The 57,671-nt window shown below is 59.5% G+C and carries 39 protein-coding genes and 2 pseudogenes (1 of these 41 running past the window's edge); 13 read left to right on the forward strand and 28 right to left on the reverse strand.

What is annotated here, in order from left to right; all coding sequences use genetic code 11:
- The 13 genes from NK667_RS24760 to glnE form a co-directional block, all read right to left on the reverse strand.
- Positions 1–539, reverse strand: partial view of a PIG-L deacetylase family protein gene (locus tag NK667_RS24760; RefSeq protein ID WP_054616416.1) — the 5' end (the start) only. It extends 886 nt beyond the left edge of the window; the window shows 539 of its 1,425 coding nt (coding positions 1–539); the start codon lies at positions 537–539; its stop codon lies beyond the left edge, outside the window.
- 8 nt (positions 540–547) lie between these two features.
- Positions 548–1,444 carry an antimicrobial resistance protein Mig-14 gene (locus NK667_RS24765; protein WP_054616417.1) on the reverse strand — a complete coding sequence of 299 codons (897 nt, stop codon included), beginning with the start codon at positions 1,442–1,444 and terminating at the stop codon, positions 548–550.
- A complete protein-coding gene (locus tag NK667_RS24770; RefSeq protein WP_054616418.1) occupies positions 1,444–2,574 on the reverse strand; it encodes a glycosyltransferase in 1,131 nt (376 codons plus the stop codon). The genes NK667_RS24765 and NK667_RS24770 overlap by 1 nt, the downstream gene beginning before the upstream one ends.
- Entirely contained in the window at positions 2,558–4,315 is a 1,758-nt protein-coding gene (locus tag NK667_RS24775) for a carbamoyltransferase family protein (protein ID WP_054053263.1), read from the reverse strand. The genes NK667_RS24770 and NK667_RS24775 overlap by 17 nt, the downstream gene beginning before the upstream one ends.
- Positions 4,316–4,606: 291 nt before the next feature.
- Positions 4,607–4,939: a YceK/YidQ family lipoprotein gene (locus NK667_RS24780; RefSeq protein WP_083471383.1), complete on the reverse strand. Its 333-nt coding sequence runs from the start codon at positions 4,937–4,939 to the stop codon at positions 4,607–4,609.
- Positions 4,940–5,158: 219 nt separating this feature from the next.
- Positions 5,159–6,610, reverse strand: coding sequence for a lipopolysaccharide kinase InaA family protein (locus NK667_RS24785; RefSeq protein ID WP_054616420.1), 1,452 nt, complete (start codon positions 6,608–6,610; stop codon positions 5,159–5,161).
- On the reverse strand, positions 6,610–7,362 hold the full coding sequence (locus NK667_RS24790; protein WP_054616421.1) for a lipopolysaccharide kinase InaA family protein: 753 nt from the start codon (positions 7,360–7,362) through the stop codon (positions 6,610–6,612). The genes NK667_RS24785 and NK667_RS24790 overlap by 1 nt, the downstream gene beginning before the upstream one ends.
- Entirely contained in the window at positions 7,359–8,093 is a 735-nt protein-coding gene (locus tag NK667_RS24795) for a lipopolysaccharide kinase InaA family protein (protein WP_054616422.1), read from the reverse strand. Before NK667_RS24795 ends, NK667_RS24790 begins: the two co-directional genes overlap by 4 nt.
- Entirely contained in the window at positions 8,093–8,899 is an 807-nt protein-coding gene (rfaP, locus tag NK667_RS24800) for a lipopolysaccharide core heptose(I) kinase RfaP (RefSeq protein WP_054053252.1), read from the reverse strand. Before rfaP ends, NK667_RS24795 begins: the two co-directional genes overlap by 1 nt.
- On the reverse strand, positions 8,899–10,020 hold the full coding sequence (locus NK667_RS24805; RefSeq protein WP_054616423.1) for a glycosyltransferase family 4 protein: 1,122 nt from the start codon (positions 10,018–10,020) through the stop codon (positions 8,899–8,901). The genes rfaP and NK667_RS24805 overlap by 1 nt, the downstream gene beginning before the upstream one ends.
- Positions 10,020–11,081 carry a lipopolysaccharide heptosyltransferase I gene (gene waaC / locus NK667_RS24810; protein ID WP_054616424.1) on the reverse strand — a complete coding sequence of 354 codons (1,062 nt, stop codon included), beginning with the start codon at positions 11,079–11,081 and terminating at the stop codon, positions 10,020–10,022. The genes NK667_RS24805 and waaC overlap by 1 nt, the downstream gene beginning before the upstream one ends.
- Before the next feature lies 1 nt (position 11,082).
- Positions 11,083–12,117 carry a lipopolysaccharide heptosyltransferase II gene (waaF, locus tag NK667_RS24815; RefSeq protein ID WP_054616425.1) on the reverse strand — a complete coding sequence of 345 codons (1,035 nt, stop codon included), beginning with the start codon at positions 12,115–12,117 and terminating at the stop codon, positions 11,083–11,085.
- 347 nt (positions 12,118–12,464) lie between these two features.
- Positions 12,465–15,404 (reverse strand): bifunctional [glutamate--ammonia ligase]-adenylyl-L-tyrosine phosphorylase/[glutamate--ammonia-ligase] adenylyltransferase, encoded by a 2,940-nt coding sequence (gene glnE, locus NK667_RS24820; RefSeq protein ID WP_054616426.1) that lies wholly within the window; start codon positions 15,402–15,404, stop codon positions 12,465–12,467.
- Between the two features lie 383 nt (positions 15,405–15,787).
- On the opposite strand from glnE, the gene aceE reads away from it, so the two are divergent.
- The 5 genes from aceE to msrA all read left to right on the forward strand — a co-directional run bounded on the left by aceE (position 15,788) and on the right by msrA (position 25,925).
- Positions 15,788–18,433 (forward strand): pyruvate dehydrogenase (acetyl-transferring), homodimeric type, encoded by a 2,646-nt coding sequence (gene aceE, locus NK667_RS24825; RefSeq protein WP_054616427.1) that lies wholly within the window; start codon positions 15,788–15,790, stop codon positions 18,431–18,433.
- 11 nt (positions 18,434–18,444) lie between these two features.
- Positions 18,445–20,412: a dihydrolipoyllysine-residue acetyltransferase gene (aceF, locus tag NK667_RS24830; protein WP_054616428.1), complete on the forward strand. Its 1,968-nt coding sequence runs from the start codon at positions 18,445–18,447 to the stop codon at positions 20,410–20,412.
- Between the two features lie 276 nt (positions 20,413–20,688).
- Positions 20,689–22,083, forward strand: a complete 1,395-nt coding sequence (locus NK667_RS24835; RefSeq protein ID WP_054616429.1) for an alkaline phosphatase D family protein — start codon at positions 20,689–20,691, stop codon at positions 22,081–22,083.
- A gap of 302 nt (positions 22,084–22,385) precedes the next feature.
- Positions 22,386–25,079, forward strand: coding sequence for a sensor domain-containing phosphodiesterase (locus tag NK667_RS24840; protein WP_054053238.1), 2,694 nt, complete (start codon positions 22,386–22,388; stop codon positions 25,077–25,079).
- A 198-nt stretch (positions 25,080–25,277) separates the two neighbouring features.
- On the forward strand, positions 25,278–25,925 hold the full coding sequence (gene msrA / locus NK667_RS24845; protein WP_054053236.1) for a peptide-methionine (S)-S-oxide reductase MsrA: 648 nt from the start codon (positions 25,278–25,280) through the stop codon (positions 25,923–25,925).
- A gap of 124 nt (positions 25,926–26,049) precedes the next feature.
- Here the strand turns inward: msrA and NK667_RS24850 are convergent, their stop codons facing one another.
- From NK667_RS24850 to putP, 10 genes are all read right to left on the reverse strand, one after another.
- Entirely contained in the window at positions 26,050–26,886 is an 837-nt protein-coding gene (locus NK667_RS24850) for a 23S rRNA (adenine(2030)-N(6))-methyltransferase RlmJ (RefSeq protein ID WP_054616430.1), read from the reverse strand.
- Positions 26,887–27,232: 346 nt separating this feature from the next.
- Positions 27,233–27,556 (reverse strand): hypothetical protein, encoded by a 324-nt coding sequence (locus NK667_RS24855; RefSeq protein ID WP_054053232.1) that lies wholly within the window; start codon positions 27,554–27,556, stop codon positions 27,233–27,235.
- A 347-nt stretch (positions 27,557–27,903) separates the two neighbouring features.
- Positions 27,904–28,320, reverse strand: a complete 417-nt coding sequence (locus NK667_RS24860) for a hypothetical protein (RefSeq protein ID WP_054616431.1) — start codon at positions 28,318–28,320, stop codon at positions 27,904–27,906.
- A 26-nt stretch (positions 28,321–28,346) separates the two neighbouring features.
- Positions 28,347–28,763 (reverse strand): hypothetical protein, encoded by a 417-nt coding sequence (locus NK667_RS24865; RefSeq protein ID WP_054616432.1) that lies wholly within the window; start codon positions 28,761–28,763, stop codon positions 28,347–28,349.
- A complete protein-coding gene (locus NK667_RS24870) occupies positions 28,764–29,141 on the reverse strand; it encodes a hypothetical protein (RefSeq protein WP_236708641.1) in 378 nt (125 codons plus the stop codon). It lies immediately after the preceding gene.
- 58 nt (positions 29,142–29,199) lie between these two features.
- Positions 29,200–29,496: a contact-dependent growth inhibition system immunity protein gene (locus NK667_RS24875; RefSeq protein ID WP_054616433.1), complete on the reverse strand. Its 297-nt coding sequence runs from the start codon at positions 29,494–29,496 to the stop codon at positions 29,200–29,202.
- The gene (locus tag NK667_RS24880; RefSeq protein WP_054616434.1) at positions 29,496–34,145 is read right to left on the reverse strand and encodes an RHS repeat protein; all 4,650 of its coding nucleotides are present in this window, start codon (positions 34,143–34,145) and stop codon (positions 29,496–29,498) included. Before NK667_RS24880 ends, NK667_RS24875 begins: the two co-directional genes overlap by 1 nt.
- Positions 34,145–34,882 (reverse strand): DUF4123 domain-containing protein, encoded by a 738-nt coding sequence (locus NK667_RS24885; protein WP_054616435.1) that lies wholly within the window; start codon positions 34,880–34,882, stop codon positions 34,145–34,147. Before NK667_RS24885 ends, NK667_RS24880 begins: the two co-directional genes overlap by 1 nt.
- Complete coding sequence (locus tag NK667_RS24890) at positions 34,872–36,884, reverse strand: type VI secretion system Vgr family protein (RefSeq protein ID WP_054616436.1); 2,013 nt, start codon at positions 36,882–36,884, stop codon at positions 34,872–34,874. Before NK667_RS24890 ends, NK667_RS24885 begins: the two co-directional genes overlap by 11 nt.
- A gap of 362 nt (positions 36,885–37,246) precedes the next feature.
- On the reverse strand, positions 37,247–38,731 hold the full coding sequence (gene putP / locus NK667_RS24895) for a sodium/proline symporter PutP (RefSeq protein ID WP_054616437.1): 1,485 nt from the start codon (positions 38,729–38,731) through the stop codon (positions 37,247–37,249).
- Positions 38,732–39,195: 464 nt separating this feature from the next.
- Between putP and putA the strand changes: the two genes are divergently transcribed.
- Both putA and NK667_RS24905 read left to right on the forward strand, forming a co-directional pair.
- Positions 39,196–43,149, forward strand: coding sequence for a trifunctional transcriptional regulator/proline dehydrogenase/L-glutamate gamma-semialdehyde dehydrogenase (putA, locus tag NK667_RS24900; protein ID WP_054616438.1), 3,954 nt, complete (start codon positions 39,196–39,198; stop codon positions 43,147–43,149).
- Between the two features lie 245 nt (positions 43,150–43,394).
- On the forward strand, positions 43,395–45,197 hold the full coding sequence (locus NK667_RS24905; protein WP_054616439.1) for an acyl-CoA dehydrogenase: 1,803 nt from the start codon (positions 43,395–43,397) through the stop codon (positions 45,195–45,197).
- Between the two features lie 133 nt (positions 45,198–45,330).
- Here NK667_RS24905 and NK667_RS32940 read toward each other — a convergent pair whose 3' ends face one another.
- The 4 genes and pseudogenes from NK667_RS32940 to NK667_RS24920 all read right to left on the reverse strand — a co-directional run bounded on the left by NK667_RS32940 (position 45,331) and on the right by NK667_RS24920 (position 47,914).
- A complete protein-coding gene (locus tag NK667_RS32940) occupies positions 45,331–46,176 on the reverse strand; it encodes a methyl-accepting chemotaxis protein (RefSeq protein WP_446033160.1) in 846 nt (281 codons plus the stop codon).
- Between the two features lie 21 nt (positions 46,177–46,197).
- Positions 46,198–47,283: pseudogene (locus tag NK667_RS32945) on the reverse strand (HAMP domain-containing protein); the annotation flags it as partial.
- Between the two features lie 101 nt (positions 47,284–47,384).
- Positions 47,385–47,687 (reverse strand): cell division protein ZapA, encoded by a 303-nt coding sequence (locus NK667_RS24915; protein WP_054053209.1) that lies wholly within the window; start codon positions 47,685–47,687, stop codon positions 47,385–47,387.
- Positions 47,684–47,914, reverse strand: a complete 231-nt coding sequence (locus NK667_RS24920) for a hypothetical protein (protein WP_054053207.1) — start codon at positions 47,912–47,914, stop codon at positions 47,684–47,686. Before NK667_RS24920 ends, NK667_RS24915 begins: the two co-directional genes overlap by 4 nt.
- A gap of 290 nt (positions 47,915–48,204) precedes the next feature.
- Between NK667_RS24920 and NK667_RS32895 the strand changes: the two are divergent.
- From NK667_RS32895 to selO, 5 genes and pseudogenes are all read left to right on the forward strand, one after another.
- Positions 48,205–48,960, forward strand: a pseudogene (locus tag NK667_RS32895) (MCP four helix bundle domain-containing protein); the annotation flags it as partial.
- Positions 48,952–49,815 carry a methyl-accepting chemotaxis protein gene (locus tag NK667_RS32900; RefSeq protein WP_375538996.1) on the forward strand — a complete coding sequence of 288 codons (864 nt, stop codon included), beginning with the start codon at positions 48,952–48,954 and terminating at the stop codon, positions 49,813–49,815. The pseudogene NK667_RS32895 and the gene NK667_RS32900, both read left to right, overlap by 9 nt.
- 223 nt (positions 49,816–50,038) lie before the next feature.
- A complete protein-coding gene (locus NK667_RS24930) occupies positions 50,039–51,781 on the forward strand; it encodes a potassium/proton antiporter (protein ID WP_054053202.1) in 1,743 nt (580 codons plus the stop codon).
- Between the two features lie 37 nt (positions 51,782–51,818).
- Positions 51,819–55,187, forward strand: a complete 3,369-nt coding sequence (mscK, locus tag NK667_RS24935) for a mechanosensitive channel MscK (protein ID WP_054616441.1) — start codon at positions 51,819–51,821, stop codon at positions 55,185–55,187.
- Between the two features lie 48 nt (positions 55,188–55,235).
- Positions 55,236–56,699 (forward strand): protein adenylyltransferase SelO, encoded by a 1,464-nt coding sequence (selO, locus tag NK667_RS24940; RefSeq protein ID WP_054616442.1) that lies wholly within the window; start codon positions 55,236–55,238, stop codon positions 56,697–56,699.
- Between the two features lie 2 nt (positions 56,700–56,701).
- Here the strand turns inward: selO and NK667_RS24945 are convergent, their stop codons facing one another.
- Complete coding sequence (locus NK667_RS24945) at positions 56,702–56,938, reverse strand: hypothetical protein (protein WP_054616443.1); 237 nt, start codon at positions 56,936–56,938, stop codon at positions 56,702–56,704.
- A gap of 216 nt (positions 56,939–57,154) precedes the next feature.
- Between NK667_RS24945 and trxC the strand changes: the two genes are divergently transcribed.
- On the forward strand, positions 57,155–57,589 hold the full coding sequence (gene trxC, locus NK667_RS24950; protein ID WP_054616444.1) for a thioredoxin TrxC: 435 nt from the start codon (positions 57,155–57,157) through the stop codon (positions 57,587–57,589).
- Positions 57,590–57,671: the final 82 nt, after the last annotated feature.

Consider the following 57,671-nt stretch of genomic DNA (forward strand, 5'->3'; position numbering starts at 1 on the left):
CGGTGGTAATCCGGTTGTTCGAAAGCCCAAAGCACCGGCTCGCCGAACACCTTGCAGAAGCGCCCGCGCAAGCGCAGTTGCCCTTGGGATAGAACGTGCACCTGACCGCTGAGGTTCAGGTAACGCAAGCCATTGACGCCACGCTCGAAGGTTTGCCGATCCGGGTGATTGCCACCCTCCAGCTCCACCACCGGGTCGAAAAAGCGCCCCAGCCAGGTACTTTTTACCCGCAGCGCGAGTACCAGCGTCGCGTCATCGACCAGCATCACCCCTTCGTCCAGCCGCAGATGCTCGCCCACCAAGTGAACCTTGGGCTGCTGGGTGTAGGGCGGGAAGCTGTACTGGTAATCGTCGCCGGGCGAATAGAACAAATGGTCGGCGAACCACGCTTCGTGAGCAATCCAGCCCAGCACCGCTAGTACCAACGGCAGCCACCAGGCCACCAGCATGCCGACGACAATCAACAGCGCCAGCGCGATCAGCAGGCCGATGCGCTTGGTGCGACGGTGACGCTTGAGCAGTTGCTGTTTGCGGCTCATGGATTGGCTCATACGGTGAAGACCGGCACAGGATTGCACCAGCGGTCCTTGTATTCACGGTCGGCCCGACCGAAGGAGAACCGCAAGGGTTTATCCAGGGCTCGGGCGTGTTCCCAGGCGCTTTGAGTGTTGAGGAAACTCAGCACGCTGCCAGGGCTGAACTCGCGGGTTTCAGGATCGACGCCGCCATTGATGTATTCGACGCTGATCCACTGCGGCGCTTCGACGCGGTACACCAGTTGAATCGCGATCGGCGCATCATTGAGGAAGATCACCGAGCCGATCAGCAGCTCGCGCAGCAACTCGATCACTTCACCCATGCGCGCCGCACCGGTGGCCGGAAAGCCCCAGCGGCGCTGGAACAGGTCGCAGTAGATCGCCGCCAGCTCGCTGCTGGAAAACTCGCTGACCGGCCGCACCACCCCGCCCGCCTCTTCCAGCAAACGCAGTTCGCGGCGCTGGTTGTAGCGAAACTTCTTCGACAGTTCTTCGGGCGTGCGGGCCATGGCCAGTTGCTCGGTCTGCAACTTGATGCCGGCGAAACGACCTTCGTTCAGGGCAGACAGATAACGCCCACGATGCCGCAAAGGTGCCTGGGCATCGGCGGCGGCCGGCAAGATCAGCTCGGCATTGCCGAGGTCGAACAGGCCTTTTTTACCGCTGCGCTTGAGCACGTCCTTGGACAGTGCGAGGTCGCGGCCCCAGGTCGGGATCGCGGCTTTGACTTCGCCGTTTTGCTCCCAGGCCAGGTAACGCACCGGGATGTCCGCCAGCGCTGCCAGCCGTTCGACGACCATTGGATGAGTCGCGACGCTGCCGCCAAAACGCTGCCAGGCATCGGCATACGTCGAGGCGTCGACAGACGCCCAGCCACGTTCGCGCCAGCCTTGAAATCGGTTGAGCATCAGCCCCTCTGTGCCAGTTCGGTAACGTGTGGCAAATGCCAGAAAGTGTCGCGCACCGCGCGGTCGCTGAAGCGCTCACGCAAGCGGTCGAGCATCAGCTCGGCGCACTGGCGACGTTGCTGCTCGTCCATCGCGGCCAAATGCTGCAGCCCTTGCGCCAGGTGTTCGGCATCGCCCAGCGGGAACAGAATACCGACGCCTTCGACCACTTCCTTCGCCCCGCCGCAGGCAGTCGCCAGCAACGGCACGCCGGCAGCCATGGCTTCAAGTAGCACCATGCCGAAGGGTTCGTAATCGGAGCTCAGGGCAAACACATCGAAAGCACGGAAGTAGCGCCGGGCTTCCGGCACCTGGCCGAGGAACAGCACGCGGTCACCGATCCCGAGTTCACGGGCCAGATCCTTGAGGCTTTGCTCCAGACGACCGGAACCGAGAATCACCAGTTGGCTATTGCCCGGCAACCCCGGCAACGCTGCGGCAAAACCGTGCAGCAACGTGGTCTGATCCTTGTCCGGATGCAGCCGCCCGACGTTGCCGACCACCCAGGCATCCGCCGCCAGACCGAGGGTTTCCCGGGCTTCGCGAGCCGACACTTGAGTGACCTGCAAACCCTGCACATCGATACGGTTGTAGAGCGTCTGAATCCGCGCCGCCGGCCATTTTGGCAAGCACTTGCGCATGTCATCGCGCACCGCATCGGACACGCCGAGCAGGCTTAAACGCTTGCGGAAAATGTGCGCGAACAGTTTGCGCGTGCCGCGTTTGTAATCATCAAACGCGTGGTGCACGCCAATCACCGGCAACGACGTGCCGAGCAAGGCGATGTAAATCGGCTTGAAGCGATGGGCAATGCAGAAACTGAAGTTGCGCGAAGCGGCGATCTTGCGCAGATCGCCGATGGCGCCCAGCTTCAGGCCACGAATGGCCTTGGAGCTGTATTCCATGAACAGCACTTCGTCGGAAGCGCAGCCTGCGGCGACTTCGGCATCGGCGGCCCCGGTCAGAAAGACCGTGGTCACTCGATAACCAGTCCCCGCAAACAGGCTGGCGTACTGCCGGGCGCAGTCCAGGAACGGCCCGTCATAGCCGTGACAGAACTGCAGCACATGGCGCTCAGCCGAGCGTGTCATAAGCGTCCGCGCCTTCTTTGACCACCAGAATGTCTTCCATGATCAGGTATTGCAGGTCGGAGCCGAAGAACATGTTCAGGGCGTCGGTCGGCGAGCAAATCATCGGCTCGCCACGACGGTTGAGCGAAGTGTTCAGCGACACGCCGTTGCCGGTCAGTACTTCCAGCGCTTTCATCATGTCGTAGTAGCGCGGGTTGTATTCGCGCTTGAGCACCTGGGCCCGGGACGTGCCGTCTTCGTGGACGACTTCCGGCACACGGGTTTTCCACTCTTCAGCCACTTCAAAGGTGAAGGTCATGAAGGGTGCCGGGTGATCGACCTTGATCATCTGCGGGGCCACGGTGTCGAGCATCGACGGGCAGAAAGGCCTCCAGCGCTCGCGGAACTTGATCTGGTGGTTGATGCGGTCAGCTACGCCGGTCGCACTCGGGCAACCGATGATCGAACGACCGCCCAAGGCACGCGGACCGAACTCCATGCGCCCCTGGAACCAGGCCACCGGATTACCGTCGACCATGATCTTGGCGATGTTTTCCGGCATGTTCTCAAGCTTGCGCCAGGTCGGCTTGCTCGGGTGACGGGCGCATGCGGCGATCACGTCTTCGTTGCTGTAGGACGGGCCGAGGTAGACGTGCTCCATCTTCTCGACCGGTACGCCACGGGCGTGCGACACATAGGCTGCTGCGCCCACTGCGGTGCCGGCATCGCCGGACGCAGGCTGGACGAACAGTTCCTTGACGTCGTCGCGGGCAATGATTTTCTGGTTCAGCTTGACGTTCAACGCACAGCCGCCGGCGAAGGCCAGCTTGCCGGTTTCCTTGAGCACGTCGCCCAGGTAGTGGTCGATCATCTGCAGCGAGATCTTTTCGAACAGCGCTTGCATGCTGGCGGCGTAGTGGATGTACGGCTCGTCGGCGATGTCGCCTTCGCGCTTCGGACCCAGCCACTCGATCAGCTTCGGCGAGAAGTAGAAGCCTTTGCCCTTCTCTTTGTAGCGACGCAGGCCGATGACGTTGGCGTAGTCGGTGTTGATCACCAGCTCGCCGTTTTCAAACGAGGCCAGGCGCGAGAAATCGTATTTGGTCGCATCGCCGTACGGCGCCATGCCCATGACCTTGAACTCGCCGTCGAGCATCTCGAAACCGAGGAACTCGGTGATCGCGCCGTACAGGCCGCCGAGGGAGTCAGGATCGAAGAATTCCTTGATCTTGTGGATCTTGCCGTTCTCGCCGTAACCGAAGAAGGTCGTGGCGTACTCACCCTTGCCGTCGATCCCGAGGATCGCGGTTTTCTCTTTGAAACCGGAGCAGTGGTAAGCGCTGGAGGCGTGGGCCAAGTGGTGCTCGACCGGCTCGATCTTGATTTTCTTCGGATCAAAACCCAGTTGCTCAAGGCAGAACACGATCTTGTTGCGATAGCGCTTGTAGCGACGGTTGCCCATCAGGATCGCGTCGAGGGCGCGGTCCGGGGCGTACCAGTAACGCTTGGCATAGTGCCAGCGCGCTTTACCGAACAGGCTGATCGGGGCGAACGGGATCGCAACTACGTCAACGTCGGACGGCTTGATGCCTGCCTGTTCGAGGCAGAACTTCGCCGATTCGTAGGGCATGCGGTTCTTTGCATGTTTATCGCGTACGAAGCGCTCTTCCTCAGCCGCCGCGACCAGCTTGCCGTCGATGTACAAGGCTGCGGAAGGATCATGGCTAAGGGCGCCGGACAGGCCAAGAATCGTCAATGCCACAGGGGTCTAGCCTCTTTAGTCTGCATTCAGGCGACAAGCGCCTCAAAAATTAATGTGCCCTCGCAAGGGGCGAGAGACAGCTAAAGGGCGGGATTATAGCTTAAAAGCGACGGCAAGCCTCTAGCGGGAAGTCGCGGGGTCGCTCGTTGACAGTCGAAGGACCTCGACATAGGCTTTGTTGCAAATGGACTGGGAGATCCCGGTCGGCGTTTTAGCCTCGGTGAGTTCATCGGGGCTTTTCGCTTTCTGAGCCTGGCAAATCTTTATATCCCAGTTTTCGCCCCCGCCTTGTTACCCACGCCCTGCCCGCCAATAAATGCCGATATTGCCGTCCACGCCTTGCCGATAGATCGTATACGGCAAGACCACCGTGTCCAGCACGCCCGACAGGCCCAAATCGAGCAATACCAGCGGCACCAGGAATCCGGTGGGGTCGGGGGGTGCGTTCAATACGCAGAAGTCGTAGGCCAGGCCGCTGTAGATGCGGGGGATGGACTGGCAGTAGGTTTTTTGTTTGCGCAGGCCGCGGGCGGCGTCGGCGTCGTCTTGCAGGACGGTGACGGCGGTGCCGCAGCCGGATAGGGACAGTGAACAAGCACCCAGCAGCATGGCGATTTTTTTCATCTGAATTTGCCTTTCGGGATCGTCAGGCAAACTAGCATCGGGGTGGTTCAGGGCACAGTTCATGGGGTCTGTGGATTGTGTAGGACGGTTCTTAAGAACTTGTCCTCCGATGACCGACCGGGGGATTTTCGCTAAATGTAAGGGCCTCTTCGCGAGCAAGCCCGCTCCCACAGGGGAATGCATTCCAAATGTGGGAGCGGGCTTGCTCGCGAAGGCGATTCAGGCAGCGCTGGAGATGTCTTTTGGCAAACGCTGATCGATCACCTGATACAGCGCGCTGCTCTCAGGCCAGTTACGCATAAACCGCGCCCGATCCCGCGCATACGCTGGGGCAAAGCTGCCCACGGAGCCGTGCTGACACATGGAATCAAGGTCAATCAGTGCCCAGCGATCCTGCTGCCAGAACAGGTTGTGACCCTTGAAATCGCCATGGCTGATCCGCTCGCGAATCAGTTCGGCGAACAGGTTATCCAGCGCCAGCAACTCAGCCTCCGGCGCTTCACCGCTCTCAACGTACGGCGCAAACCGCTCGATGATGTCCGGCCCCGCCAAGTACTCGGTCACCAGATAAGCCCGGCTGCGCAACCACAGGAAGCGCTTTTCCAGCACGGCCAGCGGCTTGGGTGTGGCAATCCCCAGGAACGCCAGGCGATTGCCTTCTCGCCAGGAATGCCAGGCCCGGCTTGGGCGCCAGAAGCGCTTCAGCCAATGGGCAAAGCCCTTGATGTTGTAGCGCTTGATCACCAGCGGGCGCCCCGCCACTTCGACCTTGCCGACGCTCGCCGCGCCGCCGGTCTTGTACAGGTGGCCCCGGTCGAGCAAGGCATCGGCCTGCTCCAGCACCGGCAACATCGCCGTTTCTTCCTCACGACGAATCGCCTGCAAACCGAACGCCCCGCGCTGGACACTGAACAGCGTGCATTCACGGCCGCACTTGATCAGGAAGTCCCTCAAGCGCCAGCGGCGAACCTTGTCGATCTGCTTCTGCAAGGCTTCCATCGGCAAGGCGTGCTCGCCGTTGCTCAACAGGTAGTACACCAGCAATTCTTCGGTGAACGGCTCCAGCGACTTGGGCAACTGGGCGAAAAACACCCCGAGGTTTTCCAGGACTTTCTGGCGTGACAACGGCTGACCAGGAGTTTCGGCACAGACGCCGCCGCCATCGATCAAGTACAACCGACCGCGCTGGCGCAGGAGATTGTCCAGATGCAGATCTTCCTGCCACAAACCTTTGCGATGCATTTGGCCGATGGCGCCCAACGCCTCGGCCAGCACCGCGCCTTGCATATCCGCCAGCACCGGCAAGTGTTCGACCTGTTTCCAGGTGTCGCCCAGGCTCTCGGCGCCTTCGATGAAATCGAACAGCAGCCAACCGCCCTCGCCGTCCTTCAAACCATCCGCCAACAGTTGCGGCGTGGTCAGGCCCTGATCGGCGAGGAGGCGTACGCCATCGCGCTCGCGCTGAAAGTGGCGTGCGGCTTTGCTGCCGACCAACAACTTGGCCAGCACCGGTCGGCCACGCCAGACACCAGCACCGACATAACGCTGCCCCGGCAATACGCGCAAAAGCGTTAACAGTTGCAAGTCAGCAGGTCCGGCGGCATCCGCCAGTGGAATGCTCAGCGGCAGGCTCGGGCTGCGACCGGCGTTTTTCAGTTCGGACAAACGCATCAACGCGTCTCCTTGTGGCTGCGCCGCGCGGTCAGTCGCGAAACCCAGTTGTCCACCAGCGAACTGTCTTTGGACTGATCCACATAACTCGCCAACAACTCGCGCAATTGGCCTTCGTCCCACTCCGGCGCCCGGCGCACCAACGGCTCCAGATCCTTGATCCGGTCACGCTGGCCGAACAGCAAGGGTCGGGTTTTTTCCAGGTCGATCAACTGCGCCTGGTAACCATCGCCGGTGGCTCGCAGGAAAATGTGTTTGGGGTAAAAGCAACCGTGGACCTGACGCACGCCGTGCAGGTGCCGCGCCAGTTGTCCACAAGCGTGCAGGATCGCCGAATGCTGCGCTTCGCTCAGCTCCGACCAACGCTGCAACAGCGAATCCAGGTCGTCCCAGCCATCCAGCGCACGGGTCAGCAGAATCGCGCGGACTTCGCCATCGACCTTACGCTCACCGAAGAACGCCGCTTGCAGCGCCGGGATGCCCATCTTTTGATAGCGCGTGATGTTGCGAAACTCGCGGGCAAAACTCGGCTCGCCGAACGGCGCATGAAAGGTGCGCGTCAGGTAGTTGCTCTGGCGCTTGAGGTAAAAGCCCTGACCTTCCAGGTCCAGCCGAAACACGCTGCTCCAGCCACCGCGCGCGGTGTTGGGTTCATCCACCGCATCGAGCTGCTTGGCCCACAGGGCGTCGAAGGTGCCGAGGCCGTGACGCTCAAGCAGCGCACGGTCTTCAGCGGCCAGAAAATCAGTCATTCGCGTCCCTCGAAAAATCTCACCACGTGCCGAATACGCTTCTTGTCGGCGGCATTCAGGCGTTCACGCCCACGGTATTGCAGGTAGAAGCGCAGGCGCTGAGTCGCCGACAGGTGATACTTGGCCACCTTGTCGAGGCAGGCCAGGTCCTTGGTGATCCGGTACTTGAGCCAGAAGCCGCGCCAGAAATCGCCGTTGGGGCAATCGATCAGGAACAGCTTGTCGTCATCGTCGATCAGCAGGTTGCGCCACTTCAAATCGTTATGGGTGAAGCGATTGTCGTGCATGGTCCGGGTGTAGCCCGCCAGTTGCCGACTGATGTTATCGACCCAGGCGCGGTCCGCCAGTTTCGGGTCGTGCCGGTCAGCCAGGGCAGACAGGTCTTCGGTATTCGGCAACTCACGGGTGATCATCGCCCCACGGTCATACGCCGCGCCGCGACGCTCCAGGCCCCAGGCCACCACTTCGGCGGTCGGGATGCCCCACTTGGCGAAACGCTTGAGGTTTTGCCACTCGGCTTTCACCCGTGGCTTGCCCAGATAACGGCGCAGGCCTTTGCCGGCGCCGACGTAACGTTTGACGTAGTAGTTGACGCCGTTGCGCTTGACCCGGATGACCTCGGACAACGGGTCGCGGGTCAGGCGCTCGCCCTGTAGGGCAAACACTGCCTCCAGACTGCCGAAGTCTTCGGCGAGATCACTGTAGGCAGGTTCGAGTTTCCAACCCGGCATCAGAGCGCATCCCCGTATCGCTGTTTACGGTCGTAGAGCTTGTTGGCCTTGCCTTCGAGCCACGAGAGCAGCGCCGCTTCCTCGGCCAGGATCTGGCGCAACGGCTGCTGGAAGTAGCCCTTGAGGAAACGCAGTTTGTCGCGCTGGGTCAGGCCGATGTCCAGGGCCGAAAAGTACAGCGCAGCCAGATCCTTGTTGCGCCAGCGTTGGGTAATCGCCGGGCGGGTCTGGGCGCGGTGCAGGTCGATCACCGAGAGCTTGAAGTCTCCAGCCGTCACCGGTTTATCGGTGTGCAGCAGAAAGTGGCAGATGTAGCAGTCGCGGTGGTTGACCCCGGCGCGGTGCATCATGCCGGTCATGCGCGCGACTTCGGCGATCAGCGCTCGTTTGAGTTTCGGCTCTGGCGGGTTCTTGACCCAGTCGATGCTGAAATCTTCGAGGCTGACAGTCGGCGCCAGTTCTTCGGTGACGATGAACGAATGCTGGTCCGCCGGGTTGCTGCCCTTCTCACCGTAAGCCACGGCGGTCATGGTCGGTACGCCGACATCTTGCAGGCGCTGAATGGCCTTCCACTCCTGGCCCGCGCCGAGCACCGGCAGCTTGGCGGTGAGCAGGTTCTTGAAGATCTCGCCCCAGCCGATGCCACGGTGAATCTTCACGAAAAACCCGTTGCCGTTCACTTCGGTGCGCAAGGTCCGGCGCGCTTCGAGCTCGCGGTATACCTCGCCCTGCAAGCCCTCGACTTCGGCGAACGGGTCGCGTCCGGCCCAGAGGCTTTTGAACGGTTCAGCCAGCATCAACTTCATTAAGCGTGCTCCGCCAGAATCACATCGGCCGCGTGTTGCGGCATGCTGTAGAGGTCGGCCGTCTCGGCGAAGGCCAGACCGTTGCGGCTCCAGGCCGCCCGTGCTTGAGCGTCATTCAACATGCCGGTCAGGTATTGCGTGAGCTGCGCCTGATCGAACGGTTCGTCCAGCACCAGGCCAGCGTCGGCCTCGGCGATGTAATGGGCGTAACCACACACCGCGCTCACCAGCACCGGCAACCCGGCAACCAGCGCTTCAAGCAGCACCGTGCCGGTGTTTTCGTTGTAGGCCGGGTGGATCAACAGGTCGGCGCCCAACAGGAAACGCGGGATATCGCTGCGGCCCTTGAGGAACGTCACGTTATCGCCGAGCCCCAGCGTGGCGCTCTGCATCTGGAATAATTTGGGGTCGTCCTGGCCAATTACAAATAGCCGGGTGCGTTTTTTCAGTTCCGACGGCAGCGCCGCCAGCGACTTGAGGCTGCGATCCACGCCCTTGGTCTTGAACCCGGAGCCGATCTGCACCAGCAGCAAATCGTCATCCTTGAGGTTGAACTCGCGGCGGAACTCGGCGCGAATCTCGGACGCGTTCGCGGGTGCGCGACGGTCCTGGGAAATGCCCGGTGGCAGCAAATGGAAGCGTTCCAGCGGCGTGTCGTAATGCTTGATGAACAACGGCTGCTGGACTTCGGAAATCATCAGCACTTCGGTCTTGGCGTCCTTCGCGAACACCGCTCGCTCGTACTCAGCGAAGTGCCGGTAGCGGCCCCAGCGCCGGTACAGCGAGTTGCGCAGGTTCTGCGCCTTGTCTTCGAAGCAACCGTCGGCGGCGTAGTAGACGTCCAGGCCCGGCATCTTGTTGAAGCCGATCAGGCGATCCACCGGACGCTTGGCCAGGTCGGCCTCCATCCACTCGGTGAGTTTTTCGTTGCGCCGATGATTGAAGAACGCCTTGACCGGCGCCACCAGCACTTCGAAACCCGGCGGCACATCGCCTTCCCAGATCAACGTGTAGACGCGGATCGTGTGACCGCGCTGCTGACACTCCAGGGCGATGCGCATGAAATCGCGCTGCAAACCGCCAAACGGGAAATATTTATAAAGGACAAAAGCCAATTGCATCAGCGCAGCTCCTCAGCCAGTAACAACGTGCTCAGTCGGCTGGCGACACGCTGGGGATTCAGACGCGTGAAGCACAGGGGCCACTCGCGTTTCAGGTCAAACTGACGGGCGTCTTCGGCCGTCGGTTGATAGGTGCATTTCTTTTGCAGGCAAGGCGCGCAGGGGAAGTCGCTGGCGATATGAATCTGCGCCTTGCCGTAGGCGCCGGTCAGGCCCGGATTGGTCGGGCCGAACAGCGACAGCGTCGGCACATCCAGCGCGGCGGCCAGATGACCGAGACCGGTGTCCACCGCTACGCACGCCTGGGCGCCGGCCAAGACTTTACCGACGCCGGCCAGATTCAGTTTCGGCAGCACTTCGACATGCCGGAACCCGGCGGCGATGCGCTCGGCCCGGGCCTTCTCTATCGGGTTGCCCCACGGCAGTTTTACCGCCACGCCGAGGTGCCCGACGCGCTCGGCCAGTTCACGCCAGTAAGCTTCGGGCCAGTGCTTGGTGTCCCACGTGGTGCCGTGCAGGAACAGTACGTAAGGATTCTTGCGCGGCAACTCGACCAGACGCTCGACGCTCAGGCCGTAGTCGCCCAAGCCTTTGGGCAAGTCATAGCCCAAAGCCAACGCAAACAACTGGCGCACGCGCTCGACCGCATGCTGACCACGACCGACCGCGAGGCGCCGGGAATAGAATCGTGCAGCCATCGGTTCGCGCGCCGAATCTTTATCCAGACCGGCCACCGGGGCCTTGACGTAGCGCGTCAGCCAGGCGCTTTTCAGCAGGCCCTGAGCGTCGATCACCAAGTCGTATTTAGTGGCGCGAACGCTTTGTTTGAAGCGCTTCCACTCGCCACTTTTAATCGTCTGCCAGATGTTTTTGCGCCAGCGACGGATCGCCACCGGAATCACCTTGCCCACGGCCGGGTGCCAGGTCGGAATCTCGGCAAAGCCTTCTTCCACCACCCAGTCGAACGTGATGCCGGGGATCGCCCGCGCCGCGTCGGTCAACGCCGGCAACGCATGAATCACGTCGCCCAGCGAAGAAGTCTTGATCAACAGTACCCGCAAACTAATTGACCTCGACCACAGTGCCCAGCAACCGCTGCAAGGCTTCATTCACAGGTTGCGGCTCCAACTGGCGCAGGCAGTTGTAATGGCCGAAGCGGCAGGTACGATCAAAGCAAGGGCTGCAATCGAGGCCCAGGCGCACGATCTCGACGTGCTCGGCCAGCGGCGGGGTGAAGCCCGGCGAGGTCGAGCCGTAGACGGCGACCAGCGGACGGTTCAGCGCCGCAGCAACGTGCATCAGGCCGGAATCGTTGGAGACCACCGCGTCGGCGCAGGACATCAGGTCGATGGCCTCAGCCAAGGAGGTGCCGCCGCTGAGGTTCACCGATTCTTCGCGTAAACCGGGAATCAGCCGTGCGCGGATGTCTTCGCCGACCGCGTGATCGTTTTTCGAACCGAACAGCCAAACCTGCCAGCCTTCGCGGATCTTCGCTTCGGCGACCTTGGCGTAGTGCTCGGACGGCCAGCGCTTGGACTCGCCGAATTCGGCGCCAGGGCAAAGGGCCAACACCGGGCGATCCAGGGCCAGGCCGAACTTGGCCAGCGCCGCTTCGCGGGTGACCGGGTCGATTTGCAGGCTCGGGCGTGGATAAGGTTGCGGCAGATCGGCGCCCGACTCATAGGCCAGGGCCATGAAGCGTTCGATCATCAGCGGGTAACGCTCTTTATCCAGCGTACGCACGTCGTTGAGCAGACCGTAGCGGAATTCGCCACGCCAGCCCGTGCGTTTCGGGATGCCGGCGAAGAACGGCACCAGCGCCGACTTCAGGGAATTGGGCAGCAGGATCGCCTGGTCGTACTGGCCGGCCAGGGATTTGCCGATGCGCCGACGCGTCGCCAATTCGAGGGCACCGTGGCCGAGCGGAAAGCTCAAGGCCTGACGCACTTCGGGCATACGCTCAAGGATCGGCCGGCTCCACTCGGGGGCCAGGACGTCGATTTCGCATTGCGGGTGGCGTTGCTTGAGACACTGAAACAGTGTCTGCGCCATCACCATGTCACCGACCCAACTGGGCCCAACGATCAGAATTTTCATGTGGTTTCCAAAAACGAACCGGGGAGGCATACGCCTCCCCGCCTCGAGAATCACTGTGGGAGCATGGCGGCTTGCGATGGGTCATCACCTTCAACATTGCTGTCGACTGTCACTCCGCTATCGCGAGCACGTCGAAACGTCGAACCGCCGCTCCCACATTGGGTATTGGTGCACATCCAGTGCGGTGTAGCTTAGCTGCTTCAATCTACCAAACACCGCAGATTAACTGTGGGAGCGGGCTTGCTCGCGAAGGGGCCATAACATTCAACATTGATGTTGACTGACACTCCGCTTTCGCGAGCAAGCCCGCTCCCACAAGGGGTATTGGGTGTTTCAATTATCCGGTTTCAGCTTAACCCCATCTCTTTCCAGATCCGCAACACCTGGCGCCGTTCGTCTGCGAACTGGTCGCCCGGTATCACCCCCGGATCCTTCTGCAAGGCCTGCCGGTGTGCGGCGGAGCGGTAGGCTTTATAGGCCTCGCGCAACAGGCTGGCGTCCTCGACGGGCATCAGCCCGGCCTGTTCCAACTCTTCCAGAATGCGGATGTTATCGGTCCAGCGCAGCAATGACGGGTGCTGTTCGGACCACGCCAGGGCCGCGTATTGCACCATAAATTCAATATCGACGATACCTCCGGCGTCCTGCTTGAGATCGAACGGCGCCGTGGCCTCGAAGGCATTTGCCGCGGTGCCGGCGGCGGTGCTCTTGCTGCCAAGGTTATCGCGCATCTTGGCGCGCATCTCGCTGACCTCCTGGCGCAAGGTCGGCAAATCCCGCGCCTTGCCCAAAATCGCCGCGCGGACCTTCTCGAACGCCTGGCCGACATCCTGACTGCCCACCAGCACCCGCGCCCGCACCAGCGCCTGATGCTCCCAGGTCCAGGCTTCGTTTTCCTGATAACGGGCAAACGCCCCCAAAGAACTCACCAACAACCCGGACGCACCGGACGGTCGCAGACGCATGTCCACTTCATACAACTGGCCGGAGTTGGTCTGCGCCGTCAGCAAGTGAATGATCCGCTGCCCCAACCGCGTAAAGAACTGCGCGCCGTCGATGGGTTTCGCCCCGTCGGTTTCCGCCTGCGGATCGCCGTCGTGGATAAACACCAGGTCCAGGTCGGAACCATGCCCCAATTCCAGGCCACCGACCTTCCCATAACCGACAATCACGAAGCCGGGATCGCACAAGGTGCCATCGTTGCGCAGCGGCGTGCCGTATTTGGCCACGGTTTGACGCCAGGCCAGGGCCAGCACTTGTTCGAGGATCGCTTCGGCGAGCCAGGTCAGGTAATCGCTGACTTTCATCAACGGCAAGCTGCCGGAGATTTCTGACGCGGCCACGCGCAAGCGATGCGCGAGTTTGAAATGCCGCAGGGCTTCCATTTGCTGTTCGAGATCGTCCTCAGGAATCCGCGTCAGACGTTCGCGCAATTCGGCGGCCAATTCCGGCGCCAGCGGCGGCTTGAACAGTCGGCCTTCGTTGAGCAGCTCATCGAGCAACAGCGGGAAACGGGTGATCTGCTCGGCAATCCATGGGCTCGCGGCGCACAAGGTCAGCAAGCGACGCAGGGCGCCGGGGTTTTCCGTCAGCAGCACTAAATAAGCCGAACGCCGGGCCACCGCCTCAACCAGCGGCAGCACCCGCTCCAACACCAGATCCGGATTGGCATGTTCCACAGCCTGGGCCAGCAAGCGTGGAATAAACGCATCGAGACGTTCACGTCCCAGGCGCTGCATGGCTCGCAGTTGCGGACTGCCACGCAGGCTGGCCAAGGTTTTCAGGGCCTTGGAAGCATCGGCAAAGCCACCCTGCTCCAACTGTCGGCAAGCGGCTTCTTCATCCTGGGACTCTTCCCACAACGGCAGCCATTCACCGCCGACCACCACTTCGGCCTCAGTGCCTTCCTCTTCATCAGGGTCAGCAATCACCTGGGCAAAGTGCCAAGCCACGCGGCCGCGCCAATACATCAGTCGCTCATGGAACGCATCCCAATCGGCAAAGCCGAGCATGAACGCAATCCGCGCCTGATCCTGTGCGCCATCCGGCAGCATCTGGGTCTGGCGGTCGGCAATCGCCTGGATCGCGTGTTCGGTGTAACGCAGGAATTCGTAACCGTCGCGCAACTCACTGATCACCGGCGCCGGCAGGTAACCCTGGCCTTCGAGGGTGCTCAGTACTTTTAATAGCGGACGTTGTTGCAGGCTCAGGTCGCGCCCGCCGTGAATCAACTGGAAGGCCTGGGCAATGAACTCGACTTCACGAATGCCGCCGGAGCCGAGCTTGATGTTGTCGGCCATGCCTTTGCGCCGGACTTCCTGCTGAATCAGCTGCTTCATGGTGCGCAGCGCTTCGATGGCGGAGAAGTCGAGGTAACGGCGGTAAACGAACGGGCGCAGCATTTCCTGCAACTGCGCGCCGGCCACTTGATCGCCGGCCACCACCCGCGACTTGATCATCGCGTAGCGTTCCCAGTCGCGGCCCTGGTCCTGGTAATACTGTTCCAGCGCGTTGAAGCTCAAGACCAACGCACCGGCCGAGCCGTAAGGACGCAGGCGCATGTCGACACGGAACACAAAACCGTCGACGGTCATCGGGTCGAGGGCCTTGATCAGGCGCTGGCCGAGACGAATGAAAAATTCCTGGTTATCCAGCGAGCGTTTCACGCCGACGGTTTCGCCGCCCTCGGGGTAGGCGAAGATCAGGTCGATGTCCGACGACAGGTTCAGCTCCACCGCGCCGAGCTTGCCCATGCCGAGGATGACCATTTGCTGCGGCTCGCCGCTGCGCCGGCCGGTGGGCACGCCGAATTGCTGGCAATGCCGCGAGTACAACCACTGATAGGCCTGATCGATGCTGGCATCGGCCATGTCCGAGAGGTCGCGGCAGGTCTGGACCAGATCCGCCTGGCGGTTCAGGTCGCGCCAGATGATTCGTACTTGCTGGCGGGTGCGCTGGCGGCGCAGGGCGCGACCGAGTTCGTCTTCGGTTTCAGCGGCATTGACTGCCGCCGCGATCTGCGCGCACAACTCGCCGGGGGCGAAGCTGCGATCAAGTTCACCGGACTGCACCAGCCCCAGCAACATCAAAGGGTCACGAACGCTCTGTTCAATCACAAAGTCGCTGGCCGCGGCGATGCGGGCGAATTGCGCCCAGCGTTCCGGCGTCCAGGCAGACAAGCCATGTTCGTCTTCTAATAAGGCCACCGCCGCACGGAACGACTGCTCGGCACGGGTGACCAACGGCTGGAGAATGGCGGGCAGTTCGGCAAGCGAAGGCAGGGTCATGGTCTATCCTTGATCGGCGTGTGAAGGGCTGCATGTAGTGAATTTTGAAAACACGCTACGTGACCGACTGTCGAACAAAGGTTAGAAATAGCTGAAATTTCTTTTATTTTGGCAGCCAACATCAAGCTTTCACCTTTTCTGGTTGGCAAAAGACCAACCTTAACGATTATTCTCACAACGCAGCCGGAGGCCACAAGCCATTCATCTGTAGTTTTACTACTCGTCTATACATTCGAAAGGCTGAAATGCCCGTTGATTTGTAGTAAAACTACACGCCGCCGGAACAACCTCTCGGCAATCCAAGAATTTATATCGTCTGCCCACAAGGCCAGTCGCAAACTCAGGCAACCGATTCTGGAAGCCTTTCCGCCCTGGAGCAAGCCATGCAAGACCTCGATCCCGTCGAAACCCAGGAATGGCTGGACGCCCTGGAATCGGTTCTCGACAAAGAAGGCGAAGACCGCGCTCATTATCTGATGACCCGTATGGGCGAATTGGCGACCCGCAGCGGTTCGCAATTGCCTTACGCCATCACCACGCCATACCGCAACACCATTCCTGTTACCCACGAAGCACGCATGCCTGGCGACCTGTTCATGGAACGCCGCATTCGCTCGTTGGTACGCTGGAACGCGATGGCCATGGTGATGCGTACGAACCTGAAAGATTCGGACCTGGGCGGTCACATTTCCAGCTTCGCCTCCAGCGCCACCCTGTATGACATCGGCTTCAACTACTTCTTCCAGGCCCCGACCGACGAACACGGCGGCGACCTGATCTACTTCCAGGGTCACACCTCGCCAGGCGTTTACGCCCGTGCGTTCATGGAAGGTCGCATCACCGAAGACCAGATGAACAACTTCCGTCAGGAAGTCGATGGTCACGGCCTGTCGTCCTATCCACACCCGTGGCTGATGCCTGATTTCTGGCAGTTCCCGACCGTATCCATGGGTCTGGGCCCAATCCAGGCGATCTACCAGGCACGTTTCATGAAGTACCTGGAAGCCCGTGGTTTCATTCCTGAAGGCAAGCAGAAAGTCTGGTGCTTCCTGGGCGACGGCGAGTGTGACGAGCCGGAATCCCTGGGCGCCATCTCCCTGGCTGGCCGCGAGAAGCTCGACAACCTGATCTTCGTCATCAACTGCAACCTGCAGCGCCTCGACGGCCCGGTTCGCGGCAACGGCAAGATCATCCAGGAACTCGAAGGCGTGTTCCGCGGTGCTCAGTGGAACGTGACCAAAGTCATCTGGGGCCGTTTCTGGGACCCACTGCTGGCCAAAGACGTCGACGGTATCCTGCAACGTCGCATGGACGAAGTCATCGACGGCGAGTACCAGAACTACAAAGCCAAAGACGGCGCGTTCGTACGTGAACACTTCTTCAACTCGCCAGAACTCAAGGCGATGGTTGCTGATCTGTCCGACGACGAGATCTGGAAACTCAACCGTGGCGGCCACGACCCGTACAAGGTCTACGCGGCGTACCACGAAGCGGTCAACCACAAAGAACAACCAACCGTCATCCTGGCCAAGACCATCAAGGGTTATGGCACCGGTGCCGGCGAAGCGAAGAACACCGCGCACAACACCAAGAAGGTTGATGTTGAAAGCCTGAAGCTGTTCCGCGATCGTTTCGACATCCCGGTCAAAGACGAAGAGCTGGAGAACCTGCCGTTCTTCAAGCCAGAGCCAAACAGCGCCGAAGCCCGTTACCTGAGCGAGCGCCGCACTGCACTCGGCGGTTTCGTGCCACAGCGTCGCGCCAAGAGCATCAGCGTTCCGACGCCATCCCTCGATACCCTCAAGGCGATCCTTGACGGCTCGGGCGACCGTGAAATTTCCACCACCATGGCGTTCGTGCGGATCCTCGCGCAACTGGTCAAGGACAAGGAAATCGGCCCGCGCATCGTTCCGATCATCCCGGACGAAGCCCGTACCTTCGGTATGGAAGGCATGTTCCGTCAGTTGGGCATCTACTCGTCCGTCGGCCAGCTCTACGAGCCAGTCGATAAAGACCAGGTGATGTTCTACCGCGAAGACAAGAAGGGCCAGATCCTCGAAGAAGGCATCAACGAAGCGGGCGCCATGAGCTCCTTCATCGCTGCCGGTACTTCGTACTCCAGCCACAACCAGCCAATGCTGCCGTTCTACATCTTCTACTCGATGTTCGGCTTCCAGCGTATCGGCGACCTCGCCTGGGCCGCTGGCGACAGCCGTACCCGTGGCTTCCTGATCGGCGGCACCGCCGGCCGGACCACGCTGAACGGCGAAGGCCTGCAACACGAAGATGGTCACAGCCACATCCTGGCCGGCACCATCCCGAACTGCCGCACCTTTGATCCAACCTACGGCTATGAGCTGGCGGTGATCATCCAGGACGGCATGAAGAAGATGACCGAAGAGCAGCAGGACGTTTTCTACTACATCACCGTGATGAACGAGTCCTACCAGCAGCCAGCCATGCCGGCCGGTGTCGAGGAAGGCATCATCAAGGGCATGTACCTGCTCGAGGAAGACACCCGCGAAGCGGCGCACCACGTTCAACTGATGGGCTCCGGCACCATCCTGCGTGAAGTCCGTGAAGCGGCGAAGATCCTGCGTGAAGAGTTCAACATCGGTGCTGACGTGTGGAGCGTTACCAGCTTCAACGAACTGCGTCGCGACGGCCTGGCCGTTGAGCGCACCAACCGTCTGCACCCTGGCCAGAAGCCGAAGCTGAGCTACGTCGAAGAGTGCCTGAACGGCCGTAAAGGTCCGGTCATTGCCTCTACCGACTACATGAAGCTGTTCGCCGAACAAATTCGTCAGTGGGTCCCGTCCAAGGAATTCAAAGTCCTGGGCACCGACGGTTTCGGTCGCAGTGACAGCCGTAAAAAGCTGCGTCACTTCTTCGAAGTCGACCGTCATTTCGTGGTGTTGGCAGCCCTGGAAGCCTTGGCTGACCGTGGTGATATCGAACCTAAGGTGGTGGCCGAGGCTATCGTCAAGTTCGGGATCAACCCGGAAAAACTCAACCCACTGGACTGCTGAGGAGACAATCTGTGAGCGAACTCATTCGAGTACCTGACATCGGCAGCGGTGAAGGTGAAGTAATCGAACTATTTGTGAAGGTCGGCGACCGTATCGAAGCCGACCAGAGCATCCTGACGCTTGAGTCGGACAAGGCGAGCATGGAGATTCCTGCTCCCAAGGCCGGCGTCGTCAAAAGCCTGAAAGTGAAAATCGGCGATCGCCTGAAAGAAGGCGACGAACTGCTGGAGCTGGAAGTCGAAGGTGCCGCTGCTGCGGCCCCTGCGCCTGCCGCTGCTGCACCGGCTGCCAAAGCTGAAGCTGCACCGGCGGCTGCACCTGCCGCCGCTGCTGCTCCAGCCGCCGCGCCGGCGGCTGCAACGACCCAGCAAGTACACGTGCCGGACATCGGTTCGTCGGGCAAGGCCCAGATCATCGAGATCCAGGTCAAAGTCGGCGACACCGTCGAGGCTGATCAATCGCTGATCACCCTGGAATCCGACAAGGCGAGCATGGAAATTCCATCGCCTGCCGCTGGCGTGGTCGAAAGCATCAGCGTCAAGTTGAACGACGAAGTCGGCACCGGCGACCTGATCCTGGCGTTGAAAGTGGCGGGTGCTGCGGCCCCTGCTGCTGCCGCGCCGGCCCAGGCGGCTGCACCTGCCGCCGCCGCTGCTCCAGCGCCAGCCGCTGCGGCTCCGGCTGCACCGGTTGCCGACACTGTTCAGGACATTCACGTCCCGGACATCGGCTCGTCGGGCAAGGCCAAGATCATCGAGGTACTGGTCAAGGCTGGCGACACCGTCACCGCCGACCAGTCGCTGATCACCCTGGAATCCGACAAGGCGAGCATGGAAATCCCGTCGCCTGCCGCTGGCGTGGTGGAAAGCGTTTCCATCAAGCTGGATGACGAAGTCGGTACCGGCGACCTGATCCTGAAGCTGAAAGTCAAAGGCGTTGCGCCTGCCGCTGCTCCAGCACCGGCCGCCGCAGCCCCGAGCGCTCCTGCTCCAGCCGCTGCTGCACCGGCTGCTGCCGCACCGGCGCCGGCGGCACCTGCCGCTGCTCCAGCCAAGCCTGGCGCCAAGGTTCACGCCGGCCCGGCCGTTCGCCAACTGGCCCGTGAATTCGGCGTCGAGCTGAGCGCGGTCAGCCCAAGCGGCCCACACGGTCGTGTGCTCAAAGAAGACGTGCAGGTTTACGTCAAAGCCATGATGCAGAAGGCCAAGGAAGCACCGGCCGCTGGTGGCGCAACCGGCGGCGCGGGCATCCCGCCGATCCCGGTCGTGGACTTCAGCCGCTTCGGTGAAACCGAAGAAGTGCCGATGACTCGCCTGATGCAAATCGGCGCGTCGAGCCTGCACCGCAGCTGGTTGAACATTCCGCACGTGACTCAGTTCGATTCGGCTGATATCACCGACCTGGAAGCGTTCCGCATTGCGCAGAAAGCCGTTGCAGAGAAGGCCGGCGTCAAGCTGACCATCCTGCCACTGCTGCTCAAGTCGTGTGCGCACCTGCTCAAGGAACTGCCGGACTTCAACAGTTCGCTGGCCCCAAGCGGCAAGGCAATCATCCGCAAGAAGTACGTGAACATCGGCTTCGCGGTCGACACCCCGGATGGCCTGCTGGTACCGGTCATCAAGAACGTCGACCAGAAGAGCCTGTTGCAACTCGCAGCCGAAGCCGCTGTGCTGGCCGCCAAGGCCCGCGACAAGAAGCTCACCGCTGACGACATGCAAGGCGCCTGCTTCACCATTTCCAGCCTCGGCCACATTGGCGGCACCGGCTTCACGCCGATCGTCAACGCGCCGGAAGTGGCGATCCTCGGTGTTTCCAAGGCAACCATCCAGCCAGTCTGGGACGGCAAAGCCTTCCAGCCGAAACTGATGCTGCCACTGTCGCTGTCCTACGATCACCGTGTGATCAACGGCGCCGCTGCTGCACGCTTCACCAAGCGTCTGAGCGACCTGCTGGCGGACATCCGCACCATCCTGCTGTAACACCGACGGCCCTCCTTCACTGGAGGGCCTGTCGCGTTCCACGTTTTCCGAGCGCCACGCTCGTACCTCAACCCCGCCAATTTGGCGGGGCTTTTTTTTGCCTGGCAGAAAATGCCTGCCACTTTCCTACAACTGCGGCTTACTTCGCCCACAGCTCAAGTCCACTTCGGCTCGATATTTTTCATCAGCCAATAACTAGGCTTAGTTCCATGAAGTTCAAGACGAACTTCGACACTCTCAATCGCTTAGTTAGCACTACTTCGAACGGATTCGAATATGTTCAAACCGACTGTCGGCCCGATTATTGGCCACACTACAACTAATCACGTGCGCATTTTTTTGCGCGGCGACACTCAAGATGACGCCCCAGTATTTGCTGGCATCCGCTATCGCCGCTTGGGTGAAGAACGCTGGAGCAAAGGCGTGTTTGCCAAACTGTCACGCTTGCGGGATATGTCTGATGTCATTGGGTTAAATCAGCTATACGAAAATGCCGAGTATGAATATCAAGCGGGCTGGTTCAGCCCGATGAGCCCGGTGCATACCGTGGAAACCGTGCAGGAGTTGCCGCTGCAGTGGCCACGGGAGGTTTATCGCTTTCGTACCCGCTCCAGCAAGTCCGCCCTACCCCGCGCCTACATCGTCGGGTCGTGCCGGTATCTGCGCATGACCGCAGGCATCGCGTCGGCTCCGCACCTGGGTGACCGGATCTTCGCGTCGATCACGCAACTGGCGGAACAGGCCATCCCGCCGATCAGTGCCATGCTGATGACCGGCGACCAGATCTACGTCGATGACTTGAACCGCATTGCGCCCGACCGGGAATATAAGGAGATACTCAGCAAGTACCGCGTGGCTTTTTCGCAGCCCCACATCAGCAAGTTGATGTCTGGCACGCCGACTTACATGATTCTCGACGACCATGAAATCGAAGACAACTGGCCCGCCAATAAGAGTAAAGACGACGATTACTTGTATAAAAATGCCATCTCAGCCTATGAACTCTATCAAGCCAGCCACAGCCCGGCGCATGAACTACTGGCCGACGGTCAAATAAGTCGCCAGGCGGAACAGTATTGGTATCAGTTTGCCGAAGGCGATATCGAATGGTTTGTCACCGATAGCCGGACCCGTCGCAATCTGTCCGCTGATGATCGACGCATCCTCGACGAGGAACAGGAGCAAGCGTTGCTCAAATGGCTGATTCATAGCCCGGCGCGGGTCAAATTCGTGGTCACCAGCGTGATGTTCTACCCCGACCGAAAAAAACTCGGCGACGACGCCTGGAAAGCCTTTCCGGAACAACGCCTGCGATTGCTGGAGACAATTCGTACACAGCGTATCCAGAACGTCATCTTCGTTTCCGGCGACGTCCATGGCTCACTCACCAGCCGTCTGACCCACAGTGAGGATCGGGACTTTGAGGTTCACACGATCGTCTCTTCGCCGCTGTGCAACAGCAAGTTGCTGCCGTATGCCAGCGAATCGACGTTCATTCTTGATCAGCCACTGGCGCGGACGGCGGCTGGCGAGTATCGGCATGCGCTCACGAGCAAGGTCGTGAGCCAGGATAATTTTGCGCATTTGGTGGTGGAGGCTGAGCACGTTCGGGTGAGTTACCACGATAGGGAGGGCAAGCTTTTGCAGTCGGTTAGCATTCCATTGCGGTAAACGACAGTCCCTGTGGCGAGCGAGCTTGCTCGCGCCGGGCCGCGTAGCGGCCCCAATATTTTGTGAGCGCTGTGCACTCAAGCGCGAGCAAGCTCGCTCGCCACAGGACCGCGTTTCATTCGCAAAACCATCAATTTCAGGCATGCACTGGAGAAATCCTCCCTCCTGCCGACATATTCTTATAGCACTTGGCCTTCATGTCTCTTGTCAGTCGGGGCCGCAATGATGCAACCTTGCCGCAGGCAGCAGTTAAGAGGGCGAGAGCCCGGCGCGATCAGCATATTCGAAGCGAGTTTCCCTCAATGAAAAGCCAACCCGATGCCGCCAGCCGTATGGTGGCCGAGGTAGTGACGCAGTTGCCTGTGCCCTCGCGGCTCGGCATGCTGCGTTTCGAACGGCTGAATGAAGCTAGCTGGGCACTGTTGTTTCTCGATCCCAACTGCGAACGACATTTCGGCCTGCCGGCGGTGGAGCTTTGTGCGCTGGTCGGCTCGCCCTACGCGAGCCTGATGGAGCCCGAAGCGCGCTATCAATTGCATGACACGATCCAGCTGCAGCTCGCCGACAGCCCGCATTACCAGATCCGCTACACCCTGCACACCGCCGCCGGCACCTTGAGCCTGCTGGAACTCGGCGAAGCCTACAAACAACACAATCGACACCTGCTGCGCGGCTACCTGATGGTGGTGGATGGCCTGTTCGAGAATGAGCCGCTGTTGCCGGCCCTCGACCTGGAAACCCAGAACTCGCGCCTGCAAATCGCCCTGGAACTCAACCAGCGTGCCCAGCAGGAACAACTGCAGCACCTGGACCGGGTGCGCGCCCAGCAAGATTTGATTCTGCTGCTGACCCGTCAGCGCTACAGCACCGGCAACTCCCTGCAAGAAGCCGCCGAACTGATCGCCCGCTGCGCGTGCGATATCTACGAAATCGACTGCGCCAGCCTGTGGAACCTCGAAGGCTCCATGCTGGTGCCGATCTCGGCTTATCACCGCGCGACTCAGGAATACCTGATGCCGGAGCCGATCGACGTCAGCAGCTTCCCCGATTACCTGGAGGCTTTGCACACCAGCCGCGCCATCGATGCCCACAACGCCATCCGCGACCCGCGCACCCGAGACATGGCCGAAAGCCTGCGCCCGCGTGACGTCAACGCCATGCTCGACGCCAGTATTCGCGTCGATGGCCAGGTGGTCGGCGTGTTGTGCCTGGAGCAGACCGGTGCGACCCGCGCCTGGCAGTCCGATGAAATCGCCTTTGCCGGCGAGCTGGCGGATCAGTTCGCCCAAGTCATCAACAACCACAACCGCCGCGCTGCCACCAGCGCCCTGCACCTGTTCCAGCGTGCGGTCGAGCAAAGTGCCAACGCCTTTCTGCTGGTCAATTGCGACGGCGTGGTCGAATACGTCAACCCGAGCTTCACCGCGATCACCCAGTACAGCACCGAAGAAGTCCACGGCCAGCGGCTGTCGGAACTGCCGGCGCTGGAAAACCTCAGCGAATTGCTGTTCGACGCGCCCTCGGCACTGGCCAAAAGCAACAGTTGGCAGGGCGAGTTCAAAAGCCGTCGCAAAAACCTCGAACCCTACTGGGGCCAGTTGTCGATATCCAAGGTGTATGGCGATAACCGTGAGCTGACGCATTACATCGGCATCTACGAAGACATCACCCACACCAAGCTCGCGCAGCAGCGCATCGAGCGTCTGGCCTATACCGACAACCTGACCAACCTCGGCAACCGCCCGGCGTTCATCCGCAACCTGGACGAACGTTTCGCCCGGGACACCGACACGCCGATCAGCCTGTTGCTGGTGGACATCGACAACTTCAAGCGGATCAACGACAGCCTCGGCCACCAGACCGGCGACAAACTGCTGATCAGCCTGGCCCGACGCCTGCGCAACAGCCTGAGCCCGAGTGGCAGCCTGGCGCGCTTCGCCAGTAACGAATTCGCCGTGCTGCTGGACAACACCGACCTCGCGGCCGGCCAGCAAGTCGCCAACCAATTGCTGGCGACCCTCGACAAGCCGATGTTCGTCGACAACCAATTGATCAGCGTTACCGGCTCCGTGGGCCTGGCCTGCGCGCCGCTGCACGGTCGCGATCCGCAAACGCTGATGCGTAACGCCGGTCTGGCGCTGCACAAGGCCAAGGCCAACGGCAAGCATCAGGTCCAGGTGTTCACCGAAGCGCTCAACGCTGAAGCCAGTTACAAACTGTTCGTCGAGAACAACCTGCGCCGCGCCTTGACCCAGAACGAACTGGACGTGTTCTACCAGCCCAAGCTGTGCCTGCGCAGCGGTCGTCTGCTGGGAATGGAAGCGTTGCTGCGCTGGAATCATCCGGAAAAAGGCATGATCCGCCCGGACCAGTTCATCAGCGTCGCCGAAGAGACCGGCCTGATTATTCCGATCGGCAAATGGATCGCCCGTCAGGCCTGCCGCATGAGCAAGGAACTGACCGCCGCTGGCCTGGGCAACCTGCAAGTGGCGATCAACTTGTCGCCCAAGCAGTTTTCCGACCCGGACCTGGTAGCGTCCATCGCCAGCATCCTCAAGGAAGAAGCGTTGCCGGCGAATCTGCTGGAGCTTGAGTTAACCGAGGGCCTGCTGCTGGAAGCCACCGAAGACACGCACTTGCAACTCGATCAGCTCAAACGCCTGGGCCTGACCCTGGCCATGGATGACTTCGGTACCGGTTATTCATCGCTCAGCTATCTGAAGAAATTCCCGATCGACATCATCAAGATCGATCGCAGCTTCATCCACGAAATCCCGGACAACCAGGACGACATGGAAATCACCTCCGCCGTGATCGCCATGGCCCACAACCTGAAACTCAAGGTCGTGGCGGAAGGCATCGAGACAGCCGAACAGCTGGCGTTCCTGCGCCGTCACCGTTGCGACGTCGGCCAGGGCTACCTGTTCGACCGCCCTATCCCCGGCTCCGAGCTGATCGAAAAGCTCAAACGCTACCCGCGCGGCCCGATTGCCTGAAGGCCCTTTTCAGTTAATCCACAAAACCCTGTGGGAGCGGGCTTGCTCGCGAATAGGCCGTCACATCCAACATCAATGTCGACTGACACGCCGCCTTCGCGAGCAAGCCCGCTCCCACATGGGTAGTGCGTAACTGGCCGGCATTGGGCAAACTGCGTGTCTGACAATTTACATTCAACCTGACTGAGGGGACTGAAGATGGTCTTGCGCTCGGAAATTCTGGTGAACAAAAACGTGCTCCCGACTAAAGAACAAGCTCTGCCCGGCCGTGAAACCCCAATGAATCTGCCGGAAAAACACTTCGTTCACGATGCACCGCTGCTCGGCCCTTTCGCCATGGACGTGGATTTCGCAATCTTCGGCCTGGGCTGTTTCTGGGGCGCCGAGCGCAAGTTCTGGCAACGCGAAGGCGTGGTCAGCACGGTAGTGGGTTACGCCGGCGGCTTTACGCCGAACCCGACTTATGAAGAAGTCTGCTCCGGCCTGACTGGCCACAGCGAAGTGGTTTTGGTGGTCTACGAACCAGCAAAAGTCAGCTACGAAGAGCTGCTGAAAATGTTCTGGGAATTGCACAACCCGACCCAGGGCATGCGCCAGGGCAATGACATCGGCACCCAGTACCGCTCGGTGATCTACGCCACCAACCCGACTCAACTGGCAGCCGCCAAGCACAGCGAGCAAGTGTTCCAGGCCGAATTGACCAAGGCTGGCAAAGGCACCATCACCACCGAAATCGAAGAAGCCCCGACGGTCTACTTCGCCGAGGCCTATCACCAGCAGTACCTGGCGAAAAACCCTGAAGGGTATTGCGGGATCGGCGGTACAGGCGTGACTTGCCCGATCTGACGCCATAAAGCAAAAGATCGCAGCCTCGTTTCACTCGACAGCTCCTACGGGTTTACGCATTCCCTTGTAGGAGCTGTCGAGTGCAACGAGGCTGCGATCTTTTGATCTTGCTTATCGATTGACCTTATTCCGCAATCAACCAATCCATCTGCCACCCACCCTGGGTCTGCCCAAGCTTCTTGGACAACCATGGCAGCAGCTCACGCAATTCCTCTTCCAGGCCCCATGGCGGATTCGCAATCACCAACCCCGAGCCATTCAGGCTGTTCGGCGTATCCAGCGGATGCACCAACAACTCCACCCGCAACAACTTCGGCGCGCCCGTGCCGGCCAGGTCCTGATAGAAACGACGCAACATGCGCTGGTCCTTCACCGGGTACCAGATCGCCGCCACCGTCTGGCGCATCCGGCCAATCGCTTCTTTCAGCGACGCTGCGCAACGCTGCATCTCATCGAGCTGCTCGAACGGCGGATCAATCAACATCACCGCGCGCTTCTCCTGCACCGGCAACATCGCCCGAGGCACATGCCAGCCTTCGCCCAGGTGAACCTTCACCCGACGATCACCGGCCATGTTGTCCTTGAGCAGCACGCCGTCTTCAGGGTGCTTCTCGTTGAGCATCACCCGATCCTGCGGCCGCGTCAGGCGCCGCGCCAGTTCCGGCGATCCCGGGTAATAGCGCAACTGGCCATCCGGGTTCATGTCGTGCAACACCTTCATGTAATCGGCAGTCAATTCCGGCAGATCCGGCTGATCCCACAACCGCGCGATCCCTTCCAGATACTCACCGGTACGGCTCGCCTGATCACCCTGCAGGTCATACAGACCAATACCGGCGTGAGTGTCGAGATAGGCAAACGGCTGCTCCTTGCGCGACATCAAGGCGATGAGGCGGGTCAAAGTCAGGTGTTTGAACACATCGGCGTGATTGCCGGCATGGAAGGCGTGACGATAATTCATGATTGCTCCTGCGAAGGCCGGGAAGTTTACCTTGTACCGAGCCTAACGTCAGGGGTTGGTGGCTGAGCGGCTGTTCACGCGGTAATTCCGCCGGAGCTGCCGAAGGCTGCGATCTTTTTGATCTTGCCCTCGTGGCGAGGGAGCTTGCTCCCGCTGGGCTGCGAAGCGGCCCCAAAAAATCAGAGACCACCACACCCCCCTGTGGCGAGGGGGCTCGCCCCCGTTCGACTGCAAAGCAGTCGCCAAACCAAGCCCCGCGGTGCACCTGACAAAACCCAATCGCAGTCTTGGGGCCGCTACGCAACCCAACGGGAGCAAGCTCCCTCGCCACAAAAGCCCTTCGCCGCTACTCCGGAGACCGAGCCCGCAACCGCTTCCCAAGCACATCCAGCACATCACACCCATCGCGCAACGGAATAGCGCAAAGCAGGGCAAAGTCACTGAGAATCATCGAATCACACTCGATTGAACCGCGCATGGACAGGTTCTCAAGCACCTGGGTAACGGCGCGGATCCGATAACCGGCAGCGTCACACAAAACATCGAGCGGGGCGTGGGTGTCGACGAATAAGGTCGGCATTTCACTGCAATTGCTGGTGAGCGCCATGTAGCGATTATCAGGATGGGGAACTGGTTTTTCGTAGGGTGGATCGGGGTGAAGGGTTTTCATTTTTATAGACCTTGGTGGATAAATTTGAGCTACCAACGGCCTTTCCTACGGGCTTGGGTGGCAGCCGTGCACGGGAGTAGGAAACTGAGGAAATCCACCAAACTCAGCCACACCGAAGCGTGTCCCGCACACAACCGCCGCGAACAATCTTACGGACACGAATTAAGTGCCGCAATCAGACGACAGCGCAGATGCGCGGTGAATATCCAAGGGTTCCTACGCCCTGCCACTGCTTTCGCAGCGACAGCCAAAGACTATCCATCGATCTCACCGCGCACCAGTTCATGGAAGCCGCCACAGCTTGAAGGAAACTTCCGATGGGCTTGTCCGGAAATTTCGCTTCTCAATCAGAATGCCACATCAATTCTGTCCACCCTGATCTTGACGAATTGCTCATTAAGCGCTGGATAGTCGTAGTGGATTTCCTGATCCGTAAAGTCAACGAAGGATCGGAAAATACTGTCATCCAAATAGCCATATAGAAAGCATGAAAAGCTATCGCTTATCACTTCAATCAGTGAGTCGGCTCGCTTTTCTGCAACAGCAATAAAGTTATTATCAGGAAGGACTATCTCGAACTCAACCTCATAGGATTCCCCCACCTCGATTTTTTCAGGGCAGCAGCTCGCAAAGCATCTAACTTTCACACCATTTACAAGCAATAAAACTTCTTCTTCAACGAAAGGACCTACTGCCATAACAATCACAGTATATTTATCTATCACTCGCCCCCTAAAAAACGCATAAAAAACGGGCAGATTCATTTATTCTTTAGCTGAGGTATCAGCGTTTACCAGTTTGAAAAATCCTCTTGACTGGCTTTATATAGATCATCATGCCACGCTTCGGATAGCTTAATATATACATCTTCAAAAAACGCCTTTGGATCTATCATTTCACTCCACCCAATAGGAAGCAAAGAATGAGCCATCGGATCATGGGCAAAGATTTCAGGGAACACACTCGAGTCACCGTCAAGAGCCTCACCCAGCACAAAAACCAAAACAAATTTGTGCCGATAACTCAACCCAGCAAAGCGCCTAACAATAAACCGAGATATTAAAGACCCTCTATCCAAAGGACAGTCTGGATCGTACGCCGACAACTCAACACCAAGACTCTCCTCGCGATCATATATATCAAACCCACCGAGAAAGTGCCCTAAGCTTGGATTATATGGAGCATTCAGATACGGATGCATCAGCATTTAAATTTTCTCTATCGGATACAGCGCTATAGGCTGTAACGTTTCAAAGTCAAATTTCATCTCAAAAGCATTCATCTTAGGAATGAAACGCGGATTAGCGGGATCTAATGGATTAGGCGCATATCCGCTACCTATATTTTCAGCCTCCATTTGCACTAATAGATTTCCTTTGCTGTCCTCCCCGGTAAAGCGCGACATTTTTCTGGCCTCCCTCGTCGTCGCTTCATTATATGCATTCAACTGCGCTCTATAGCTTGAAAATTTAGAGTTATTAACGGCTCTCCATTCTCTACTTCCAAAATCAAGTTCGCGACTGGTGGTTTGTTCCTCAGTTGCAGAGCCCGAATTTCCCGCCTGATGATTATCCGCATTCTTCATCGTAGTCATCCTTTTTTATCGTTACTAAAAATTCGAATCTTTGAAACACCCGACGGAATTATTTGCTATCAAGCATATCCGCAACATGCTCCAACCAAGCTTTTCCTGACGGCCACGCATGGGGGTAATAGTAGGAGCATCCAATTTCTTCAAATAAAAACGCCTGTATTTCCTCTTCACCGTTAATAGTGCGCAATACAAATTGCAACTCGTCCTTCACCCGCAAAACGGTTTCTGGAGATGCCTCTGCAATAAACAACCTAATAACGTCGTCCTCAGTGTCATGATCACAATTCCAATCCTGGTGAAAGTAGCCAGCCAAAAATTGAAATAAGTCCGGGAATTTTTCGCTCATTATTCTGCATACCCTGTATGTATTCGATAGCCATCAGGCATTGTGTTGTCCCTCCGTAAAAGCAGATACACACCGGAAACAGGCGTTACGGCAGAGGCATTGCGCCTTAAAACGACGCCAACCGGGTAAGAGACAGTGTCATTAAGAATAATCTGCCTATCTCGGCCCTTCATGAATTTTTCTATCACAGCCTTATTGCTCGCCATCACACTGGAAATTGCTTTTTCCGCGGTTGCTCGATCATAGAAAGTCGACACCCTGCCAAGCCATGGCTCGTCTTTAAGCCTCTGCGCAAGTTGAGCATCAGAACGACCAATGTGTTTTTTAATCAGATGTCCTCCCCGTGCCTCATGCGCAGCCAGTCCGCCACCCGGAACAATTTCACTGTACGGCCCTTCAATGTCCCCCGGACATGGCCCACATGCCAACCCCAACGGATCAACCCACCCCGTCGGATTCGGCGTGTACTGGTACTGGTTGAGCCCACCCGCCAACTTGATCGGATCAGGCGTCAGGTACCGGCCAATCTCCGGATCATAGTACCGATGCCGGTTGTAATGCAGGCCGCTCTCAACATCAAAGTACTGCCCTTGAAACCGCAGCGGCTGTTCAAGTTGTTCGCCCGCGCCATGGGTCAGGCCGGTGACTTTTCCGTAAGCGTTGTACTTCGCCGCCCAGACAATCTCGCCACCAAAATCCGTCAGTTCCTGCGGTGTACCGAGATGATCAAGTTGATAGTAGAAGGGGCAAGCCTGACGCGGGCCTTTGCCGTCGAGCATGGCCAGTGGACGGAAGGTGCCAGGTTCATAGATATAGCTGCGGTAATGTTCGCGGCTGCTTTCGGCGACAACTTGATCGCCCTGCCAGAAGAATTCGGTGGTCTTTCCATCGACGGTTTTGGCGATGCGGCGGCCGAAGGCGTCGTAGCGATAATTCGCACAAATTCCATTCGGCAACGTGACGCCAATCAACCGATGCTGGCAGTCGTAGCGATACTCGGTGACGAGTTTCTGCGCAGTGCCGCGCCGTTCGCGGATGAGGTTGCCGAAGGCGTCGTAGTCGTAGTGGCGATCGCCCTGCATCAGCAGGCGATTGCCTTTTACGCTGGCCAGACCGGGACGGTCTTGCATTAGCAGGTTGCCCGCCGGGTCGTGGGCGAAGCTTTCCGGTGGGTTGTCGCGGGTGTGGCGGACGCGGGTCAGGCGGTTCAGTGCGTCGTAAACATAGCTGCGCTGACCGTGTCGGGTGTCGGCGATGCTGTCGAGATTGCCGTTGGCGCTGTAGGCATAATCGCGGCGATACAGCGGTTGGCGTTGTTGACTGACAGCGTGAGCCTTCAGGCGCCCCTGGTCGTCGTAGGCATATTCGCTGAGCAGCAGGCCTTGTTGGCGCTGTTGCTCTCGGCCGAATCGGAACTGATGGGTGGTGAGTTGCGCGCCATTGAGGTCGATGGCCGTCAGGGCACCGCCCTTGGCGTGGTGGTAATCGAGCTTGCTGTTGTCCGGCAGGCGCAGGCGTTTGAGTTGGCCGCAGGCGTCGTAGCTGTAGCGCAAGGTGCCCCAGCCTTGGTGCTCGGTGATGAGGCGGTCTTGCTTGTCGTAGGAAAATTCCAGTGGATGGTCGTGACCATCATCAACGCTGACCAGCCGCCCGAGGCTGTCATAGCGGTATTCGACCTTGATGCCGTCGGGTAGCGTCTTGACCAGCAAGCGTCCGGCGGAGTCCCGCTGGTAACCGGTGATGAGCGTCGAACCGTCATCGCCGAATTCGGTTTTCTCCAGCAATTGCCCATTGAGGTCGTAGGCATACGCCGTGCGTTGCCCGTCGAATCCGGTTTCTTGTCGGATCAATCCGTTGGGCGTGTAGTCCAGCTGATATTTTTCGCCGGATTCGTTTTCGATCTCGGTCAGAAGCAGCTGCGCATTGTCGTAGCGATACTTCAGTTGAGTGCCGTCGGGGTTGATGCGGCGGCTGACCAGATGCAGGTCGTCAGCATATTCGTAGCGAGTGACGCGACCCAGTTCGTCCTGTTCGGCGGTGATCTGGCCGTAGGCGTTGTAGCTGAAAGCGCGGGTGGCGCCTGTAGGTAAAGTCGTCTGGACCAGTCGGCCAATGTCATCCCATTGATACCGCGTAACAGCGCCATGTTCGTCCTGACGGGTAGTCCGTCGGCCCAGCACGTCGTAGGAATAACGCCGCACGCCGCCATCCGGCAGCGTCTCTTCGACCAGTTGCCCCAAGCCATTCCAGACGAACACATGCCGACTGGTGTCCGGAAAGCGGATGGTCAGCAACTGCCCTTGAGCGCCGTAGTAGTAATGGGTGACTTGCCCATCCGGGTCGACGGCCTCGGTGACGTCGCCCTGGGCATTACGCCTATACGTCCACACCGCTTCGCCGCGATACCGCGCATGCAGGAAACCGTTGCGATACTCGTAGGCCGTTGGCTCGTCTTCCGGCGGGATCAGCGCCACGAGGCGTCCGACTTCGTCGTAACGGTATTCCGTGACCGCCCCAAGCGGATCCTGCTCGGCAATCAGGCGGCCGCTGTCGTCGTAGGACTTAAGGTGTTCACCACCGTCCAGTTCAACCTTGCGCACCAATCGCGCACGGTCGTCATGAACGTAAACCTCTTCACTGCCGTCGATGTTCTGGACGGTGACGCTGCCTTCGTCATCCCAGACGTAACGCGTGTCCATCTGCGAAAACGACGCCCAATGTCGGACGCATCGCGCAGCCTTGCCAGACCTTTCCCACTCCCAAAAGAAACTAGCCCCACCGGTCAGTTGCCGCTGCAGGATCACGTGTTGATCGTCGTAGTCGTAACGCTCGCTTTCGCCGGCAGCGTTGATGGCGGCAATCAGTTGATCGCGCTCGTCGTAGTCATAACTGACCAGCGTTTGCTCGGTGTGCCAGGCGTCATCGAGTGCCTGGGCCGGACGAAAAACCTGGTAATCCACGGCAATCAAATGGCTGCGGACATAGCGCAACAGCAGCGCGCGACCGGCGCCGTTGTCGAGGCGTTTGATCCGGTCCTGGCGGTCGCGGGTAATGCGCAGACGGTTGTCGTATCCGTCGCTAATCGCTGTCAGAAAACCGTTATGAAAGTGGTAGAAGCGGGTTTCTTCGCCGGCCTGGGCGAGGATCAGTTCGTCAGGTTCTTCGCCGAGGTAAATCGCTGCACGCGACAGGCTGTTATGAATCGCAGGGCGTTCGGTGTTCGGTAGCGGGAACGTGGTGCGGCGGTTTTCGTGGTCGATCCAGACGACGTTTTCGCCGTCGATTTCCAGGCGATGCGCGAGGGTGTGACTCCAGCCAAATCCGAGGCCGCTATCGATTTCGGCGGCGCTGGTGCGATAGAGCCGGGTGAAGTTGAACGGCAGAATTCCGTCGAGGGTGCCGTCGGTGAGCGTCAGGAGTTCTTCGCCGGTGACCATCGATACCGGGCAGCCATTCTTGCAAGTCGACGGCGCGCAAGTGGCGGCTTCACCGTTGGGGTTTTTCGCCTGGTCGGGGGCGTCGTCGTGGTGTTCGTCTTTCTTCAACGAAGTGTTGCGACGTGCGCCCCAGTTCAACTGCATCCGGCCTTTTTTCATACCGGCGGCGATGCCTCGGGCGGCGACTTTTTTGTAGCGATCGACGTAGCTGATGAAGGTGTCGATGATCGAAAAGATCGCCTTCACCAGACGCAGAACCGCACTGAGCAGCTGCGCGGCCCGGTCCGCCAGACGCATCGTCAGATAAGCGATACCGGCTCCCGCCCCGGCGAACGTAAGAACGATGCCGATCAGGATGTCGATCAACAGCTGCACCACCACCATCGAGACGGCTTCGGCGGTTTTGCCGGCGATTTCGCCCGGTGGCAGCATGTCCAGCCAGAGACTGGCGGAGCGCACCAGCAGGCATAGCGCCGCTTCGTCACTTGCCAACAACTGGGCTTTTTCCATGACGTCCGGTGCAGTTTTCGCAAGCTTCTGCAGCTCCGCGGCACTCTCACCCAACTGCTTTGTGAACTTGGCCGGATCCTTGAGAATGTCCGAAAGCAGGCTGATGCCGTCCCACACGCCCTCGATCGCGGCCCAACTTCCCGCGAGCAATCCATTGCCTACAGCAGCCGAAGACGATTCCGACCACTTTGGTTTAAACGTCTTCCACTCATCACGCAGCCAGCCTTCAAGCTGCGTCGTCAAACCGTCGTAGGAAGAGAAAAGATCATCGACTTGCTGTGGTGTGACCTCATTGTGAACATGAATGCGGTAAAACTTGCCCTCGACCCCTCTGAACGTCCCTTTGCCATGTTCATCAAGCGTGACCGGCGTCACCTCCCCGCTCTCAGACGCAATCACATCGACCTGAATATTCCCCACGGGGATGTCATAAACCGATTCAAACTTGCTCTCGATCTCCAGCGCCCCACCCTTCGGGCACTGCACGACGGTAGAAGAAAAATCGTCATCGCCACTGCTCACGATGGTGCTGGAGTTACCGAACCGAACGATCCGTTCCATCCCCATCAACGAAGGCAAATCAGCCGCTTGACTGGCCGTGTCCGCCGCCCGGCTCAACCAGTGCTTCAGCTGTTCACGGTAGAGGGAAAGGGTGTTCGGGAAACTGTCGAGCTCCTGCTCGATGCGCACAATCTGATCCATCAGTTCAGCTCCGCCATCAGGTAATCCACCAAGGTCTGTTTCGATGCCTGGGGCAGGTCCTTCGCTTCAAGAAAACTCGCGACCTTGCGTCGCAATACGCTGTCGGAAAAAGCCTCGAACAGGTCCGGAAGGTCCTCGCTCAACCACTTCAACAGGTTGTTGATTCGGGTGACGTCAGACTGCGCGGCGAGCTCTTCGAGCAATGTCTCGGGGACGCTCCACCACGGAAAAACCTGAGAGCTTTTCAGCGCGCGACCGCCGATTTCCAGCGCTCGGCCATTGATCAGGCAACGCCCGATAACCGGCAGCAGCTGCGCGGTATCGACAGCGGTGGATTGCAACATTGGCAGTAGATAGCGCCCGTCCCAGAAACGGAAAAACACCTTGTCGTTATTGGGCAGCAGCGCTTGTGTGAGACTTCGCAAGTGATCGACTACGGCTTCCAGGCTGGCCGACGAAATAGCCAACCATCCCCAGTCACGAGACTCAGTGGCAGCGACCCATTCCAGAAACCCACCGTCAGCCGCGACGATTCCCACGAAAGGCATCACCGCTTCCCACTCGGCGTAGGCGGTGTCGGCCCAAATCGGGCTCGGTGCTTGAGCGGTGAGCGAGCGTTGCCAAGCTTTGAACGGCTCAGCCGCGCTGGCATTGCTGAAGATCGCGAACAGTTGTTCCGACGGTTTCAGCGGCTGTTGTTCCAACCAGGCGTGAGGCGAAAAGTGATCAGGCTGCACAGACACCATCCTTGCAACGCTCACACTCTTCACAGAACGGCGCATCACCTTTCAGGCTCAGAATCTGCGCCGCACTGAGCAACGCCGCCGGGGCTGCGGCGAGTTTCAGAGGTACATCCGGCGAAATCGCCACGGCTGACATGGTCGCCATTGGCGCGCCACCGACCATAATCGGCACGCTGCTGAAAATCCCGCCGGGGCCGATGTTGATCCATTGCCCGCCCGCCTGAATGGTCGCGCTGGCACCGCCGTCGATCACCACTTGCTGGCCGGCGCTGACATGGAATTGCTGACTGGCGTTGAGCGCCTGATTGGTCACGCGGATGTGCCGGTCGCCGGTCACCAGCAGGTGATCGTCTTGCCTGATTTCGGTCTGGCGCTGGCCATGGGTGATGCGTTGTTCGTCGGCCTTCAACTCGTGGCGAGCGATGCCGGAGACTACGATGCTGCGGGCGTTATCGACCTGAACCTGTTGATCATTCAACACGTGCTGGGTCCAGTTTCGCTGGGCCCGCAGGTAAATTTCCTCGGCGCCTTTGCGATCCTCGATGCGCAATTCGTTGTAGCCACCGCCGCCGGGACTGCTCTGGCTGCGGAAAATACTGCGGGTCTTGTCGGCGGGCAGGTCGAGAGGAACAGGTGTCGCGGCGTTCGGCAGGCAGCCCATCACCAAAGGTTTGTCGGCATCGGCGTCGATGAATCCCACCAACACTTCCATGCCGACTCGCGGAATCAACACGCTGCCGTAACGGTCGTGCGCCCAACCGGTGGCGACTCGCAACCAGCAACTGGAGTGCTCGTCGAGTTGGCCGTCGCGGTCCCAGGCGAGCTGGACTTTGACCCGGCCAAATTCGTCGCAGTGGATTTCACTGTCGTTCGGCCCAGTGACCACGGCGGGTTGATAGCCGAGCATGCGCGGTTTGTCCGGCCCCAGCGGCGGGCGGAAGGAAACGTCCCACGGCGTTGCGAGAAAGGTATTTCGATACCCCTGGAATTCACCGTCGTCGGTGGCGGACTCTTCCAGCACCTGTGGCTGACGACCATGGTGTTCGATTTCAGTGATCAGCCACAGGTCATTCCAGGCATGGCGTGGATGCTCGGCCAGTTGCAGGAAGTGTCCGCTGGTCAGTGTCGATTGATCGCTGCGACCTTCAGCCTGACGGAAATCCGCGCCATGGCGTTCCAGGGCTCGCTGGGTCAGTTGCTTGCCGGACTCACGGTCGCTGAATTGACCGGGGAAGTCGTAATCCTCCAGCACCGGGCGCTGTTCGCTATCGACGCGGCTTTCGAGTGGCAGGCGAGGTTTGCGGAAGTCGTAGTCCCGGCGAGCCACGGCTGTCGTCCGGGTCTCCAGACGCACGTTGAAACGCTTGATCGCCGGAGCGGTGGCGGCCATGCCGCTGCCAGGCAGATACAGCGTGGGCTCGGGCAGACGCGGAAAAACCGTCTGATCATCGCCGAACACCAATAGATGGCCGTCAGGGCTGTGCTGAAAATGGAAGTGAATGCCGATCTCGGCACACAGGCGCTGGATGAACGCCAGATCGCTTTCCGCGTATTGCACGCAGTACTCACGTTCGGGGTAGTCGCTGCCGAGTTGAAATTCAAAGGCATCGCGCTGGATCCCGTGATCCTTGAGGACTTGCGCGATGATCGCCGGCACGCTCTGGTGCTGGAAGATTCTTTGATTGATGCGCTGGCCAAGGTAAGTCAGACGCGGGACAAGGCTGACTTGATAGCGTGTCAGACGTTTACCGGAATCCCCTTGCCCGACCCGAAACATCTGACCGTGAATGCCGGAACCCTCTCCGTCAAAACTCAGAAATGCCTGACGATGCAGGAGACTCTCAAGGTCGAGGTCCGGCTGTTCGCTGACCAGTTCCAGGTCGAAACGAAAGGGTTGGCTGATGGCTTCCTTACCCGTGAACTCAAGGACCTTGAGCTCATTCTGGACGCCGTCGAGGGTCAACGTGAAACGCGGTTGATTGGCAGGCGCGAACATCCGATGTGTCTCTGCAGAATGAAGGCGGGCGATTCTGCATGAGCAACAAGGAGGGTTGAGTGGACGTCAGGAAAATCAGATTTACCCTACTTTTTTAGGGATTTTTCCTTCAAGAATCAGTGCATTTGGCTACAGACATTTCTTTGAGACCACCACACACCCATGTGGGAGCGGGCTTGCTCGCGAATGCGGATTAACATTCAACATTGATGCAGCTGATCCGCCGCCTTCGCGAGCAAGCCCGCTCCCACAGGGGATCTTCAACATCTCAGGATTTGCGCAAGCAAAAAAAACGGCCCGCCTCCAACAGGAGACGGGCCGTTTTTATGTCCGCGAAGGATCAGAGCCTCAGCCCCTCCCCATCACTTGTTCAGGCGGAAATCCGCTTCGGCTGCGGCAAAGCGCATCAGCATGCCTTTGGTTGGCGCGCCCAGCTTGCTGACGATGTAGATCGCCAGGCTAGCAAAGATGAAGCCCGGGATAATTTCGTACAGACCCAGCAGATTGAAGTGTTTCCAGACAATCACGGTGATTGCACCAACCAGAATGCCGGCCAGTGCGCCGTTGCGGGTCATGTCCTTCCAGATTACCGAGATCAACACAACGGGACCGAACGCGGCACCGAAACCGGCCCAGGCGTAGCTGACCAGACCCAGCACACGGTTTTCCGGGTTAGCGGCCAACGCGATCGCGATCAGGGCTACCAGCAACACCATGGCGCGGCCAACCCAGACCAGTTCAACCTGGGAAGCGGATTTGCGCAGGAAGGTTTTGTAGAAGTCTTCGGTCAGGGCGCTGGAACACACCAGCAATTGGCAGCTCAGGGTGCTCATCACCGCCGCCAGAATGGCCGACAGCAACACACCGGCAATCCACGGGTTGAAGAGGATTTTTGCCAGTTCGATAAACACACGTTCGTGGTTTTCGGTCACCGGCGCGGCCAAGTCGGGGTGCGCCGAGAAGTAGGCGATACCGAAAAAGCCTACAGCGACTGTGCCGCCCAGGCACAGGATCATCCAGGTCATGGAGATGCGACGTGCCTTGGCAATCGACTTGACCGAGTCCGCCGCCATGAAACGCGCGAGGATGTGCGGCTGGCCGAAGTAGCCCAGGCCCCAACCCATCAGCGAAATCACGCCGATGAAGGTGGTGTTTTTCAGCATGTCGAAGTTGCTTGGGTCTTGCGCTTCGATGGCCAGGAACGTGGTGTCGACGCCACCGGTGGCCAGCAGCACGATGATCGGCGTCAGCAACAGGGCGAAGATCATCAGGGTGGCTTGTACGGTATCGGTCCAGCTCACTGCCAGGAAACCGCCAACGAAGGTGTAGGCAATCGTCGCCGCAGCACCGGCCCACAGCGCTGTCTCGTAGGACATGCCAAAGGTGCTTTCGAACAGACGGGCGCCGGCCACGATGCCGGAGGCACAGTAAATAGTGAAGAACACCAGGATCACGATGGCGGAAATGATCCGCAGCAGGCCGCTTTTGTCTTCGAAACGGCTGGAGAAGTAATCCGGCAGGGTCAACGCATCGCCGTTGTGCTCGGTCTGCACGCGCAGACGGCCGGCGACGAACAGCCAGTTCAGATAAGCACCGACGATCAGGCCGATGGCGATCCAGCTTTCAGACAAACCGGACATGTAGATGGCGCCCGGCAGGCCCATCAACAACCAGCCGCTCATGTCGGAGGCGCCGGCGGACAATGCCGTCACCACGCTTCCGAGGCTGCGACCGCCCAGAATGTAGTCAGAAAGGTTGTTGGTGGAGCGATAGGCCATGAAGCCGATCAGCACCATTGCTGCGATATAGATCACGAACGTGATCAGTGTTGGATTACTTACGCTCATTCGAGTGGTGCCCTGGCTTTGTTTTTATGTAGCGGCGAAGTGTGAAACGCCGACAAACGACAACGTTTGTTGAAACGATTTCCAGCCTCGCGCATTTATGACTGATGTTTCCCCAGGAAAGCCATCAGCCGGTGCACCTGTCTTTTTTGACCGGTTGCACCTTGGGCGCGAATCCTATTCAACAACGCAAATCAGGTGCAACCCATTTCTTGAGAATAAGTTGCACCTAGCCTGATTTTCGTGAAAAAGCCCTGTTTTTGCTCCCTTTTGGGGCAGTCAGGCGCGTTTGCTAGAAGTAAAAGCACCAAGCAGGAGCGGTACGTTCGTACCGGAATTTAATTCCTGACGAGGCGCTTATTATTCCGACAAAAAAAGGGTTGCACCCGGTTGCACCTCGACCAGCGCACAGCTAATCTTGCCGCCAGCTGATGCCACGCGGTCGTGGCAAACATGAGGATAAAAATATGGCTACCACCACCCTTGGGGTCAAACTTGATGACCCAACCCGCGAGCGCCTCAAGGCCGCCGCGACCTCGATTGATCGCACGCCGCACTGGCTGATCAAGCAGGCAATTTTCAATTACCTGGAAAAACTCGAGGGTGGTGCAACCCTGACCGAGCTGAGTGGCTTGACCGGCAAAGACGCCGATGATGCTGGCGAAGTGCATGCCGATCACGCCCACCAGTGCTTCCTCGAATTCGCCGAAAGCATCCTGCCGCAATCGGTCCTGCGCGCTTCGATCACCTCTGCTTACCGTCGCCCGGAACCGGAAGTGGTACCGATGCTGATGGAACAGGCACGTCTGCCTGCGGCGATGGCCGAAGCCACCAACAAGCTCGCTTCCTCGATTGCCGACAAACTGCGCAATCAGAAAAGCGCCGGCGGCCGTGCCGGGATTGTTCAGGGCCTGTTGCAGGAATTTTCCCTGTCGTCTCAGGAAGGCGTGGCGCTGATGTGCCTCGCCGAAGCGCTGTTGCGTATCCCGGACAAAGGCACCCGTGACGCCCTGATCCGCGACAAAATCAGCACCGGCAACTGGCATCCGCACTTGGGCAACAGCCCGTCGCTGTTCGTTAACGCCGCCACTTGGGGCTTGTTGCTGACCGGCAAACTGGTCGCTACCCATAATGAAGCCGGCCTGACTTCGTCCCTGAGCCGCATCATCGGCAAGAGCGGCGAGCCGATGATCCGCAAGGGCGTCGACATGGCCATGCGCCTGATGGGCGAGCAGTTCGTCACAGGCGAAACCATCGCCGAAGCCCTGGCCAACGCGAGCAAGTTTGAATCCAAGGGCTTCCGCTATTCCTACGACATGCTGGGGGAAGCCGCACTCACCGAGCACGACGCCCAGAAGTACCTGGCCTCGTATGAACAAGCCATTCACTCGATCGGCAAAGCCTCCCACGGTCGTGGGATTTATGAAGGCCCGGGCATTTCCATCAAGCTGTCGGCACTGCACCCGCGTTACAGCCGTGCGCAGTACGAGCGTGTGATGGACGAGTTGTACCCGCGCCTGTTGTCGCTGACCCTGCTGGCCAAGCAATACGACATCGGCCTGAACATCGATGCCGAAGAAGCCGACCGCCTCGAGCTGTCGCTGGATCTGCTCGAGCGTCTGTGCTTCGAGCCGCAGCTGACGGGCTGGAACGGCATCGGTTTCGTGATCCAGGCCTATCAAAAACGTTGCCCGTATGTGATCGACTACGTGATCGACCTGGCTCGTCGCAGCCGTCATCGCCTGATGATCCGCCTGGTGAAAGGCGCGTACTGGGACAGCGAAATCAAGCGCGCCCAGGTCGAAGGCCTGGAAGGCTATCCGGTCTACACCCGCAAGGTGTACACCGACGTTTCCTACATCGCTTGCGCCCGCAAACTGCTGTCGGTGCCGGAAGTCATCTACCCGCAATTCGCGACGCACAACGCCCACACCTTGTCGGCCATTTACCACATCGCCGGTCAGAACTATTACCCCGGCCAGTACGAATTCCAGTGCCTGCACGGCATGGGTGAACCGCTGTACGAACAGGTTGTAGGCAAAGTTTCCGATGGCAAGTTGAATCGTCCGTGCCGTGTGTACGCACCGGTCGGGACTCACGAAACATTGCTGGCTTACCTGGTACGTCGTCTGCTGGAAAACGGCGCGAACACCTCGTTCGTCAACCAGATCGCCGATCAGTCCATCTCGATCCAGGCGTTGGTCGCCGATCCAGTGGCCAGCATCGAGCGCATGGCGACGGCGGAAGGCGGTTTCGGCCTGCCGCACCCGCGTATCCCGCTGCCGCGTGACCTTTATGGTGCCGAGCGCGCCAACTCCAGCGGCATCGACATGGCCAACGAACATCGTCTGGCGTCGCTGTCCTGCGCGTTGTTGGCCACCGCACACAACAACTGGAAAGCCGCGCCGATGCTCGGTTGCGCCTCCAGCACTGAAACCCCTGCGCCGGTACTGAACCCGTCGGATCTGCGCGACGTGGTCGGTCACGTACAGGAAGCCACCGTCGAAGACGTCGACAACGCCATTCAGTGCGCCCTGAATGCGGGTCCGATCTGGCAGGCCACTCCGCCAGCCGAACGCGCCGCGATCCTGGAACGTGCCGCCGATTTGATGGAAGGCGAAATCCAGCCGTTGATGGGCCTGTTGGCTCGCGAAGCCGGCAAGACCTTCGCCAACGCCATCGCCGAAGTCCGTGAAGCCGTGGATTTCCTGCGTTATTACGCGGTGCAGGCACGCAACGATTTCACCAACGACGCCCACCGCCCATTGGGTCCAGTGGTTTGCATCAGCCCGTGGAACTTCCCGCTGGCGATTTTCAGTGGTCAAGTCGCCGCTGCACTGGCTGCCGGTAACCCGGTACTGGCCAAGCCTGCGGAACAAACCCCGCTGGTGGCGGCTCAAGCCGTGCGTTTGCTGCTCGAAGCCGGGATTCCGGAAGGCGTGCTGCAACTGCTGCCGGGCCGTGGCGAAACCGTTGGCGCTCGCTTGGTCGGTGACGATCGGGTTAAAGGCGTGATGTTCACCGGTTCGACTGAAGTCGCTCGCTTGCTGCAACGTAACGTCGCGGGTCGCCTTGATGCACAAGGTCGTCCGATTCCGCTGATCGCTGAAACTGGCGGCCAGAACGCGATGATCGTCGACTCCTCGGCACTGACCGAACAGGTTGTGATCGATGTGGTTTCGTCCGCGTTCGACAGCGCTGGTCAGCGCTGCTCGGCACTGCGAGTGCTGTGCTTGCAGGAAGATTCCGCCGACCGTGTCATCGAAATGCTCAAGGGCGCCATGGCTGAATGCCGTCTCGGCAACCCTGAGCGCTTGTCCGTGGACATCGGCCCGGTGATCGACGCCGAAGCCAAGGCTGGCATCGAGAAACACATCCAGGCCATGCGCGACAAAGGTCGCAACGTGTATCAGGTGGCCATCGCCGACGGGGAAGAAGTCAAACGCGGCACCTTCGTGATGCCAACCCTGATCGAACTCGAAAGCTTCGACGAACTGCAACGGGAAATCTTCGGCCCGGTGCTGCACGTGGTTCGCTACAAACGCAAAGACATCGATCAACTGATCGGCCAGATCAACGCTTCCGGCTACGGCCTGACCCTGGGCGTGCACACCCGCATCGACGAGACCATCGCCAAGGTGATCGACAACGTCAATGCCGGTAACGTCTATGTAAACCGCAACATCGTTGGCGCCGTGGTTGGCGTGCAACCGTTCGGTGGCGAAGGCCTCTCGGGTACGGGTCCGAAAGCGGGTGGTCCGCTGTACTTGTACCGTCTGCTGTCGACACGTCCTACGGATGCGATCGAACAATCCTTCGCTCGCGGTGATGCCATCGCTGCGCCGGACGTGCGTTTGCGCGATGCCATGAGCAAGTCGCTGACCGCCCTGAAAACCTGGGCCGACAGCAACCAACTGGCCGACCTGAGCACCCTGTGCGTGCAGTTCGCCGCACAATCGCAAAGCGGGATCACCCGCGTTCTGGCCGGCCCGACCGGCGAGCGCAATAGCTACGCGATCCTGCCGCGTGAACACGTGTTGTGCCTGGCGGAAGTCGAAGGCGACCTGCTGACGCAACTGGCGGCGGTGTTGGCCGTCGGTGGTTCGGCAGTGTGGCCGGAAGCAGACGTGACCAAAGCATTGTTCGCACGTCTGCCGAAGGAGATTCAGGCGAAGATCAAACTGGTTTCCGACTGGAACAAGGACGAAGTGGTGTTTGATGCGGTTCTGCATCATGGCCATTCCGATCAACTGCGGGCGGTGTGCCAGCAAGTGGCCAAGCGTGCCGGGGCGATTGTCGGGGTGCATGGCTTGTCCCAGGGCGAGACCAACATTGCGCTGGAGCGTCTGGTGATTGAGCGGGCGTTGAGTGTTAACACGGCTGCGGCGGGTGGTAATGCGAGCTTGATGACTATCGGTTAAACCGCAATTAGGCCGGGCGCCCGCAATGGGCGCCTGGAATGCAAAACCCTTGTGGGAGCGGGCTTGCTCGCGAATGCGGTGCAACAGTCAATATTGATGTCGACTGACACACCGCCATCGCGAGCAAGCCCGCTCCCACATTTGATTAGCGGTGCCCGCACCACACCATCACGCTCATCAATCATCCTGTTCAGCCTTTATTCCCACGCCTAGACTCGGTCCATTCCAAAAAAAGGTAGGCCGACATGTCCGAGACGTTGCTCAGTTCCCGCAATCTGGCTTTCGAGCTGTACGAAGTCCTCGATGCCGAGGGCCTGACCCAGCGTGAGCGGTTCGCCGAGCACAATCGCGAGACGTTTGACGCCGCCATTGGCACCGCCCGCAGCATTGCCGAGAAGTTCTTCGCCCCGCATAACCGCAAGAACGACGAGAACGAGCCGCGCTATGAGAACGGTCAGGCGATTCTGATTCCTGAAGTGAAACCGGCGGTGGATGCGTTCCTCGAAGCCGGTTTCCTCAACGCCGCGCGCAGTTTCGACGCCGGCGGCATGCAACTTCCTACATTGTTGTCCCAGGCCTGTTTTGCGCACTTCCAGTCGGCCAACGCGGCGTCGACCTCATATCCGTTCCTGACCATGGGCGCGGCCAACCTGATCGAAAGCTTCGGCACCGAAGAGCAGAAGCAGCGCTTTCTGCAACCAATGATCGATGGGCGTTTCTTCGGCACCATGGCGTTGACCGAACCCCACGCCGGGTCGTCGTTGTCGGATATTCGTACACGCGCAGAGCCGGCGTCTGACGGCACCTACCGCCTCAAGGGCAACAAGATCTTCATCTCCGGTGGCGATCACCCGCTCTCGGAAAACATCGTGCACATGGTGCTGGCCAAGTTGCCGGACGCACCGGCCGGGGTGAAAGGCATTTCGCTGTTTATCGTGCCCAAGTTCCTGGTCAACGATGACGGCAGTCTCGGCCAGCGCAACGACGTGTTGCTGGCCGGGTTGTTCCACAAGATGGGCTGGCGCGGCACCACCTCCACCGCGTTGAACTTCGGCGATAACGGCGAGTGTGTCGGCTATCTGGTGGGCAAGCCGCACCACGGTTTGAGCTACATGTTCCAGATGATGAACGAGGCGCGGATCGGCGTCGGCATGGGCGCGGTGATGCTTGGTTACGCCGGGTATCTGTACTCGCTGGAATATGCCCGCGAACGTCCCCAAGGCCGCGTGCCGGACAGCAAGGACCCGAACACCGCACCGGTGGCGATCATTCAGCACGCGGACGTCAAACGCATGTTGCTGACGCAAAAAGCCTACGTCGAAGGTTCGTTCGACCTGGGGCTGTACGCGGCGCGGCTGTTCGATGACACCACGACTCTGGAAACCGAAGAGGCGCGCAAACAGGCCCATGAGTTGCTGGATTTGCTCACGCCAATCGTCAAATCCTGGCCATCGGAGTTCTGCCTGAAGGCCAACGAACTGGCGATCCAGATTCTCGGCGGCCACGGTTACACCCGCGAGTATCCGGTGGAACAGTATTACCGCGACAACCGTTTGAACCCGATCCATGAAGGCACCCATGGCATTCAGTCGCTGGACTTGCTCGGGCGTAAATTGGCGCAGAACGGCGGTGCCGGGCTCAAGCAATTGATTCGACTGATCGCCAACACCGCCGAACGTGCTCAGGCGTATGAATCGCTGACTGCGTTGCGTGAGCCGTTGGAAAAACTGGTGGCGCGTCTGCAAACCGTGACCATCGGCCTACTGACCGATCTGGGCCAGGGCAAGGTCAACAGCAGTCTTGCTAACTCGGCGCTGTACCTGAAAGTGTTCGGGCACACGGTGATTGGTTGGCGTTGGCTGGAACAGGCGATTCGTGCTGAAGAAGGGTTGGCGAAAGGGAATGCGGCGGATGTGAGCTTCTATAAAGGCAAGCTGCAGGCGGCGCGGTATTTCCTGACGTGGGAAGTGCCGGGTTGCCACCATGAGTTGGCGATTCTGGAGGCTCGGGATGATGTTTGTTTGGGGATGCAGGATGAGTGGTTTTGATCGATCTTAGATTGGCGTAACGACCACAAAAAGATCGCAGCCTCGTTTCACTCGACAGCTCCTACAAGGGATCCGCGTAAACCTGTAGGAGCTGTCGAGTGAAACGAGGCTGCGATCTGTTGATCTTGATCTTTTAACTCAACTTGAACCCACCCATCTGCCGCGCCAAATCATCCGCCAACCGCTGCAACGTCTGGCAATCCTCACGACAGGCCCTGACTTCCCCCGCCGTCGCCCGAGCCAGATCGGAAATCCCCTGCACATTACGATTGATCTCTTCGGTCACCGCCGACTGCTCTTCCGTCGCAGTCGCCACTTGATGGTTCATGTCGCTGATGCGCTCGATCTGTCCGGTAATCGCGGTCAACGACGTCCCGGTGCGCTGGCTCGATTCAACGCCAGTGCCAGTCGCCGCCTGCCCCGAATGCATCGACGACACGGCATTTTCCGCACCCTGCTTGAGGCTGCCGATCATCTGCTGAATCTCGTCGGTAGACGACTGAGTCCGCCGCGCCAACGTCCGCACTTCATCGGCAACTACCGCAAACCCACGGCCCATATCACCGGCGCGCGCCGCTTCAATCGCCGCGTTCAGCGCCAACAGGTTGGTCTGTTCGGAAATCCCGCGAATCACTGCCAGCACCTGATCGATCGACGCGACTTGATGCGCCAACTCCCCCACCGCCGTGGCGGCGACGCCGATTTCGTCGGACATGCTTTCTATATGGCGGATCGAACCACCGACCACTTCCCGGGCCTGCAGCGCTTCATCGCGCGCGGTTTGCGAGGCGACCGCTGCGTTGCCGGCGTTCTGGGCGATTTCCTGTACGGTCAGGCCCATCTCGTGAACGGCGGTGGCGACCATGTCGGTCATTTCCTGCTGACGCCCGGAACGCTCGGCGGTGTTATCGACCACCTTCGCCACCTGGCCGACTGCGGTGCGCAGACGTTCGCTGGTGGTCAGCACTTCGCCGATCATGTCGCGCTGACTTTCGAGGAATCGATTGAAGCCCCGCGCCAGGTCGCCCAACTCATCGGCGCGGCTGGAATCTAACCGGTGGGTCAAATCTCCACCACCGCTACCGATAGCTACCAGCGCCGCTGTTACCTGACGGATCGGTCGAACCATCCCACGGGCCAACAACACCACCAGCATCAGGCACACCAGTGCCACCGCGAGGCCGATTGCGCTGCTCATCCACATGGCGCGGCGGGCTTCGGCGTAGATCTGCGACTGTGGCACTTCGGCCACCAGGGTCCATCCGAGATCGCGCAGCGGCAGACTTAGCGCCAGAAAGTCTTCACCATCGCGTGCAAAGGTGCTGTTGGTGGCAAATGCTTTTGAGGTAGAGAGGTGACCCATGACCGCTTGCGCCGCCGGAGCTCCGATCTGCTCGGCCAACGTACGTTTGCCACTGAATTGCGCCTCGGGATGAACCTGGATCAAACCGTCGGAACGCACGAGATAGACCTTGCCGCGCTCACCGAAGTTGAAGTTGTGGATCAGCTCCGACAGCTCTTTCATGCTCAGCCCAAGCCCGGCAACGCCCACGACTTTGCCGGCCTGCTCGACCTTGAGGTCGATGAACAGCGCCAATTCTCCGGTCGCGGTGTCATTGTCGATATTGAGGGTGCGCGGCTGGTTGCTGTCGAGAAAGGAATAGAACCAGGCGTCCTTGGGGTTGGAACGACTGAGGGTCCGATCCAGGCCTTTTTCCGTAAGGTAGTGATTGGAAGCGGTGCCGACGATCAGCGCGGTAAAGGCTTTGTGCTCGGCGCGGATGCCTTCCAGATACTTCACGAACGTGTCGGTCTGGGCACTGTTTTCCCCCCCGGCCAACCAGTCGCGCACCATGCTATTGCTGGCGATGTCCTTGGCGGCGGTGAGGGGCTGGACGAGGATGCGTTCGATGTCGTTGCGCATCGCTTCGATGCTCGACGGCAGCGCCTGTTCGACCAGATAGCTCTGGGCGAGGCGGTTGACCACCAGGGTATAAACGCCAACCACGATCAGAATACTGACCAGCAGGGCGGTGCCCATACTCAGGATCAACTGCCATTGAATACTGCGTCGCCAGAACTGCATGGAACACCCCCAAAGAATAAGTGGCTGAAACACTGCAACAGCCGTGCCGATTGTATACAACACAGTCGACAAATTTATTCTTTGGTTGTGCTCAAAGCCGATCAGGCCTGATTGATCGTCTTGGCGATCACTTCAACCGTGGCGCTGACTTGCTCTTGGTAACGGTCGAGTTCCTGCTGGTGCTGCTTTTTCATTTCAATCTGCTGGGAGCACAGATTCATCGCTGCCAGTACCAACAAGCGATCACCGATCAGTGTCGGGTATTTCTTTTTGGTGTCGGCCAAGGCCGCCTTCAACATCATGGCGGCGTCCAGCAGGGTCTGCTCTTCCCCGGCCGGCGCCTTGATCGAATAGTCCTCCCCCAGGATCGAGACGACTTTTACCCCTGCGGCGCCCTGATTCATGCGCTGACAGGGCCGGCGCTGACGCGCTCAACCAAGGCCTGGATACGTGCGGCGGTAGCGCCTTGTTTCTCTTCCTGTTCCATCAGGCTCAGTTGCAGGCTTTCGTTTTCATCCTTGGCCTGAGCCAGTTCGGCGCTCAGGGTCTGGTTGGTGCCGAGCAGGCTCTGGTTCTGTTGCACCAGGTCGCTGACCAGTTGTTCCAATTGACTCAGGGATGCTTCCAACATTTTGATTTTCCAGGCTTTTTCAAAGGGCGCGTACGATAAAGAAAAGTCACCACGGATGCCAGGGTTATTGGGGCGCAAAGCCTTGATTTTCCTGACGGGCGACCTTCCTCGCGAGTTTTAAAGACTGTGATTGGCAGATCTGGTTCCTGCACTTCGTCGCCGGAAAACGCGTGCGACAAATACGCGCAGGGGCTCAAGACTTTAGTCGTAGAACCGATAAGCCATGCATACAGCAGTCTCAGCCCCGCACGGATGCGCTTTTCCCGGTAAACACCATGTCCCTCCGTAATATGAATATCGCCCCGCGGGCGTTCCTCGGGTTTGCCCTGATTGGCGCTCTGATGCTGATCCTGGGGGTATTTTCCCTGAACCAGATGAGCAAGATTCGCGCAGCCGGTGAAGACATCGCCAACGCCAGCGTGCCGAGCATCAAGAGCCTCGACGAATTCACTCAGCTGACGCTGCGCCTGCGCGTGCTGTCCTACCGTTTGCTGATCAACCGCGAACCGGACGTGCAGCAGAAAACCATGGAGCTGTTCGACCAGCGCAACCAGCAGATCCGTGATGCTCAACGAGTCTATGAACCGTTGATCGACGGCCCGCAGGAACGCGCGGCGTATGACCAGTACGTGCAGTTGCTGGCGCAGTACCGTCAACTCGAAGACCGGATGAAGAGCCTGTCGCGCAACAATCAGATTGATGATCTGAGCAAAATGCTCAACACCGAACTGCTGGCCAACTCTGAAGCGGTCAACAAGGCCCTCGCGAAATTGCTGGAGATCAACACCCAGCAAATCGCCGAAACGGATAAAGGTGCGAGCGATCAGTATTCGGCGTCCTTTAACCTGGTTATCACCCTGTTGGTCATCGCCACCGGCCTGACCCTGCTGTTCGCCTGGCTGCTGACCAACAGCATCACCAAGCCGATCGCCAACGCCTTGAGCGCCGCCGAAGAAATCGCCGAGGGCAACCTGACCCGTCCGATTACCGTCGATGGCGAAGATGAAGCAGGCCGTTTGCTGCTCGCCATGTCGAAGATGCAGGAAAAGCTGCGCGACACCCTGCAACGGATTTCCGGCTCGGCTACGCAACTGGCGTCCGCCGCTGAAGAGCTGAACAGCGTCACCGACGAAAGCGCCCGGGGCCTGACGCAGCAGAACAACGAAATCGAACAAGCTGCCACTGCGGTCAACGAAATGACCAGCGCCGTGGAAGAAGTCGCGCGCAACGCCGTGAGCACCTCCGAAGCCTCGAAAAACGCCACCACCTCCGCCGGTGACGGCCGTGACCTGGTGCAGGAAACCGTCAGCGCCATCGAACGCATGAGCGCCGACGTGCAAAGCACCGCGACGCTGATTGGCGACCTGGCTAACGAATCCCGCGACATCGGCAAGGTACTGGACGTGATTCGCGGCTTGGCGGATCAAACCAACTTGCTGGCCCTGAACGCGGCAATCGAAGCAGCCCGAGCTGGTGAAGCCGGGCGTGGTTTTGCGGTGGTGGCGGATGAGGTTCGGGCCTTGGCGCACCGTACCCAGCAATCGACCAGCGAAATCGAACGCATGATCGGCAGCATCCAGAGCGGCACCGAGCACGCCGTGGATTCGATGCGCAACAGCACCGAACGCGCGGAATCGACGCTGAACATCGCCCGTGGCGCCGGGATGTCGCTGGACACGATCAACAGTGCGATTGTCGAGATCAACGAACGCAACCTGGTGATCGCCAGCGCGGCGGAAGAGCAGGCGCAAGTGGCTCGCGAAGTGGACCGCAACCTGGTGAACATCCGCGATCTGTCGGTGCAATCGGCGACCGGGGCGAATCAGACCAGTGCTGCGAGCAATGAGCTGTCGCGCCTGGCGCTGGACCTGAACAACATGGTTGGGCGGTTTAGCCTCTAAACGAAGATCGCATCACTGCCGAAAAGATCGCAGCCTCGTTTCACTCGACAGCTCCTACAGGTTTACGCAGATCCTTTGTAGGAGCTGTCGAGTGAAACGAGGCTGCGATCTTTTGATCTGCAAAACCTTTTTGACAGCATCACATTTCAACAGGTTAGAATCGCTGGCACGCAGACTGCATGGTCAGTTTGTGCCCGCCTTTCAGCTTTCTGGAGTATTGCCTTTGAATGCGACGACCATCAACAGCCTGTTCTTGATCGGCGCGTTGCTGGTGGGTGCGAGCATTCTGGTGAGTTCCCTTTCGTCCCGCCTCGGTATCCCGATTCTGGTGATTATCCTGGCCGTGGGCATGGCTGCTGGCGTTGACGGCGGCGGCATTATTTTCGATAACTACCCAACGGCCTATCTGGTCGGCAACCTCGCATTGGCGGTGATCCTGCTCGACGGCGGCTTGCGCACGCGGGTGGCGAGTTTTCGCGTAGCGTTATGGCCGGCGTTGTCGCTGGCCACGGTCGGGGTGTTGATCACCACCGGGCTGACCGGCATGGCCGCCGCCTGGCTGTTCAACCTGAACATCATCCAGGGCCTGCTGATCGGCGCCATCGTCGGCTCCACCGATGCCGCGGCGGTGTTCTCGCTGTTGGGTGGCAAAGGCCTGAACGAGCGGGTGACCGCCAGCCTCGAAATCGAATCCGGCAGCAACGACCCGATGGCGGTGTTCCTCACCGTGACCCTGATCGACATGCTCGCCAGCGGCCAGACCGGCCTGCACTGGAGCCTGCTCGGGCACTTAGTGCGTGAGTTCGGTATCGGTGGCGTCGTCGGCCTCGGCGGCGGCTGGGTCATGTTGCAGCTGGTCAACCGCATCAACCTGGCTAACGGCCTCTATCCAATCCTGGTGATTGCCGGCGGCCTGCTGATCTTCGCCCTGACCAACGCCTTGCATGGCAGCGGCTTCCTCGCCGTTTACCTGTGCGGCCTGGTGATCGGCAACCGCCCGGTGCGCAGCCGTCACGGCATTCTGCACATGCTCGACGGCATGGCCTGGCTGGCGCAGATCGGCATGTTCCTCGTGCTGGGCTTGCTGGTCACGCCGCATGACTTGTTGCCCATCGCCCTGCCCGCCCTGGGTTTGGCGCTGTGGATGATTCTGTTTGCCCGGCCGCTGTCGGTGATGGTCGGTCTGCTGCCGTTCAAAGCGTTCCACGGTCGCGAAAAAGCCTTTATTGCCTGGGTCGGCCTGCGCGGCGCGGTACCGATCATTCTGGCGGTGTTCCCGCTGATGGCCGGCCTGCCGCACGCCCAGCTCTACTTCAACCTCGCGTTCTTTATCGTGCTGGTGTCGCTGCTGGTACAAGGCACGAGCCTGCCGTGGGTCGCCAAGCTATTGAAAGTCACCGTTCCGCCGGAGCCCGCGCCGATCTCCCGGTCGGCCCTGGAAGTCCACGTCACCAGCGAGTGGGAACTGTTCGTTTATCGCCTCGGTGCCGAGAAATGGTGCATCGGCTCCCCGCTTCGCGAGCTGAAAATGCCCGAAGGCACCCGGATCGCGGCCCTGTTTCGTGGCCAGCAACTGCTCCATCCGTCGGGTAGTACGGTGCTCGAAGTCGACGATTTGCTCTGCGTGATCGGCCATGAACACAACCTGACGGCCCTCGGAAAACTCTTCAGCCAGGCCCCGCAACGGGGTCTCGATCTGCGTTTCTTCGGCGACTTCGTACTCGAAGGAGACGCCCAGCTGGCCGCGGTTGCGGCGCTGTACGGCTTGAAAGTCGAAGGCATCGATCCGGACATGTCCCTGGCCCGCTTCATTGCCCAGAAAGTGGGCGGTGCGCCAGTTGTGGGCGACCAGGTGGAGTGGAATAACACCATTTGGACGGTTGCGGTCATGGACGGGAACAAGATCGGCAAAGTCGGCGTCAGATTCCCCGAAGGAAGTCGCCCGGGTCCGGGACTCTTCCTCTAAACTGCCATTCTTTTCACCTAGTTCCAGACCGGTATCTATGCCAACCCTGCGCTCTTTGTTCACCATTGCCCTGTTGGGCCTGAGTCTCTCCATTGGTACGTTGCAAGCCGGCGAACCGCCGTCCAGCGAAGCTGTGCAGGGAAGCCTGGACAGGATCGCCGACCGCAAACTGCCGGAAGCCGACCAGAAAGCCCTGCAATCGATTCTGCAGAACACGCTGACTCAGCTCACCAGCAAAAGCGATTACGATCAGAAACTGATCGATCTGAAGCAGCAACTGGCCACCGCGCCCAAGCAGAACATCGAGAATCAGCGTGAACTGGCCCGACTCAAGGCCACCAAGGTTGCGCCCATCGAGCAGCGCTACGCCAACTCGTCGATCCAGCAACTCGAACAGATGCTGACCGAGCGCTCTACCCAGCAGGGCGAACTGCAAAAAGCCCTGGCCGAGGCCAACAGCCTGATCATCACCGCCCAGACCCGCCCCGAGCGCGCCCAGGCCGAGATCGCCACCAGCCAGACGCGCATCCAGCAGATCAACAACATCCTCAAGGCCGGCAAAGACAACGGCAAGACCTTGAGCATCGAGCAGCGTGACCAGCTCAACGCCGAACTCGCGGCACTGAATGCCCTGATCCCGCTGCGCCGCCAGGAACTGGCCGGTAACAGCCAGTTGCAAGACCTGGGCAACAGCCAGCACGACTTGCTATCGGAAAAAGTCGCGCGCCAGGATCAGGAAATCCAGGAACTGCAAACCCTGATCAACCAGAAACGCCTGGCCCAGTCCCAAGAGACCGTGACCCAACAGTCCATCGAAGCGCAGAAGTCCGGCAGCAGCAGCTTGCTGGCCACTGAAAGCGCGATGAACCTGAAACTCTCCGACTACCTGCTCAAAAGCACCGACCGCCTCAACGAAGTCACCCAGCAGAACCTGCAAACCAAGCAGCAGCTGGACAGCGTGACCCAGAGCGATTCGGCCCTGGACGAGCAAATCAACGTGCTCAAGGGCAGCCTGCTGCTGTCCAAGATTCTCTATAAACAGAAACAGGCCCTGCCACGCCTCAAGCTCGACCGCGACCTGGCGGACCAGATCGCCGACATTCGCCTGTATCAGTTTGAAGTCAGCCAGCAACGGGAACTGCTCAGCAACCCGGCCACTTACGTCGATAACCTGCTGGCGACCCAACCGCCAGAGCAAGTCACCCCGCAGTTGCGCAAAAACCTGCTGGAACTGGCCAACACCCGCGCCGACCTGCTGGAGCGACTGAACCGCGAATTGAGTGCGGTGCTCAACGAATCCATCACGCTGCAACTCAACCAGAAACAATTGCTCAGCACCGCGCAAAGCCTGCGGGCGACCCTCGACGAGCAGATGTTCTGGATTCCGAGCAACAAGCCGCTGGACCCGGAGTGGATGCGCGGCGTGCCGGAACGCCTGCAACGTCAGGTCACCACGCTGCCATGGACTTCGAGCCTGAGCGAGTTGAGCGACGGCCTGGTCCAGCGTCCGCTACTGTTTCTGCCCCTGGTGTTGTTGATCGGTGCCCTGCTGTGGCGGCGCAAGAGTCTGTATGCCCGCCTGAACAAGGTTCACCAGGACATCGGCCACTTCAAGCGTGACAGCCAGTGGCACACGCCGCAGGCGATTCTGATCAATATCCTGCTGGCGATGCCGGTGGCGCTGGGTCTGGCCTTGTGTGGCCTGGCCTTGCAGATCGACGCACGCGGGCAGAACGCCAACATGGGCGCGGCCTTGATACAAATGGGCCAGGCTTGGCTGGTGTTCTACACCGCCTACCGAATCCTCGCGCCGGGCGGCGTGGCCGAACTGCATTTCCGTTGGGAAAAACCTCAGGTCGAGTTCCTGCAGGGTTGGGTTCGCCGTCTCGGATTAGTGGTCATGGCGCTGGTTGCCGTGGTGGCGGTCGCTGAACTGCAACCAGCGGCACTGGCCGATGACGTGCTCGGCATGCCGGTGGTGCTGACCTGTTATGCCTTGATGGCCTGGTTGCTCAGTCGCCTGCTGATCAGCAGCCCGACCCATAAAAGCGCTTCGCTGTTCCGCAAGGCCGTGGGGGTGATGTTCACGGTCCTGCCCGTCGCGTTGTTCGTGGCGGTGTGCTTCGGCTATTACTACACCGCGCTGAAACTCAGCGACCGGTTGATCAACACCTTGTACCTGCTGATGTTCTGGCTGGTGATCGAAGCCACATTCGTACGTGGTCTCAGCGTTGCGGCCCGGCGCCTGGCCTACCAGCGCGCCCTGGCCAAACGCCAGGCGGCCAAAGAGGCCGGCGACGGCGAAGCGGTGATCGAAGAACCGACCCTGGACATCGAGAAGGTCAACGAACAGTCGTTGCGCCTGATCCGTCTGGCGCTGCTCGGCGGTTTCATTGCGGCGCTGTACTGGGTCTGGTCGGACCTGATTTCGGTGTTCTCGTACCTCGACAACGTCACCCTCTACGAATACACCAGCGGCACCGGCGCCAACATGAGCATGGTGCCGATCAGCATCGGCGACATGCTCGGCGCGCTGATCATCATCGGCATCACTTTCGCCCTTGCGCGCAACTTGCCGGGTCTGTTGGAAGTATTGGTGCTTTCCAAGCTGAATCTGGCCCAAGGCAGCGCCTACGCGACAACCACGCTGCTGTCCTACGTGATCGCCGGTGTCGGTTTCGTCTCGACCCTGTCCACCCTCGGCGTGAGTTGGGACAAGTTGCAATGGCTGGTGGCGGCGCTATCGGTGGGGTTGGGCTTCGGGATGCAGGAGATTTTCGCCAACTTCATCTCCGGCATCATGATCCTGTTCGAACGCCCGGTGCGGATCGGCGACACCATCACCATCGGCAACCTGTCGGGCACGGTCAGCAAGATCCGCATCCGCGCCACGACCATTACCGACTTCGACCGCAAGGACATCATCGTCCCGAACAAGACGTTCATCACCGGGCAACTGATCAACTGGTCCCTGACCGACACGATCACCCGGGTGACCCTCAAGCTTGGCGTCGACTACGGTTCGGACCTGGACCTGGTCAAATCCCTGTTGCTGCAAGCCGCACGGGATAACCCGCGAGTGCTCAAGGAACCCGAGCCTCACGTGTACTTCCTGAACTTCGGCGAAAGCACCCTCGACCACGAGTTGCGCATGCATGTGCGCGATCTCGGCGACCGCAACCCGGTGCTCGATGAGGTCAACCGCTTCATCAACCACGAGTTCAAGAAGCAGCACATCAACATCTCGTTCCGGCAGATGGAGGTTTATCTGAAGAACCTGCACGGCCAGGAATACAAGTTGGTGCCGGTCGAGGAAGAGAAAAAAACCATCATCTCCCGCGAAGCGCCCCACGAAGCCCTGCGCGACGACCCGATGCAAGAGCCGCCCGAGACCAAACTCGACTAACCGCCTTATCCCTAGCAGAATGCTCGGACATTCTGCTGGAGATGGCCGTTGAAACCCCTCGACGAACTGACCTTCGATAATCGCTTCGCCCGCCTGGGCGACGCGTTCTCAACCCACGTGCTGCCGGAGCCCATTGCGAATCCGCGACTGGTGGTCGCCAGCCCCGCCGCCATGGCGCTGCTGGACCTGGACCCGGCCATGGCCGAGACGCCGGTGTTCGCCGAACTGTTCGGCGGCCACAAGCTCTGGGCCGAAGCCGAACCTCGGGCGATGGTTTATTCCGGGCATCAATTCGGTTCCTACAACCCGCAGTTGGGCGATGGTCGCGGCTTGTTGCTGGGCGAGGTCTACAACGAAGCCGGCGAGCACTGGGACTTGCACCTCAAGGGCGCCGGCCAGACACCTTACTCACGCATGGGCGATGGACGCGCGGTACTGCGCTCCTCGATCCGCGAGTTTCTCGCCTCCGAAGCACTGAATGCGCTGAACATCCCGACCACTCGCGCCCTGTGCGTGATCGGCTCCGACACGCCAGTCTGGCGTGAGAAACAGGAGCGCGCGGCCATGGTCCTGCGCCTGTCGCCGAGCCATGTGCGTTTCGGGCATTTCGAGTATTTCTACTACACCAAGCGCCCCGAGCAGCAAAAAGAACTCGGCGAGCACGTGCTGGCCATGCACTTTCCCGAATGCCTGGAACAGCCGGAACCGTATCTCGCGATGTTCCGCGAGATCGTCGAGCGCAACGCCGAACTGATCGCCAAATGGCAGGCTTATGGCTTCTGTCACGGCGTGATGAACACCGACAACATGTCGATCCTCGGCATCACCTTCGACTTCGGCCCGTTCGCCTTCCTCGATGACTTCGACGCCAATTTCATCTGCAACCACTCCGATGATCAGGGCCGCTATTCCTTCAGCAACCAGGTGCCGATCGGCCAGTGGAACCTCAGCGCCCTGGCCCAGGCCCTGACGCCGTTCATCAGCGTCGAAGCCCTGCGCGAAACCCTCGGCCTGTACTTGCCGCTGTACCAGGCGCATTACCTCGACCTCATGCGCCGCCGCCTCGGGCTGACTACCGCCGAAGACGACGACCAGAAACTGCTGGAACGCCTGCTGCAACTGATGCAGAACAGCGGCGTTGATTACACGTTGTTCTTCCGCCGCCTCGGGGATGAATCACCGGAACTCGCCGTCGCCCGGCTGCGCGATGATTTTGTCGACATCAAGGGTTTCGATGCCTGGGGCGAGCTGTATATCGCCCGGGTTGCCCGTGAGGGCGCGGTGGATCAGGAACAGCGCCGGGGTCGGATGCACGCGGTCAATCCGCTGTACATCCTGCGTAACTATCTGGCGCAGAAGGCTATCGATGCAGCAGAGAGTGGCGACTATGCGGAGGTTCGCCGTTTGCATGCAGTGTTGAGCAATCCGTTTCAGGAACAGCCGGGGATGGAGAGCTACGCCGAGCGGCCGCCGGAGTGGGGCAAGCATCTGGAGATCAGTTGTTCGTCGTGAGGCTAAACAACACAGAACTCAGATTTCATTGACCAGCGCTCGCCGTTATAGGCTTCGATGTGATCGTCCATGATCGCCACAAGGCTCGCCAGCGAATGGCGCTTTTCAGTGCCGATCATGGCTACCAGTTCCTCGCGCGACTGCACCAGAAGTTCGCATTCGGCTTCTGATTCAGGCCGTTTTAACAACCACGCTATATAAGGCCAAAGTTCGGCGGCTTGCTTGACGATGTCGCTCATTATTGTTCAACCCTACTGGCGTCGTGGCATAGATGCGGGAAAGTACGGTCAAGATTAATAGTAGCCCTGCCCGGAGCAAATCAGTCAGGAGCATCAGGCCTCGTAGGAGCTTTTTTTGGATGATGAGAGAAATTTCACTCAAAACCTCTTACTTGATAAACATCATTTCCGACTCCAGATCAGTTCCATTGATTGCCCATTCATCCAGAGCCCGCCATGTCCGACTCATTACTGATCCCCTGCCCCCACTGCAACGGCCTCAACCGCATCCCCGGCGAGCGCCTCAGCGACCATCCGAAATGCGGGCGCTGCAAGGCTGAGGTGCTGCTGAGCAAGCCTTTCGAATTGAAACAAGGCGATTACGCCAGCCAGATCAAGGGCGATCTGCCGTTGTTGGTGGACGTGTGGGCGGAGTGGTGTGGGCCGTGCAAGTCGTTTGCGCCGGTGTTCGAGCAGGCGGCGGGGCAGTTGGCGGGCAAGTGTCGGCTGGCCAAGCTCGATAGCGAGGCGAACCAGCAGTTGTCGGCGCAATTGGGGATCCGCTCGATTCCGAGTTTGATTCTGTTCAAGAACGGCCGGGAAGTGGCGCGCCAGAGCGGGGCGTTTCCGCTGCCGCAGCTGATGAGTTGGTTGCGTAGCCAGGGGATCTGAAGCCACCCCGAATCAAAACTGTGGGAGCGGGCTTGCTCGCGAAGGCGGAGTGTCAGTCGACATCAACATTGACTGACACGAC

This window comes from Pseudomonas nunensis (genome assembly GCF_024296925.1).
Lineage (GTDB): Bacteria > Pseudomonadota > Gammaproteobacteria > Pseudomonadales > Pseudomonadaceae > Aquipseudomonas > Aquipseudomonas nunensis.

Coding starts and splice junctions, on each gene's coding strand:
- waaF (WP_054616425.1), bottom strand. CDS start 12,117: ATGAAAATTCTGATCGTTGGGCCCAGTTGGGTCGGTGACATGGTGATG.
- NK667_RS24870 (WP_236708641.1), bottom strand. CDS start 29,141: ATGAAGAATGCGGATAATCATCAGGCGGGAAATTCGGGCTCTGCAACT.
- trxC (WP_054616444.1), top strand. CDS start 57,155: ATGTCCGACTCATTACTGATCCCCTGCCCCCACTGCAACGGCCTCAAC.
- NK667_RS24920 (WP_054053207.1), bottom strand. CDS start 47,914: ATGTTGGAAGCATCCCTGAGTCAATTGGAACAACTGGTCAGCGACCTG.
- NK667_RS24880 (WP_054616434.1), bottom strand. CDS start 34,145: ATGGATCAGATTGTGCGCATCGAGCAGGAGCTCGACAGTTTCCCGAAC.
- rfaP (WP_054053252.1), bottom strand. CDS start 8,899: ATGAAGTTGATGCTGGCTGAACCGTTCAAAAGCCTCTGGGCCGGACGC.
- glnE (WP_054616426.1), bottom strand. CDS start 15,404: ATGACCCTGCCTTCGCTTGCCGAACTGCCCGCCATTCTCCAGCCGTTG.
- NK667_RS24855 (WP_054053232.1), bottom strand. CDS start 27,556: ATGAAAACCCTTCACCCCGATCCACCCTACGAAAAACCAGTTCCCCAT.
- NK667_RS32940 (WP_446033160.1), bottom strand. CDS start 46,176: ATGATCGGCGAAGTGCTGACCACCAGCGAACGTCTGCGCACCGCAGTC.
- NK667_RS24795 (WP_054616422.1), bottom strand. CDS start 8,093: ATGCCGGGTTGGAAACTCGAACCTGCCTACAGTGATCTCGCCGAAGAC.
- NK667_RS24890 (WP_054616436.1), bottom strand. CDS start 36,884: ATGTTCGCGCCTGCCAATCAACCGCGTTTCACGTTGACCCTCGACGGC.
- NK667_RS24875 (WP_054616433.1), bottom strand. CDS start 29,496: ATGAGCGAAAAATTCCCGGACTTATTTCAATTTTTGGCTGGCTACTTT.
- NK667_RS24860 (WP_054616431.1), bottom strand. CDS start 28,320: ATGAATCTGCCCGTTTTTTATGCGTTTTTTAGGGGGCGAGTGATAGAT.
- NK667_RS24780 (WP_083471383.1), bottom strand. CDS start 4,939: ATGAAAAAAATCGCCATGCTGCTGGGTGCTTGTTCACTGTCCCTATCC.
- NK667_RS24865 (WP_054616432.1), bottom strand. CDS start 28,763: ATGCTGATGCATCCGTATCTGAATGCTCCATATAATCCAAGCTTAGGG.
- NK667_RS24790 (WP_054616421.1), bottom strand. CDS start 7,362: ATGACTGATTTTCTGGCCGCTGAAGACCGTGCGCTGCTTGAGCGTCAC.
- NK667_RS24835 (WP_054616429.1), top strand. CDS start 20,689: ATGTTCAAACCGACTGTCGGCCCGATTATTGGCCACACTACAACTAAT.
- NK667_RS24785 (WP_054616420.1), bottom strand. CDS start 6,610: ATGCGTTTGTCCGAACTGAAAAACGCCGGTCGCAGCCCGAGCCTGCCG.
- NK667_RS24805 (WP_054616423.1), bottom strand. CDS start 10,020: ATGCAATTGGCTTTTGTCCTTTATAAATATTTCCCGTTTGGCGGTTTG.
- NK667_RS24915 (WP_054053209.1), bottom strand. CDS start 47,687: ATGAATCAGGGCGCCGCAGGGGTAAAAGTCGTCTCGATCCTGGGGGAG.
- NK667_RS24765 (WP_054616417.1), bottom strand. CDS start 1,444: ATGCTCAACCGATTTCAAGGCTGGCGCGAACGTGGCTGGGCGTCTGTC.
- NK667_RS24850 (WP_054616430.1), bottom strand. CDS start 26,886: ATGAATTATCGTCACGCCTTCCATGCCGGCAATCACGCCGATGTGTTC.
- putA (WP_054616438.1), top strand. CDS start 39,196: ATGGCTACCACCACCCTTGGGGTCAAACTTGATGACCCAACCCGCGAG.
- msrA (WP_054053236.1), top strand. CDS start 25,278: ATGGTCTTGCGCTCGGAAATTCTGGTGAACAAAAACGTGCTCCCGACT.
- NK667_RS32900 (WP_375538996.1), top strand. CDS start 48,952: ATGCAGGAAAAGCTGCGCGACACCCTGCAACGGATTTCCGGCTCGGCT.
- NK667_RS24840 (WP_054053238.1), top strand. CDS start 22,386: ATGAAAAGCCAACCCGATGCCGCCAGCCGTATGGTGGCCGAGGTAGTG.
- aceE (WP_054616427.1), top strand. CDS start 15,788: ATGCAAGACCTCGATCCCGTCGAAACCCAGGAATGGCTGGACGCCCTG.
- putP (WP_054616437.1), bottom strand. CDS start 38,731: ATGAGCGTAAGTAATCCAACACTGATCACGTTCGTGATCTATATCGCA.
- NK667_RS24770 (WP_054616418.1), bottom strand. CDS start 2,574: ATGACACGCTCGGCTGAGCGCCATGTGCTGCAGTTCTGTCACGGCTAT.
- mscK (WP_054616441.1), top strand. CDS start 51,819: ATGCCAACCCTGCGCTCTTTGTTCACCATTGCCCTGTTGGGCCTGAGT.
- NK667_RS24905 (WP_054616439.1), top strand. CDS start 43,395: ATGTCCGAGACGTTGCTCAGTTCCCGCAATCTGGCTTTCGAGCTGTAC.
- NK667_RS24945 (WP_054616443.1), bottom strand. CDS start 56,938: ATGAGCGACATCGTCAAGCAAGCCGCCGAACTTTGGCCTTATATAGCG.